The organism is Kribbella speibonae (assembly GCF_004331375.1).
In the GTDB taxonomy this organism is placed as follows: domain Bacteria; phylum Actinomycetota; class Actinomycetes; order Propionibacteriales; family Kribbellaceae; genus Kribbella; species Kribbella sindirgiensis.
Genome location: NZ_SJKC01000001.1, coordinates 1688909 through 1745213, shown reverse-complemented (window position 1 = coordinate 1745213; position 56305 = coordinate 1688909). Strand labels below are relative to the sequence as shown.

53 protein-coding genes are annotated in these 56305 nt (G+C 68.3%); 21 read left to right on the top strand and 32 right to left on the bottom strand.

The features are described from left to right. Positions 1 to 18 precede the first annotated feature (18 nt). Positions 19 to 636: a hypothetical protein gene (locus tag E0H92_RS08750; protein ID WP_131495902.1), complete on the bottom strand. Its 618-nt coding sequence runs from the start codon at positions 634 to 636 to the stop codon at positions 19 to 21. 157 nt (positions 637 to 793) lie between these two features. Here E0H92_RS08750 and E0H92_RS08745 point away from each other — a divergent pair, with 157 nt between their 5' ends. Beyond that, positions 794 to 1906: a citrate synthase 2 gene (locus E0H92_RS08745; RefSeq protein WP_131466098.1), complete on the top strand. Its 1113-nt coding sequence runs from the start codon at positions 794 to 796 to the stop codon at positions 1904 to 1906. Here E0H92_RS08745 and E0H92_RS08740 read toward each other — a convergent pair. After that, positions 1903 to 2415: a helix-turn-helix domain-containing protein gene (locus E0H92_RS08740; protein ID WP_238153156.1), complete on the bottom strand. Its 513-nt coding sequence runs from the start codon at positions 2413 to 2415 to the stop codon at positions 1903 to 1905. The two genes, E0H92_RS08745 and E0H92_RS08740, sit on opposite strands and share 4 nt — an antisense overlap. Positions 2416 to 2436: 21 nt before the next feature. On the opposite strand from E0H92_RS08740, the gene E0H92_RS44960 reads away from it, so the two are divergent. The 3 genes from E0H92_RS44960 (at position 2437) to serC (ending at position 4895) form a co-directional block, all read left to right on the top strand. Continuing rightward, positions 2437 to 2583 (top strand): hypothetical protein, encoded by a 147-nt coding sequence (locus E0H92_RS44960; RefSeq protein ID WP_238153153.1) that lies wholly within the window; start codon positions 2437 to 2439, stop codon positions 2581 to 2583. Between the two features lie 175 nt (positions 2584 to 2758). After that, positions 2759 to 3610 carry a phytanoyl-CoA dioxygenase family protein gene (locus tag E0H92_RS08735; protein WP_131466094.1) on the top strand — a complete coding sequence of 284 codons (852 nt, stop codon included), beginning with the start codon at positions 2759 to 2761 and terminating at the stop codon, positions 3608 to 3610. 100 nt (positions 3611 to 3710) lie between these two features. After that, entirely contained in the window at positions 3711 to 4895 is a 1185-nt protein-coding gene (serC, locus tag E0H92_RS08730; RefSeq protein WP_337590462.1) for a phosphoserine transaminase, read from the top strand. Positions 4896 to 6070: 1175 nt separating this feature from the next. Here the strand turns inward: serC and E0H92_RS08720 are convergent. The 3 genes from E0H92_RS08720 to E0H92_RS08710 form a co-directional block, all read right to left on the bottom strand. Continuing rightward, positions 6071 to 7177 (bottom strand): SdiA-regulated/phytase-like domain-containing protein, encoded by a 1107-nt coding sequence (locus E0H92_RS08720; RefSeq protein ID WP_131495900.1) that lies wholly within the window; start codon positions 7175 to 7177, stop codon positions 6071 to 6073. Further along, complete coding sequence (locus E0H92_RS08715; RefSeq protein ID WP_131495899.1) at positions 7174 to 8427, bottom strand: class I SAM-dependent methyltransferase; 1254 nt, start codon at positions 8425 to 8427, stop codon at positions 7174 to 7176. Before E0H92_RS08715 ends, E0H92_RS08720 begins: the two co-directional genes overlap by 4 nt. 96 nt (positions 8428 to 8523) lie before the next feature. Beyond that, positions 8524 to 8889, bottom strand: coding sequence for a hypothetical protein (locus E0H92_RS08710; protein WP_131466088.1), 366 nt, complete (start codon positions 8887 to 8889; stop codon positions 8524 to 8526). Between the two features lie 163 nt (positions 8890 to 9052). Between E0H92_RS08710 and E0H92_RS08705 the strand changes: the two genes are divergently transcribed. Next, positions 9053 to 9673 (top strand): helix-turn-helix domain-containing protein, encoded by a 621-nt coding sequence (locus E0H92_RS08705; RefSeq protein ID WP_131495898.1) that lies wholly within the window; start codon positions 9053 to 9055, stop codon positions 9671 to 9673. Positions 9674 to 9696: 23 nt separating this feature from the next. Next, the gene (locus tag E0H92_RS08700; protein WP_131495897.1) at positions 9697 to 10989 is read left to right on the top strand and encodes an MFS transporter; all 1293 of its coding nucleotides are present in this window, start codon (positions 9697 to 9699) and stop codon (positions 10987 to 10989) included. On the opposite strand, the gene E0H92_RS08695 is transcribed toward E0H92_RS08700, so the two are convergent. Together E0H92_RS08695 and E0H92_RS08690 are read right to left on the bottom strand one after the other, a co-directional pair. Further along, on the bottom strand, positions 10910 to 12010 hold the full coding sequence (locus E0H92_RS08695; RefSeq protein WP_238153151.1) for a hypothetical protein: 1101 nt from the start codon (positions 12008 to 12010) through the stop codon (positions 10910 to 10912). The genes E0H92_RS08700 and E0H92_RS08695 overlap by 80 nt on opposite strands. 255 nt (positions 12011 to 12265) lie before the next feature. Beyond that, positions 12266 to 13882, bottom strand: coding sequence for an acyltransferase (locus tag E0H92_RS08690; RefSeq protein ID WP_131495896.1), 1617 nt, complete (start codon positions 13880 to 13882; stop codon positions 12266 to 12268). A 107-nt stretch (positions 13883 to 13989) separates the two neighbouring features. Here E0H92_RS08690 and E0H92_RS08685 point away from each other — a divergent pair, with 107 nt between their 5' ends. The 4 genes from E0H92_RS08685 (at position 13990) to E0H92_RS08670 (ending at position 18712) form a co-directional block, all read left to right on the top strand. Further along, positions 13990 to 15093: a LacI family DNA-binding transcriptional regulator gene (locus E0H92_RS08685; protein ID WP_131495895.1), complete on the top strand. Its 1104-nt coding sequence runs from the start codon at positions 13990 to 13992 to the stop codon at positions 15091 to 15093. 490 nt (positions 15094 to 15583) lie between these two features. Next, positions 15584 to 16900: an ABC transporter substrate-binding protein gene (locus E0H92_RS08680; RefSeq protein WP_131286129.1), complete on the top strand. Its 1317-nt coding sequence runs from the start codon at positions 15584 to 15586 to the stop codon at positions 16898 to 16900. Beyond that, on the top strand, positions 16900 to 17880 hold the full coding sequence (locus E0H92_RS08675; protein WP_131495894.1) for a carbohydrate ABC transporter permease: 981 nt from the start codon (positions 16900 to 16902) through the stop codon (positions 17878 to 17880). Before E0H92_RS08680 ends, E0H92_RS08675 begins: the two co-directional genes overlap by 1 nt. Next, on the top strand, positions 17873 to 18712 hold the full coding sequence (locus tag E0H92_RS08670) for a carbohydrate ABC transporter permease (RefSeq protein WP_131466063.1): 840 nt from the start codon (positions 17873 to 17875) through the stop codon (positions 18710 to 18712). The genes E0H92_RS08675 and E0H92_RS08670 overlap by 8 nt, the downstream gene beginning before the upstream one ends. Positions 18713 to 18809: 97 nt before the next feature. Here E0H92_RS08670 and E0H92_RS08665 read toward each other — a convergent pair whose 3' ends face one another. The 7 genes from E0H92_RS08665 to E0H92_RS08635 all read right to left on the bottom strand — a co-directional run bounded on the left by E0H92_RS08665 (position 18810) and on the right by E0H92_RS08635 (position 26515). Continuing rightward, positions 18810 to 19691 (bottom strand): hypothetical protein, encoded by an 882-nt coding sequence (locus tag E0H92_RS08665; RefSeq protein ID WP_131495893.1) that lies wholly within the window; start codon positions 19689 to 19691, stop codon positions 18810 to 18812. A 33-nt stretch (positions 19692 to 19724) separates the two neighbouring features. Next, positions 19725 to 20342 carry a hypothetical protein gene (locus E0H92_RS08660; RefSeq protein ID WP_131495892.1) on the bottom strand — a complete coding sequence of 206 codons (618 nt, stop codon included), beginning with the start codon at positions 20340 to 20342 and terminating at the stop codon, positions 19725 to 19727. Positions 20343 to 20367: 25 nt separating this feature from the next. Continuing rightward, positions 20368 to 21708, bottom strand: a complete 1341-nt coding sequence (efeB, locus tag E0H92_RS08655) for an iron uptake transporter deferrochelatase/peroxidase subunit (protein WP_131495891.1) — start codon at positions 21706 to 21708, stop codon at positions 20368 to 20370. Next, a complete protein-coding gene (gene efeO, locus E0H92_RS08650; RefSeq protein ID WP_131466055.1) occupies positions 21705 to 22844 on the bottom strand; it encodes an iron uptake system protein EfeO in 1140 nt (379 codons plus the stop codon). The genes efeB and efeO overlap by 4 nt, the downstream gene beginning before the upstream one ends. Positions 22845 to 22863: 19 nt before the next feature. After that, positions 22864 to 23712 (bottom strand): iron uptake transporter permease EfeU, encoded by an 849-nt coding sequence (gene efeU / locus E0H92_RS08645; RefSeq protein ID WP_131286135.1) that lies wholly within the window; start codon positions 23710 to 23712, stop codon positions 22864 to 22866. Between the two features lie 45 nt (positions 23713 to 23757). Next, positions 23758 to 24321, bottom strand: a complete 564-nt coding sequence (gene thpR, locus E0H92_RS08640; RefSeq protein ID WP_131466053.1) for an RNA 2',3'-cyclic phosphodiesterase — start codon at positions 24319 to 24321, stop codon at positions 23758 to 23760. 61 nt (positions 24322 to 24382) lie between these two features. Next, complete coding sequence (locus E0H92_RS08635) at positions 24383 to 26515, bottom strand: hypothetical protein (RefSeq protein WP_131495890.1); 2133 nt, start codon at positions 26513 to 26515, stop codon at positions 24383 to 24385. A gap of 239 nt (positions 26516 to 26754) precedes the next feature. Between E0H92_RS08635 and E0H92_RS08630 the strand changes: the two genes are divergently transcribed. Further along, the gene (locus tag E0H92_RS08630; protein ID WP_238173350.1) at positions 26755 to 28170 is read left to right on the top strand and encodes an LLM class flavin-dependent oxidoreductase; all 1416 of its coding nucleotides are present in this window, start codon (positions 26755 to 26757) and stop codon (positions 28168 to 28170) included. Here E0H92_RS08630 and E0H92_RS08625 read toward each other — a convergent pair. After that, the gene (locus tag E0H92_RS08625; protein ID WP_131495889.1) at positions 28153 to 29556 is read right to left on the bottom strand and encodes a mycothione reductase; all 1404 of its coding nucleotides are present in this window, start codon (positions 29554 to 29556) and stop codon (positions 28153 to 28155) included. The two genes, E0H92_RS08630 and E0H92_RS08625, sit on opposite strands and share 18 nt — an antisense overlap. A 64-nt stretch (positions 29557 to 29620) precedes the next feature. On the opposite strand from E0H92_RS08625, the gene E0H92_RS08620 reads away from it, so the two are divergent. Further along, positions 29621 to 30322, top strand: a complete 702-nt coding sequence (locus E0H92_RS08620; protein ID WP_131466047.1) for a DUF4429 domain-containing protein — start codon at positions 29621 to 29623, stop codon at positions 30320 to 30322. Here E0H92_RS08620 and E0H92_RS08615 read toward each other — a convergent pair. Continuing rightward, positions 30319 to 31641: an MFS transporter gene (locus E0H92_RS08615; protein WP_131495888.1), complete on the bottom strand. Its 1323-nt coding sequence runs from the start codon at positions 31639 to 31641 to the stop codon at positions 30319 to 30321. The two genes, E0H92_RS08620 and E0H92_RS08615, sit on opposite strands and share 4 nt — an antisense overlap. Then, the gene (locus E0H92_RS08610; RefSeq protein WP_131466043.1) at positions 31638 to 32087 is read right to left on the bottom strand and encodes a MarR family winged helix-turn-helix transcriptional regulator; all 450 of its coding nucleotides are present in this window, start codon (positions 32085 to 32087) and stop codon (positions 31638 to 31640) included. The genes E0H92_RS08615 and E0H92_RS08610 overlap by 4 nt, the downstream gene beginning before the upstream one ends. A gap of 82 nt (positions 32088 to 32169) precedes the next feature. Between E0H92_RS08610 and E0H92_RS08605 the strand changes: the two genes are divergently transcribed. Next, positions 32170 to 33243 (top strand): hypothetical protein, encoded by a 1074-nt coding sequence (locus tag E0H92_RS08605; RefSeq protein ID WP_131466041.1) that lies wholly within the window; start codon positions 32170 to 32172, stop codon positions 33241 to 33243. Here E0H92_RS08605 and E0H92_RS08600 read toward each other — a convergent pair. Then, on the bottom strand, positions 33240 to 33623 hold the full coding sequence (locus E0H92_RS08600) for a Dabb family protein (RefSeq protein WP_131466039.1): 384 nt from the start codon (positions 33621 to 33623) through the stop codon (positions 33240 to 33242). The two genes, E0H92_RS08605 and E0H92_RS08600, sit on opposite strands and share 4 nt — an antisense overlap. Positions 33624 to 33696: 73 nt before the next feature. Between E0H92_RS08600 and E0H92_RS08595 the strand changes: the two genes are divergently transcribed. Then, positions 33697 to 34314 (top strand): TetR/AcrR family transcriptional regulator, encoded by a 618-nt coding sequence (locus tag E0H92_RS08595; RefSeq protein WP_202873543.1) that lies wholly within the window; start codon positions 33697 to 33699, stop codon positions 34312 to 34314. Position 34315: 1 nt separating this feature from the next. Here the strand turns inward: E0H92_RS08595 and E0H92_RS08590 are convergent, their stop codons facing one another. Continuing rightward, positions 34316 to 35788, bottom strand: coding sequence for an NCS2 family permease (locus E0H92_RS08590; protein WP_131495887.1), 1473 nt, complete (start codon positions 35786 to 35788; stop codon positions 34316 to 34318). Between the two features lie 68 nt (positions 35789 to 35856). Between E0H92_RS08590 and E0H92_RS08585 the strand changes: the two genes are divergently transcribed. Beyond that, complete coding sequence (locus E0H92_RS08585) at positions 35857 to 36183, top strand: DUF2530 domain-containing protein (RefSeq protein WP_131466035.1); 327 nt, start codon at positions 35857 to 35859, stop codon at positions 36181 to 36183. 37 nt (positions 36184 to 36220) lie between these two features. Here the strand turns inward: E0H92_RS08585 and E0H92_RS08580 are convergent, their stop codons facing one another. Next, positions 36221 to 37003, bottom strand: a complete 783-nt coding sequence (locus tag E0H92_RS08580; protein WP_131495886.1) for a DUF3027 domain-containing protein — start codon at positions 37001 to 37003, stop codon at positions 36221 to 36223. Between the two features lie 118 nt (positions 37004 to 37121). Between E0H92_RS08580 and E0H92_RS08575 the strand changes: the two genes are divergently transcribed. Further along, on the top strand, positions 37122 to 38957 hold the full coding sequence (locus tag E0H92_RS08575) for an MFS transporter (RefSeq protein WP_131466032.1): 1836 nt from the start codon (positions 37122 to 37124) through the stop codon (positions 38955 to 38957). 136 nt (positions 38958 to 39093) lie between these two features. Here E0H92_RS08575 and E0H92_RS08570 read toward each other — a convergent pair whose 3' ends face one another. Next, a complete protein-coding gene (locus E0H92_RS08570) occupies positions 39094 to 40647 on the bottom strand; it encodes an MFS transporter (protein WP_131495885.1) in 1554 nt (517 codons plus the stop codon). Between the two features lie 99 nt (positions 40648 to 40746). On the opposite strand from E0H92_RS08570, the gene E0H92_RS08565 reads away from it, so the two are divergent. After that, complete coding sequence (locus tag E0H92_RS08565; protein WP_165549723.1) at positions 40747 to 41490, top strand: TetR/AcrR family transcriptional regulator; 744 nt, start codon at positions 40747 to 40749, stop codon at positions 41488 to 41490. A gap of 140 nt (positions 41491 to 41630) precedes the next feature. Here E0H92_RS08565 and E0H92_RS08560 read toward each other — a convergent pair whose 3' ends face one another. Together E0H92_RS08560 and larE are read right to left on the bottom strand one after the other, a co-directional pair. Next, positions 41631 to 42014, bottom strand: a complete 384-nt coding sequence (locus tag E0H92_RS08560; RefSeq protein WP_131466026.1) for a cold-shock protein — start codon at positions 42012 to 42014, stop codon at positions 41631 to 41633. Between the two features lie 151 nt (positions 42015 to 42165). Beyond that, complete coding sequence (larE, locus tag E0H92_RS08555) at positions 42166 to 43641, bottom strand: ATP-dependent sacrificial sulfur transferase LarE (protein WP_202873542.1); 1476 nt, start codon at positions 43639 to 43641, stop codon at positions 42166 to 42168. 111 nt (positions 43642 to 43752) lie between these two features. Here larE and E0H92_RS08550 point away from each other — a divergent pair, with 111 nt between their 5' ends. Genes E0H92_RS08550 through E0H92_RS08540 form a run of 3 tightly spaced genes read left to right on the top strand, consistent with a single transcriptional unit; the run spans position 43753 to position 46275 of the window. After that, entirely contained in the window at positions 43753 to 44682 is a 930-nt protein-coding gene (locus E0H92_RS08550) for a TauD/TfdA dioxygenase family protein (protein WP_131495882.1), read from the top strand. 55 nt (positions 44683 to 44737) lie between these two features. Beyond that, entirely contained in the window at positions 44738 to 45331 is a 594-nt protein-coding gene (locus tag E0H92_RS08545; protein WP_131286152.1) for a TetR/AcrR family transcriptional regulator, read from the top strand. Then, positions 45328 to 46275: a R2-like ligand-binding oxidase gene (locus tag E0H92_RS08540; RefSeq protein ID WP_131495881.1), complete on the top strand. Its 948-nt coding sequence runs from the start codon at positions 45328 to 45330 to the stop codon at positions 46273 to 46275. Before E0H92_RS08545 ends, E0H92_RS08540 begins: the two co-directional genes overlap by 4 nt. On the opposite strand, the gene E0H92_RS08535 is transcribed toward E0H92_RS08540, so the two are convergent. Then, positions 46249 to 47418: an MFS transporter gene (locus tag E0H92_RS08535; RefSeq protein WP_131495880.1), complete on the bottom strand. Its 1170-nt coding sequence runs from the start codon at positions 47416 to 47418 to the stop codon at positions 46249 to 46251. The genes E0H92_RS08540 and E0H92_RS08535 overlap by 27 nt on opposite strands. Before the next feature lie 88 nt (positions 47419 to 47506). Here E0H92_RS08535 and E0H92_RS08530 point away from each other — a divergent pair, with 88 nt between their 5' ends. After that, complete coding sequence (locus E0H92_RS08530; RefSeq protein WP_202873541.1) at positions 47507 to 48391, top strand: LysR family transcriptional regulator; 885 nt, start codon at positions 47507 to 47509, stop codon at positions 48389 to 48391. Here E0H92_RS08530 and E0H92_RS08525 read toward each other — a convergent pair. From E0H92_RS08525 to E0H92_RS08490, 8 genes are read right to left on the bottom strand one after another with little or no spacing between them, the layout of a single operon-like run. Continuing rightward, complete coding sequence (locus tag E0H92_RS08525) at positions 48373 to 49449, bottom strand: MSMEG_0565 family glycosyltransferase (RefSeq protein ID WP_131495878.1); 1077 nt, start codon at positions 49447 to 49449, stop codon at positions 48373 to 48375. The genes E0H92_RS08530 and E0H92_RS08525 overlap by 19 nt on opposite strands. Beyond that, positions 49449 to 50264 carry a carbon-nitrogen hydrolase family protein gene (locus tag E0H92_RS08520; RefSeq protein ID WP_238173349.1) on the bottom strand — a complete coding sequence of 272 codons (816 nt, stop codon included), beginning with the start codon at positions 50262 to 50264 and terminating at the stop codon, positions 49449 to 49451. Before E0H92_RS08520 ends, E0H92_RS08525 begins: the two co-directional genes overlap by 1 nt. Positions 50265 to 50266: 2 nt before the next feature. Then, positions 50267 to 51100: a carbon-nitrogen hydrolase family protein gene (locus E0H92_RS08515; RefSeq protein WP_202873540.1), complete on the bottom strand. Its 834-nt coding sequence runs from the start codon at positions 51098 to 51100 to the stop codon at positions 50267 to 50269. Continuing rightward, entirely contained in the window at positions 51100 to 52548 is a 1449-nt protein-coding gene (locus E0H92_RS08510) for an MSMEG_0567/sll0787 family protein (RefSeq protein ID WP_238173348.1), read from the bottom strand. The genes E0H92_RS08515 and E0H92_RS08510 overlap by 1 nt, the downstream gene beginning before the upstream one ends. Beyond that, positions 52545 to 53606, bottom strand: coding sequence for an MSMEG_0568 family radical SAM protein (locus tag E0H92_RS08505; protein ID WP_131495876.1), 1062 nt, complete (start codon positions 53604 to 53606; stop codon positions 52545 to 52547). The genes E0H92_RS08510 and E0H92_RS08505 overlap by 4 nt, the downstream gene beginning before the upstream one ends. A gap of 10 nt (positions 53607 to 53616) precedes the next feature. Beyond that, entirely contained in the window at positions 53617 to 54138 is a 522-nt protein-coding gene (locus tag E0H92_RS08500; protein WP_131495875.1) for an MSMEG_0572/Sll0783 family nitrogen starvation response protein, read from the bottom strand. A gap of 16 nt (positions 54139 to 54154) precedes the next feature. Next, positions 54155 to 54973, bottom strand: a complete 819-nt coding sequence (locus E0H92_RS08495; RefSeq protein ID WP_131495874.1) for an amidohydrolase family protein — start codon at positions 54971 to 54973, stop codon at positions 54155 to 54157. 1 nt (position 54974) lies between these two features. Further along, positions 54975 to 56231: an MSMEG_0569 family flavin-dependent oxidoreductase gene (locus tag E0H92_RS08490; protein ID WP_131495873.1), complete on the bottom strand. Its 1257-nt coding sequence runs from the start codon at positions 56229 to 56231 to the stop codon at positions 54975 to 54977. Positions 56232 to 56305: the final 74 nt, after the last annotated feature.

Below are 56305 nucleotides of genomic sequence, written 5' to 3'. Positions count from 1 at the left end.
CAGGCTCCGCAGGGAAAGTTATTGCTGTTGGCCCGGGTACTGCGGGGGCTGGTTCTGCGGCCGGTCCTGCGGCTGGCTGTGTTGCTGGCTGGGCGGCTGCGGTGGCTGGTAGGGCTGCTGGCCTGGGTAGCCGCCCCACTGCTGCGTCTGCTGCGGGTAGGTGGACTGGTAGCCGCCTTGCCCCAGCCCGGGCGGCTGCGGAAGCTTGGCCAGCTTGGCCTCCTGGCCCCAGCGCCGGATACCGACCAGCAACAGCGGTATGCCGAGCAGGATCATCGACCCGTCGAACAGGAAGTACGACGCGCCGAAACGCGGCGCCCCCGGGAACTCGAAGAGCTTCATCAGGTCGAACGACTGCCGCATCGGCAGCACCATCGTGGCCACGCCGACCGCGGTCAGCAGCAGCCCGGACCCGGTGGTCACCCCGGCGCCGATGGCCGGCGCCATCATCAGCAGGCCGAGCACGACCGCGATGACGACCAGCAGCGCGAGCCAGGGCAGCGAATCGCCGAGGTCCTCGCGGAACGTTTGCAGGCGCCGGATCAACCGGGGCGTCGCATAGGACGAGGTACCCACGGCGACATAGGTGACGATGACGCCGATCACGAGCCCGAGGGCGGGGAGAGGCTTTGTCATGCACCGAGACTAGACCTGCGTGCGGTCCACCCCCCGAACCTCCGAACCGGTCACAAAGCTGTCCGAGCGTCGACACTGAGACATATGCTGCCTGAGCGCCCAGGTGCGCGGGCTCTCCTGGTGGGCCTGCGTCCTGATACGAGGACGAGGGAGTCGCATGTCTGATCCGAGGACCGAGGTGCAGCACGGGCTGGAGGGTGTGGTCGCGTTCGACACGCAGATCGCCGAGCCGGACAAGGAAGGTTCGGCGCTCCGCTACCGCGGCGTGGACATCGAGGACCTGGTCGGCCGCGTGCCGTTCGAGAACGTCTGGGGCCTGCTCGTCGACGGCGCGTTCACGCCGGGCCTGCCGCCCGCGGAACCGTTCCCGCTGCCCGTGCACACCGGCGACGTGCGGGTCGACGTACAGTCCGCGCTGGCGATGCTCGCACCCGCCTGGGGTCTGCGGCCGCTGTACGACATCGACGACGTGCAGGCTCGTGAGGACCTGTCCCGGGCGGCCGTGATGGCGCTGTCGTACGTCGCGCAGGCGGCGCGCGGGATCGGACAACCGATGGTGCCGCAACGCGAGGTGGACAAGGCCACCACGATCACCGAGCGGTTCATGACCCGCTGGCGCGGCGAGCCGGACCCGAAGCACGTGCGGGCGGTCGACGCGTACTGGACGTCCGCGGCCGAGCACGGCATGAACGCGTCGACGTTCACCGCACGGGTGATCGCATCGACCGGGGCGGATGTCGCCGCGGCGCTGTCCGGTGCGGTCGGTGCGATGTCCGGGCCCCTGCACGGCGGCGCACCGGCGCGGGTGCTGACGATGATCGAGGGCGTCGAGCGCAGCGGTGACGCGCGCTCGTACGTGAAGGGTCTGCTGGACGGCGGCGAGCGGCTGATGGGCTTCGGGCACCGCGTGTACCGGGCCGAGGACCCGCGCGCCCGGGTACTTCGCCGTACGGCGCGTGAACTGGCCGCCCCGCGGTACGAGGTGGCCGAGGCGCTCGAGCAGGCCGCGCTGGCCGAGCTGCGGGAGCGGCGCCCCGACCGCGTGCTGGAGACGAACGTGGAGTTCTGGGCGGCGATCGTCCTGGACTTCGCGGAGGTGCCGCCGCCGATGTTCACCTCGATGTTCACCTGCGCCCGGACCGCCGGCTGGAGCGCCCACGTCCTGGAGCAGAAACGCACCGGCCGCCTGATCCGCCCGTCGGCGATCTACTCCGGTCCTGCCTCGCGCCCGGCCGACTCCATCGAGGGCTGGAACCCCAACTGGGCTTAGCGGTCCTGGCTCGGGCTTCGCCCGGTGCGTTGTTTGTACTGGCGGCTGAAGTACGGGACGTCGGTGTAGCCGAGGGCGGCGGCCGTCGCGGTGACGGTCATGCCGCTCTCGGTGAGGAGTTGGTGCGCGCGGTCGATCCGCGCCTGGATCAGGTACTGCGCGGGCGACATCCCGAACTGCGCGACGAAGCGGCGCGTGAACTGGGCCCGGCTCAGGGAGGCGTTGGAGGCCATCTCCGCCACGGTCCAGTCCCGGCCGGGGTCCTGTCGGAGTTGCCGGGCGATCTCGTCGACCGCGGTGTCGGTGACGCTGCGGCCCGGGTGGTGGACGGCGTCCCAGATCAGGGCGACCAGTTGCTCGAGGCACAGTTCGGCCTGGTGCCGTCCGAGAGCGTCACCACGCCGGTACGACGCGTCGCTGGTCCGCGCGAGGACGCCGAGCAGCTCGCGATCGAGCACCTCGCCCCAGCGCGGATCGGGGGCGGCCGTCGTACCGGTTTCGAAGTGCATGCCGAAAACCAGGAGCCTTCGGTGCGGGTCATGGGTGGCTCGTGGGGTGTCGCCTGGCTGGAAGACCGCACAGACACCGGGACGCAGTTCCTGGCGGTTCCCGTCGAGTTCGAGGGCGCCGCGGCCGTCGACGACGCACCAGAGCAGGTGGTCCTGCAGCACGGGTGATGTCCAGGACCAGCTGGGTTCGCAGCGCCAGAAGGTCGGAGCGGTCATTCGCTCGAGCCGGAGTCGATGCAACAAAAGTTCAAGTCCTCGCGTGGATCGTCCGTGGTCCGTCGCGGTGCATTCGCAGGAAAATGGGGTTCACCGGAAGAATAAGGCAGATTCGCGGGAGCCGTGCATGAGCGTTTCATCCAATGTTGTCGACGTACATCAGGAAGAGTTCGAGCGCACCGGGTACACGTTGGTGCGGGGGCTGTTCTCCCCGGACGAGGCCGAGCGCCTGCGGGACCACTACATGGACGTACGCCGCCACGGGCCGCAGGCGCACGAGTTCGCGGGTCACACGTCGACCGACCGGGACCCGCTCAAGCGGTACCCGCGGCTGGCGCAGATGCACCGGTGGGACGACACGTCGCGGCAGTGGCTGACCGACCCGCGGATCGATCAGGTGATGACGGCACTGCTCGGCAGGTCGCCGTACGCCGTACAGACGATGCTCTACTTCAAGCCGCCGGGCTCCCGCGGGCAGGCGCTGCACCAGGACAACTTCTACCTGAAGGCCGATCCCGGGACCTGCATCGCGGCGTGGATGGCGCTCGACCGGGTCGACGAGGCGAACGGATGTCTCGAGGTCGTCCCGGGGTCGCACCGCTGGCCGATCCTCTGCACCGAGAAGGCCGACACCACGGTCAGCTTCACCGATGTCACGGTCCCGCTCCCGTCGGACGGCGGCGCCGTACCCGTGGAGATGGAGCCAGGCGACGTGCTGTTCTTCCACGGCGCACTGGTCCACGGCAGCAACCCGAACGTCACGACCGACCGGTTCCGGCGGGCGCTCATCGGCCACTACATCGAGGGCGAGGCGGAGCGGGTCGCGCAGTACTACCACCCGGCGCTGCGGATGGACGGCACCGAACTCACCCTCGAGGTCGCCGAGGGCGGCGGCGCCTGCGGCGAATGGACCGACACCCCCGACGGCCCCGTCGCGCTCCTCACCGGCACCGAGCGCACCACCCGCAAGCACGAGTAGCCCTTCTTTGTGCACCAGATCCGTACGCCAGGCGGTCCGCCGTACGGATCTGGTGCACAAAGTGGACCTTCGCGCGGAGGGTTGGGTGGGGTGTGCGAAGATGGAGCGCGCTGACAGCGTCGTCGGCCTTCTAGTTGCAGACGACGAAGGGGACACGCTGGTGACCAGCGAAATTCGGATTCCTGAAGAGCTCAAGCCCGCCGACGGCCGCTTCGGCGCCGGGCCGTCGAAGGTCCGCCCGGAAGCCGTCGCCGCCCTGGCGACCGAGGGCGCGAAGCTGCTCGGCACCTCCCACCGGCAGGCGCCGGTGAAGAACCTGGTGAAGCGGGTCCAGGAAGGCGTCGCCGAGCTCTTCCAGCTGCCGGACGGGTACCAGGTGGTGCTCGGCAACGGCGGCTCGACCGCGTTCTGGGATGTCGCGACGTTCGGACTGATCCGCGAGAAGAGCCAGCACCTGAGTTTCGGTGAGTTCTCCTCGAAGTTCGCGAAGGCTTCGCAGCTGGCGCCGCACCTCGGCGACCCGTCGATCGTGAAGGCCGACCCCGGCACCCGCTCGGTCGCGGTCGCGGAAGCCGGCGTCGACCTGTACGCGTGGCCGCACAACGAGACCTCCACCGGCGTGATGGCGCCGGTCAAGCGCGTCGAGGGCGCCGACGAGGGCGCGCTGGTCGCGATCGACGCCACCTCGGGCGCGGCCGGCCTGCCGGTCGACCTCAACGAGGCAGACGTCTACTACTTCGCCCCGCAGAAGGGCTTCGCCTCCGACGGCGGCCTCTGGATCGCGCTGATGAGCCCGGCCGCGCTCGCGCGGGTCGAGGAGATCGCCGCCTCGGGCCGGTGGATCCCGGCGTTCCTGGACCTGGCGACGGCGGTCGACAACTCCAGCAAGAACCAGACGTACAACACGCCGTCGCTCGCCACGCTGTTCCTGATGGCGGAGCAGACCGACTGGATCAACAACCAGGGCGGTCTGGACTGGAGCGTCGCCCGTACGACGGACTCCAGCACCCGCCTGTACACGTGGGCCGAGAAGTCCGAGTACGCGACGCCGTACGTCACCGACCCCGACGCCCGCTCGCTCGTCGTCGGCACCATCGACCTCGACGACGCGATCGACGCCACCGCCGTCGCCAAGACCCTGCGCGCCAACGGCATCGTCGACACCGAGCCCTACCGCAAACTCGGCCGCAACCAGCTCCGCGTCGCCATGTTCCCCGCGGTAGACCCCGAAGACGTCGAGAAACTGACCCAATCCATCGACTACGTCGTCGAAAACCTCAAGTAACCCCCACGCCACAGCCGCCGTCCCCACCCGGGGCCGGCGGCTGCCCTTTCCCACCGCCGCGCCTGCCCACCGCCGCGCAGACACCCCACCGGCAGCCCACCCCCAGCACCCGCGGGGTTGAACCTCGAGCCGCGACGGCACAACGGGACGTGCCGAGCATCCGGCGAGCACGGTCGGGGAGCAGGGCGAGATGGCCGGGAGTAGCGGTGTTGTCGGGCCGCCTGGGGTACCGCGGGGCCGGCGACGGTGCTCTCCTGCCGCAGCGATCCGTCGGCCCGCCAGGCAAACGGACGCCCACCACTCACCAACCCCGCTCATCGGCGGATCAGACCACCGGCTGAGCGTACGGCGCGCGGGCGCCTGCTGGTTGGTGAGTGGTGGGCGTTCGCTTCGGTCCGCCGGGCCGACGCGCGGAGCCAGGTGGTGAGGGTGGGGCCTGTACCGCCGATTGGACGGAGCCGCAGGCCAGCGCGTTCACCCGGCAGGCCGGCGTGCAGCACGGCAACAGGCACGCCGAGCGCAGCCGCGGTGCCGAGGACAGCCGAACTGACGGGACGCCACGGAGCGGGACGGAGCGGGACGAGACGGGACGAGACGGGACGCACCCGGGGTGCTGTGCGCCGCAGGCGGGTGCCCGAGGTGCCCGGGGCGCGGCGCATGCGGTGGGTCCGGTGGAGATGTGCCCGGCGTGCAGCGGCCGAGAGATGCGCGGTGCGCGGCGGCCGGGAGATGCGCGGCGCACGGCGCACGGGGATGCGCGGTGCGCGGCGGGTGGCAGGCGCCGGGATGCGCGGTGCGCGGCGGGTGGGCCGGCGCCGGGATGCGCGGTGCGCGGCGGGTGAGCCGACGCCGGGACACGCCGGCCGGCGGTCGGCACACAGGAATGGATATCCCCTCGTGTTGGGGGTTCTCCCAGCGCACACCAGCAGAGAACCCATAACGCGAGGGGATAACCCTTCGTGTGCCAAGTCCGTCGCCAGGCGCAGTCGGGCATGGCGCGGGACGTACGCGCTCGGGTGCGGCTGTGCCGACGTGGGCGGGTGCCCGCCGGTGCAGCGGCTTGGGCTGGGGGTCGGGCCGGAACGCGGCGAGCGAGGCCGGGACGCGGCGGACGGGACGGGCGTGGCCGGGACGCGGCGGGCGGGGCCGGGACGCGGCGGGCGGGCGGGGCGGGGTTAGGAGTGTTGGCGGCGGTGGGGGGGGGGGGGGGATTGGCCGGTTAGGCGGTCGTTTTCGGCTTGGCGGTCTTGGCGTTCGCGGCGGCCTGGGGGGAAGGTGATGACGGTGATGATGAGCGCGAACAGGGCGGCGCCGATGATGATCCAGCGGAGGTTGTGGCTCTTGCCGGAGTCGGCGTTGTTGCTGTCGCCTGTGGTGGCCGGCTTGGGGGTGGCACTGGTTTTGGGGGGCGTGGAGGCGGCGGCCTTGGCGGGCACCTGGACCTGGTAGACGCCCGAGTTCGCACCTTCGCTGCCGACCAGGACGGACCCGTCGGTGGGGCCGACGGCGACGGTCTCGCCCTGGCCCAGCGGCGCGGCGCCGCGGGCGATGGCGTTGGGGGTTTCGCTCCAGGCGACCGTCGTCACGTCGGCGTACGTCCGCAGCACCACCCGTTGCCCGTCCGGCAGGAACGTCCCGTCGGTGATCACCCCGGTCGGCGCCGCGGCGAGCTTGGTGAGGTCGTTCGTCCCCTCGCGGGACGGTGCGGGCGGGGCCGCGTAGATCGCGCCGGTGCCCTTGAGCGCCTTCGTCACGATGTAGAGCTGGCTGGTCCCCGGCTCGATCAGCAGAGTCTCGGCGTCGTGCGCACCGTCGGGGTACTTGAAGTCGTACCGGTGGTACTTGACGTTCGCCTCGTCCTCGAGCGTGGCCGGCTCCGGGATCGTGTAGATCTCGATCTGCTCCCGGTTCTCCTTGTTGTCGCCGATGTCCGCGATGTAGATCGTGCCGTCGCGGTCCACGCCGAGCGCCTCGACGTCGGTGACCTTCGCGCCGAACCGCAGCACGGCCTTCACCTTGCCGGTGGTGCCGTCCACGGCGAACACCCGCCCGGTGTCACCGGAGTCGTTCACGGTCCAGTAGATGCCCGAGTGCTTGACGCTCTTCGCCAGCCCGGACGACTCCTGAATCCGTTCGTCGCGGATCGTGAACAGCTTCTTCGGCGCCGGTGTCGTCGGCCCCGCGTCCGGGCTCGCCGCGGCCGTCGACGCGGGCAGCGCCACGCCCGCCAGCGTGCACAGCGTCGCCCCCAGCAGAGCGAGCGCGGTCCGGACCTGTCTCACGAGACCACCTCGGCGGCCGGGGTCTGCTCGGGCGGCAGGAGGAGTTCGGCCAGCCGCGGCGTCACCTGCCATTCAGTGACCATCGACCGGTACTCGGCCTGCAGGTCCGCGGTCGGCTTGGCACCGGTCCGCGCAGCGCGGAGCAACAGATTGCGCGGCGTGTGCTGACTGTCCACGAACTGCACGACCTCCACCCGGTAACCGACCTGTCGGAGCACCGCCGCCCGCAGGGAGTCCGTCAGGACGTCGGCGAACCGCTCACGAACGATGCCATATCTCGTCATCAGCGCATAAGGCGCCGGTGGTGTGACGCTCTTCAGCTGCTTTTGGATGTCGTGATGACAACATGGGGCCGCGAGCACCAGTGAGGCCTCCCAGCCGACGGCCCGCGCGAGCGCGTCGTCGGTAGCGGTGTCGCAGGCGTGCAGCGCCAGCACGACGTCCGGCCGGACGTCCAGCTCCGCGCCCTCGATGGTCGCGTCCAGGAACCGCAGGTGTTCCTGCCAGCCGAGCGCCTCGACCACCCGCGTGTTCCGCTTCCGCGCCGCCGGGTTGTGGTCGATACCGGTCATCCGGACGTCATGTCCGGCCGCGGTGAGCAGGTGGTACGCCGCCAGCGTGAGATACGCGTTCCCGCAGCCGAGATCGACCACCTGCAGCGGGCGGCCGGCCGCGATCCGCCCGGCTGACACCGCGTCGTCGAGTGCCGGCGCGAGCAGCTTGCAGAACTCCTCGATCTGCTTGTACTTCGCCTGCCGGGACGGCTTCACCCGCCCCTGGTGGTCGCTGATCCCGAGCTCGATCAGGAACGGCGCCGCCGGATCGAGCACCCGCCGCTTCACCCGGTCGTGGCCGGTCTCCTGCTCCCGGCGGTCCTCCTGCCGGTGCAGCAGCTCCTTGCCCTTCTTGGTGTACCGCAGCCGCAGCGTCTCGCTCGTCGTCTCGACGTGCCACGACCCGTACGGCAGGTCGAGGAGCTCGTCGACCGCCTTCTCCAGGTCCGCGCCGGCCACGTTCCGCGTGTGCGCCTGGCGTTCGTCGAACTCGGTGATCTGCAGGTGCCGCTGACCCTTCAGATCGACGTACCGCAGCTCCGCCCGGAGGTACGCCGGCGGCTCCAGCCCGCGCCGCCTGCCCGAGGCCAGACCGCGCACCAAACCACTCTGGTCGAGCAGGGCAGCACGGATCACCGCCCGCGCGCCGGACTCCTCCGGCAGCGCCGACTCGTCCGACCGCACCTCTGGCTGCATCGCGCCATTGTCCCCGACCCATTGGGTCGATCACAAAAGGGTCTCGCCCACCCACCGTCGCACCCCGTGAACTCACCGCACTCACCCCCGGCCGGTTCATGGGAGTTGCTGGTCGTCGGCGAGCAACCCCAGCCCTCTGAGGCGGGTGATGATGCCGCCTTCCTGGCGGCCCAGTGCCTCGACGAGCTGCTCCAGGGGTGCGCTGTTGTGGAACATCTCGATCAGGGTCTGCTCGTCCTCGGGACTCCACTGACGGAACGCGTTCGGGTGGGTCTTCCGGGCGCGTTTGATCTTGTGGGTCATCGAGCGCGGGTTCATCGGCTCGAGCGACCGGATCCGGGCCTGCCGGTGGCGGCCGACCTCCTCGCCCTCGCGCCAGAACACCACGGCGCCGTCGTCGAACGTCATCAGGTCGGCCGGCACGTCGCAGTAGTCGGCGTCCTCGAGCATCACGCGCATCATCGCTGGTTCTCTCCATTTCCTCGGTGGATCCGTGGTCGACAGAGAAGATGCCGCGATCCCGGCGCCGCCGGCGCACCGATTCGGAACCTGTGGACAACCAAACCGCAGAACTTCTTTGCAAAATCACTTTGCAAAGAGTCTTTGCAGTCCTAAGCTCAGACTCATGAGCGACGAGAACCACAGCGCGAAGAACCACAGCGCCGAGCCCGCACGGACCGAGCCCGCACGGACGGTCCAGCTGGACCGCCACCTCGTGCGCGCCCTGGCCCACCCGATGCGGAACCGGATCCTGGGCCTCCTCCGCGTCTACGGCCCGCAGACCGCCACCACCCTGGCCGGACGCCTCGGGGTGAACACCGGCGCGACCAGCTACCACCTCCGCCAGCTCGCGGACGCCGGCCTGGTGGTCGAGGACGACAGCCGCGGCAACGCCCGCGACCGCTGGTGGAAGTCGGCACACCAGGGCACCGAGTTCAACGCGGCCGAGCTGCTGGACCAGGAGCCCGAGCTGGCCCTGGGCTTCCTGCACGGCGTCGGCCAGACGTACGCCGAGAACATCTTCGGCTTCATCGACGCGATGCAGACGATGCCCGAGGACTGGCGCGACGCCAGCGTGCTCTCGGACTACTTCTTCCATCTCCGGGCCGACCAGCTGGACGTGATGATGCGCGAGGTCATGGCGGTCCTGGAGAAGTACAAGACGCCGGACCTGACCGCTCCGCTCCCGGAAGGCGCCGAGCAGGTCACCGTCCAGATCCAGGCGTTCCCACGCGAGACGCGCTAGCGGCACCGGGGGTGAGGCGGACTATGAGCGACAAGGGCAATCGGGCGCCGTTGGCGGCGTTCCTGGTGGCGAACGTGGTGTCGATCTGCGGGACCCGGGTCAGCGCGATCGCGATCCCGTGGTTCGTCCTGATCACCACGGGATCGCCCGTGAAGACAGGCCTCGTGGCACTGGCGGAGATGGCGCCCCTAGTGGTGGTGAAGGCCATCGGCGGCCCGCTGATCGACAAGGTCGGGGCGCGCCGGATCAGCATCGTGGCCGACACCGCCAGTACTGCGGTGGTCGCGCTGATCCCCCTCCTGCACGAGCTGGGTCTTTTGCACTTCCCGACCCTGCTGGTGCTGGTCGCGATTGCCGGCGCGCTCCGCGGGCCAGGCGATGCCGCCAAGTCGACGCTGATCCCGGACATCGCGCGCGTGGCCAAGGTTCCCCTGGAGCGGGTGACAGGCCTGGAGAGTACGACGGAACGCCTGGCGGGCTTCTTCGCGTTCGCGCTCGCCGGCGGCCTCATCACCCTGGTCGGAGCAGTCAACGCCCTCTGGATCGACGCGGTGTCGTTCGGCATCTGCGCCGTACTGATCGCCCGCTGGATTCCGAAGTACGCGACGCCCGCACCAAAGCAGGAGCAGGAACAGGGGTACGGCCGCCGGCTGCTGGAGGGCTGGACCTTCCTGCGGACCGACAAGCTGCTGCTGCCGCTGGTGGTCATGATCGCGGTGACCAACCTGCTGGACGCCGCGACCAGCACGGTACTGCTGCCTGTCTGGATCAAGGAGCACGGCTACGGCCCCGGCCACACCAGCCTGATCCTCACGTCGTTCGGAGTGACCGCAACGCTGTTCGCGTTGCTGGCGTCGGCCATCGGTGACCGCATCCCCCGCAAGCTCGTCTTCACCGTCGCGTTCCTGATCGCCGGAGCGCCGCGCTTCGTGGCGATGGCCACCGATGCGCCGCTCTGGACCCTGATGGCGGTGTACGCCGTCGGCGGCATCGGAGCCGGCTTCATCAACCCGGTGCTCGGCGCGATCCAGCTCGAACGGATCCCCAGCCACCTGCGCGGACGGGTCAACTCACTGTCCAACGCCGTCTGCTGGACCGGCGTACCTCTCGGGGGTCTTGTGGCCGGTGGGGCCGTCGCCGCCATCGGACTGGCGCCCGCACTGCTCGCGGGTGGCGCGATCTATCTGATCGCCACCATGTCACCGGTGCTGATCGGCCGGCACGAGCAGTGGCGAGCTACACCGGGTCCGACGGATCCTCCGGAAACGGCGGCAGATCCAGATCGGGTGGCAGTCGGAGTGCCTTCGTCTTCGTAGCGTTGTCCAGCTCGCGCCGCATCCGCTCTCGCTCTGCTCGCAGCAGCCCGAGCATCACCAGGTCCAGCAGCATCCCGCCGGCGGCCGCGAACTGCGTAGCGGCGAACTGGAAGACCTGTGTCATCAGCAACGACACCAGCACCGCCAGCTCGAACAGCCGGACCGCCCTGGCCCGATTGCGCTTCCGCAACGCCAGAGCCCCGCGCAACGTGAACGTCGCGGACAACAAACTGCCCGCCGTCACGCCGAGCACCGGAAGGTGATTGAGACCCTCCCCCAGCACAGCGGCGATGACGAGCGCGGCCACGAACTGGACCGCCAGTGCGGCCACGGCGATCGGCGGCGCCTTCGGATGGGTGGCAAGCCGCTCGAACCCACGCTGCAGCGCCTGCCAGGCCGCGTCCACCGGAGCGGCCAGCTCGACCTCGTCAGGCGGACATGCGGCGAGTAGCTCGGCAGTCTCCCGCCGCCCCTCGATCTGCCGAGGTACGGCGCGCAGCAGCTCCGCCGCCTCGGCACGGCGCCGCCTGGACAGACCGCCCGCGACCCCTTCGACCGTGTGGTCGATGACGTTCGCCAGCTCCTCCCGCGCATCGATCGGCCGGCGTGTGGCGAGGAACCGGGACCCGAGGACGATCAGCACGAAGACGATGTACACGATCGCGGCCGTGGGCTTGTAGAAGTAGTTGTTGTCCGAGGTGACGAACTTCCCCACCTCGTCGATGAACAGCCCGAACCCGATCCCGCCGATCGTCGCCGCGGCCGGCCGCACCACGGGACCGACGTACCCGAGTAGCAGAGAGATCGCGATCAGCATCAGCAGCCCGCCGGGCAGCACGTGGGCGATGTGCAGGCCCTTGCCGCCGATCTGCGGGTACCCGCTGAGGCTGAGGATGAGCCGGGTGATCAGCACCGTCGCGACCCCGGACACCACGAACGTGGTCAGGTGCTCCCCCGACCGCACGTTGCGGACCAGCCCAGCCCGCATCAGGTACGACGAACGCTCACCGGGACTACTCATGCGCCCACACGTTAGCGTCAGCGGAGGAAGGCCGCCACGACGACGATGGCGACCAGGGCGGCCAGTACGAGCGAGGTCACCAGTCGGCGCGTGCGGGGGTCCACGAGGTCAGGGTAGGCGGCAGTTCCCGATCACTGTGCCATCGGGGTCGGCCGACCGTCGGTACGCACCGGCCGTTACAGCTCTCCTGGGTGTGCTCATGCCGACCACGGTGGCCCGATCGGGCGCACCGCGGTATCCCAGAAAAGTGGGAGGTCAGCGGAGGTTGATCAGTGGTTCCGGGCGGTGTACGCCGCGGGGGCGGTAGCCGAGTGCGTCGGACAGGCCCAGGTAGTCGGAGAGCAGCCAGATGATGGCCAGCCACATCTCGGTGCCTTGCAGCCCCGGGATCGCGCGGTCGTCGGTGCCGTCCGGTGCGAAGGCGAAGCCGGCGCCGTCGACCCAGCGGGGCAGGATGGCGCGCAGCTGAGCCTCGGCCCAGCGACGGCCGTCCTGTTCGCCGTACGTCGTCTGCTTGCGGGCCAGCCAGAGCGGGTGGATGACGTCGAGGATGTTGCACGCGTTGTAGTTGTCGCCGGTGAACATCCGCTTGTCGTTGCTGTGGGCAAGAACCGTGGAGACGGCCTGCTCCGGATACGGCAACGGAAGGCCGAACTGGGCGTAGGTGCCCCGGGTGAGGCGGTAGAAACCGTTCACGACCTGCAGCAGACCGTCGTCGGGATGCGGTGAGCCCCACGCGCCGGTTTCAGGATCGACGCGGGTGTGGAGCCAGCCCATCAAGAGTTCAAGTTCACCGGGTTTACGGTTGACAGCGAGCGCCGTACCGAGTGCGTCGATGCCGGAGCCGGCCGACCAGGCTCTCCTTGCCCAGGGCAAGTTGTCGAGTTCGTCGACGGTGAAGTCCGTGGTGATCGGATGCTCGAAGCTGCTGCCGAGGACCTGGAGGGCGTAGCCGACACACAGAACGTGATAGCTCGCGGGCCCTTCCAGGACTGAGAGTTCGGCGTCCGACGGTTTACCGAGACCGTCGTCGGAGAGGTCTCCGGGTGATACCAGTCCGGTGGGCGGGTCCTGGCGCGCGCGGAGCCGGCGCACGAGATCGTCACGGGTGTGGCCGGCCGGCGTCCGGCGTACCAGCAGGTCCGCGATCTCGATGGCGTCGCACCAGGGGCGGATCTCCGGATCGCGATCGATCCCGGGACGGTCGACGAAGCGGGAGCCGTCCCAGCAGCGCGCGAGTACGTCGTCGGTCTGCGCGCGGGCCTTCGCGGCGAAGTCCTTCAGCAAGGTCGGTAGATCACCTGACATGGATGCTCCTGTCCGCGAGCGGAGGATACGGGCGGGGTTGCCGGCCGCGACCGAGTCGGCCGGGATGTCCTTGGTGACGACCGCGCCGGCGCCGATGATGGTGTGCGGTCCGACCGTGACGCCGTCCAGGATCGTCACGTTGGAGCCGATCCAGACGTCGTCGCCGATCGTGATGCCGACCGCGGTGTGCGGCTGCTTGAAGATCGGCTCGCCGGGCGCGGTGCCGTGGTTGAAGGCGAGCAGCGACGTGTGCGCGCCGATCCGGACACCGTCGCCGATCGTCACCACACCGCGTACCGCGGCGAACGGGTTGATCGTCGAGTCGGCGCCGAGCGCGATCCGGCCGGTGACGTAGGCGTGCGCGGCGATGTACGAACGGTCCCCCATCCGGAGCTCGTCGCAGTACACCGCGGCCGACTCCGCGACGTACACGTCGGGCGCGAGCTCGACCGACCCGCCGAGCCGCGCCTGCCGTTCGGCCTGCCGGTCACGCTCGGCCGCGGAGGCCTTCCGGGCATACTCCCACGGCAGGAAATCCAGTCGCAACGGCTCGTTCGGCAGCATGGGAAAACGCTATCCAATTCTTGGGACGCAGACCAGCCCCGAGAGGCCGCTGCTAACCTCCCGTCTGACATGAACACTTTTCCGTCTGTGCGAGGGGCGGCCGGGCGATGACCACGAGCGGACCCGTTACGGACGGCGACGACGGCAGTGACAGCGGCACAGAGGGCGGCGACGGTACGACGAGCAGCACCCGCCGAAGCCACCGGGTGACGATCAGCGACCTCGCGCGCCGGCTGCACATCTCGAAGGCCTCCGTCTCGTACGCGCTGAACGGCCGCGCCGGGGTCAGCGACGAGACGCGCCAGCGGGTGCTCGACCTGGCCGAGGAGCTGGGCTTCCACGCGAACTCCGCCGCGGTCGCACTGTCGGCGAGCCGTACCCGGACGATCGGGATCGTGATCGCCAGGGACCCCGCGCTGATCTCGACCGAAGCGTTCTACATGCGCACCCTGGTCGGCATCGAGCAGTACCTGAACGAGGTCGACTCGTCGCTGCTGCTCCGGCTCACGGGCGAGCACGGCGAGGACCTCGACGTACTGCGGCGCTGGTCACGGCAGGGTCGCGTCGACGGGTTCATCCTGTTCGACGAACTCGAGAACGACCAGCGGATCCCGCTGCTCAAGGAACTCGGGGTGCCCTGCGTCGTGGTGAGCTCGAACGAGCCCGACGACACGGTCGGACGGCTGATCAGCTCGCCGGACGAGACCGTCTCGCTGCTGCTCGGGCACCTGGCCGAGCTCGGGCACACGGACATCGCGCACATCAGCGGACCGTTCACGTTCATCCACGAACGGCTCCGCGTCCAGACGCTGCAGCAGCACGCCGCGCGGCACGGGATCACGGTGCGGCACATCGAGGGCAGCTACCGGTACGACGACGGCGCCGAACTCACGCGCCAACTCCTGACCGGCCCCCATCCGCCGACCGCGATCGTGCTCGGGAACGACCTGATGGCGGTCGCGGCACTGCGGGTCGCGATGGATCTCGGTACGGCGGTCCCCGGCGACGTCTCGATCGTCGCCTGGGACGACTCGCCGCTGTGCGAACTCGCGCGGCCCGGGATCACCGCGGTCGACCAGAAGACCATGGAACGCGGCCGCGCCGCCGCCGACCTCCTGCTCCGCATCGTCACCGGCAACCACCCCCTCCACGAAGAGGCCCCCGCCGGCGAACTCCGCCACCGCGAATCCTCCGGCCCCGCCCCGTCCTAACCCCGCCTCCGCCGGGGTTGCCCCTTCCCCCGCAGGGTTGCCCCGCCAGATTCTCAGCAGGCAACCCTCCAACTCCGTGGGCCTCCCCCGGCTTGGAGGGTTCGCGGAGGCGCGTAGGGGTTGCCCGTCGAGGCGGAGGGTTGCCCCCTCGGATTCTCAGGGGGCAACCCTGCGACTGAGGGGTTATCCCCTCGGGTTGGGGGTTGGCCCCTCAGTCGCAGGGTTGGCGCGGGTGGTCGTCCGGGCCGCGGGGGATCGCGTTTCGGCGTACGGGGGTGGAGTTTGAAGACTGTGTGAAATCGCGTGGTGGCGGAGCGTGGTGGATTGCGTTTGCCGGGGTGGGGGTGGAGGTTGGTGGGGTCACGAGGTCGTAACGAACACCCGCTAACTGAACCGGTTAGGGTTACGGAACTTAACCGGTTAGGCCAGTATGGGGCCGATCCGCCTCCGCAGGTCTGCGGAGGCTCGAGACGGGACGAGGGAGTCCGACGTGAGACTGCGTTCGCTTGTAGCCGCGGTTGCGGCGACCGCCATGGGAATCAGCCTCGCCGCCTGTGGTGGCGGCGACAAGGACGATTCCTCCGGCGGCAGCACCGGTGACCAGACGCTGACCTACTGGGCCAGCAACCAGGGCACCAGCCTCGACAACGACAAGGAGGTCCTGACCCCGGTCCTGCAGAAGTTCACCCAGGAGACCGGGATCAAGGTGAACCTCGAGGTGATCGGCTGGAACGACCTGCAGACCCGGATCCAGACCGCGATCACCTCGGGTCAGGCGCCGGACGTGGTCAACATCGGCAACACCTGGGCGGCCTCGCTGCAGGCCACCGACGCGTTCCTGCCGTTCGACGGCGACGCGATGACCGCGATCGGGGGCAAGGACAAGTTCGTGCCGACGGCTCTGGCGACCGGCGGCAAGGAGGGCACTGACCCGACCTCGGTCCCGCTCTACGGTCTGGCCTACGGCCTGTACTACAACAAGGCGATGTTCGCCGCGGCCGGGCTGCAGCCGCCGAAGACCTGGGAAGAGATGGTCGCCGCGGCCAAGAAGCTGACCAACCCCGCGAAGAACCAGTGGGGGATGGCGCTGGCGGCCGGCAGTTACACCGAGAACGTGCACTTCGCGTTCATCAACGCCGCGCAGAACAAGGCCGACTGGTTCAACGGCGACGGCAAGCCGACCTTCACCGGTGACGGCAACGTACAGGGCGTGCTGCGGTACCTCGACCTGATGCAGAAGGACAAGGTCGCGAACCCGTCGAACGCGCAGTACGACAACGGCACCAAGTCGGTGAACGACTTCGCCACCAAGAAGGTCGCGATGGTCATCAACCAGAACAACGCCGACTCCTCGATCGTTGCCAACGGCATGAAGGCCGGCGAGTACGGCGTCGTACCGTTCCCGGCTCCGGCCGGCGGTGAGCAGGTGGCCAGCCACGTGGCGGGGATCAACCTGTCGATCTTCAAGAACACCAAGCACAAGGACGCGGCGCTGAAGTTCGTGAAGTACATGACCGACGCGCAGACCCAGACGACGCTGGGCAAGCCGTTCTCCTCGCTGCCGGTGCTGAAGGACGCGAAGCCGGTGTTCACCACGGACGCGGCCGAGGCGGCGACGTTCCAGGACGTCTACAACACCAAGTCGAAGCCGCTGCCGCTGGTGCCGGCCGAGGACCAGTTCGAGAGCACCGTCGGCAAGGCGATGAACGCGATGTTCGCCAAGATCGCGACCGGCGGGACGGTGACCGCCGACGACGTGAAGGCCGCGCTGAAGACCGCCGAGGACCAGGTGGCGGCAAGTAGCTGATGTCTCTCGCCACAGAGCAAGCTTCGCCGGCCGCCACGCGGCCGGCGAAGCCCAAGTCCAAGCGCGGCCTCGAGCAGCGGCCCGGGCTTAATCGGTGGTTGCCGTATGCGCTGCTGGCCCCGGCGGTGTTGCTGGAGCTGTTCATCCACATCATTCCGATGCTGGTCGGGATCTGGATGAGCTTCGTCAAACTGACCAAGTTCTTCATCGCGAACTGGTCGTCGGCGCCCGGCGCCGGGCTCGGCAACTACAAGGTCGCGCTCGACTTCAACAACGCCGTCGGGCAGGGACTGCTGAAGTCCTTCGGCGTCACGGTCGTCTTCTCGCTCGTCACGGTCGCGTTCTCGTGGGTGCTCGGGATGGCCGCCGCGGTCGCGCTGCAGCCGGAGTTCCGCGGCCGGGGCATCGTCCGCACCCTGTTCCTGGTGCCGTACGCGCTCCCGGCGTACGCCGGAATCCTCACCTGGAACTTCATGCTCCAACGCGACACCGGCGCGGTGAACCACGTCCTGGAGCAGCTGCACCTGACCGACGGGAAGACGTTCTGGCTGATCGGCGGCAACGCGCTGATCTCGCTGATCACGGTGGCCGGCTGGAAGCTGTGGACGTTCGCGTTCCTCACCCTGATGGCCGGTATGCAGAGCATCCCGCGGGACCTGTACGAGGCCGCGTCGGTGGACGGCGCCGGCAACATCCGGCAGTGGCGCAACATCACGCTCCCCTCGCTGCGACCGGTCAACCTGGTGCTCGTACTGGTGCTGTTCCTGTGGACGTTCAGCGACTTCAACACGCCGTACGTGCTGTTCGGTACGGCGCAGCCGCCGGCCGGTGACCTGATCACGTTCCACATCTACACCGCGTCGTTCCTGACCTGGAACTTCGGCACCGGGGCGGCGATGTCCGTACTGCTGCTGATCTTCCTGATGATCGTCACCGGCGCGTATCTGCTCGTCACCGGAAGGAGGTCGCGTCGTGCGTGAGACCAGAGGGTTCAAGATCTACCGCGGTGTCACCCTCACCGTGCTCGGACTGTTCGTCCTGGTGCCGCTGTACGTGATGGTGACGTCGTCGCTGAAACCGCTCAAGGACGTGCAGGGCGCGTTCTCCTGGTGGCCGTCGAACCTGACGCTGGCGCCGTTCGTGGACATGTGGAAGACGGTGCCGCTGGCCCGGTACTTCGTGAACTCGACGGTCGTGTCGGTGGCGGCGACGGTGTTCTCGGTGGCGATCGCGATCCTGGCCGCGTTCGCGGTGTCGCGGTTCAGGTTCCGCGGGCGGACGGTGTTCACCACCACGGTGCTGTCGACGCAGATGTTCCCGGGTGTGCTGTTCCTGCTGCCGTTGTTCCTGATCTTCGTGAACATCAACAACCAGTTCGGGCTGCAGCTGGTCGGGACGCGGCTCGGGTTGATCATCACCTATCTGACGTTCAGCCTGCCGTTCTCGATCTGGATGCTGGCCGGGTACTTCGACAGCATCCCGCGCGAGCTGGACGAGGCCGCGCTGGTCGACGGTTGCGGTCCGATGGGCGCGCTCTGGCGGGTCGTCCTGCCCGCGGCGCGGCCTGGTGTGATCGCGGTCGCGATCTACTCGTTCATGACCGCGTGGGGCGAGGTCCTGTTCGCGTCGGTGATGACGACGGAGGCCAACCGGACGTTGTCCGTCGGCCTGCGCCAGTACTCGACCCAGACCAACATCTACTGGAACCAGATCATGGCCGCCGCCCTGGTGGTCAGCGTCCCCGTCGTCATCGGCTTCCTCCTGGCCCAACGCCACTTCGTCGCCGGCGTCACCGCCGGTGCGGTGAAGTAGGCGGATCTGCAGCACTCATCAATTGCCGTTCCGGGGGCCCGCCTGAGCGTGGCAACCGATCCGAACGGGCACTTGATGAGTGCTGGCGGTCCGGCTGTCAGTACTCGGAGATCCCGCTGATGGATACCGAAGTGGAGTAGAAGGTGGCGTACTTGCCGTTCTTGCCGACGGTGGCGCCGCTGTAGCCCTGGGTGGAGAGCCGGTACGCACCGACCTTGGCGTCTCGGGCCGAGCTCGGTCCGGAGGCGGGGATGCCGGCTCCCTTCAGCGCGAACGTGACGATCTGCTGCCGGACCGCCGCGTCCGGGACGAAGAGCGCCAGCGCTCCGGGGAGGCCTTGTTTCAGCGATGCGACAGCGGCCTTGATGCACTGCGGGCAGTTCTGGACCTTGGCGCTGCCGCTGCCGCTCACGTCGACGTACTCGGGGTACTTCTTCTTCGCGTAGTCAGGACTGATGTACACGTCGATGGTGCCCTTGTTGCATTCCCATCGGCGGTCCAGCTTGCACACGAAGCCCTTGGACTTGAACGCCGTGACGAGCGAGCTGACCGTGGCACCCGGGAGGCAGCCGTTGCATCCGGCCGGCAGTTTGGTCGGCTGCGCAGGCGGCTGGGTGGCCGGCTGTGCGGTCGGCTTGGCCGGGCTCTCACCGGTGGTCGGGCTGCCACCGGTGGTCGGTTGCTGGGTCGGGGCCTCGCTCGCCGGACGGAGCGTGGGCTTCGTCGACGGCGCGACCGGCTGGGTCGTGCCGTCGGCGGCATCGTCCGATCCGCCGGTGAACCGGGTGACCACGAACACACCGGCGCCGATGAGCATCAACGCACCGACGATCGCCACCACGATCGGACCCACCTTCCGCGCCGGCGGAGGAGGCGGGGGCGGCGGGTAACCGCCGTACTGCTGGCCGTACTGCTGCTGACCGTACGGCGGTTGCTGCGGCGGCTGCTGCCCCGGGTACCCGCCCTGCTGGTTGCTCACGGCCACAATATAAGGACCGCCCGGTTCAGCTGGTTACCTGTTGTATTCGCCCTCGATGGATGCCTCGGCGGTCCAGGTGGCTGAACGGGTCGTGACGGCGGAGGTTTTCGGGGGTGTGCAGGTGAGACGGAAGCCGGTGAGGGTCAGCGGGTCGCAGTCGTCCATGCTGTACCCGAACCACTCGATGACCGCTTGGTGGATCGCCGGGTCGACGAAGACGCGCGCCAGCAGGACCTTCAGTTCGGCGTTCGTCGCCGCGATCGCCAGGGCATTGCCCTTGGCGCGGTCGAACCCGCCCGGTGTGAACGTGCGGACGGAGAGGCTGCCGAGACGGGTCGGGTGCGCGGCCGACGGACGGAAGGTCAGGACAGCCGCCGTACCTTTCCTGCACGTGCCTTCGGTCTCACAGGTGTACCCCGCGGTCTCGGCCTGGGCCCGGAAGGCCGGGAGCGTGGTGGTGTAGAAGCAGCCGTAGCAATAGGTCCCGTCCGGTGGCACCGACGAGGTGGACGCCGACGGCGTGCTCCGGTCCTCGGCGGCCGGCTTGTCATTCGCGCGAACGGATTGCACCACCACGATCAGGACACCGGCCAACAGCAGTACGCCGAGCACGATCCAGCCGGTCCGCCGGCGAACTGAACTGTTGGTCACCGGGGCAATCTACGAACCGACCGGCTCAGCTGAAGAGTTTTTCGCCCCAGTACGAGCCGGGGGTCACGCCGGCGGGGCAGGCGAAGATGCCGGAGCCGACGTGGTGGATGTACTCGTTCATCGTGTCGCTCTTGGCCAGTTGGTTCTGGACGGGGATGAACTGCTTGCGCGGGTCGCGCTGGTAGGCCAGGAAGAACAGGCCCGCGTCGAGGCGGCCGAGGCCGTCCGAGCCGTCGACGAAGTTGTAGCCCCGGCGGAGGAGTTCGGCGCCGTTGTTGAACTGCGGGTGCGCGAGCCGCACGTGAGAGTCCATCGGCATCTTCGGGTCGCCGTCGGAGTTCTTCGCGGTGAAGTCGATCGTGTCGAACTCGTCCGCCTTGCCCAGCGGGGCGCCGGTGCCCTTGCCGCGGCCGATGATCGTTTCCTGCTCGCCGAGCGACGTACGGTCCCAGATCTCGATGTTCATCCGGATCCGCCGCGACACCAGGTACGCGCCGCCGACCATCCACTCCGGGCCGTCCTCGGGCTGCACCCAGAGCTGCTGCTCGAGTTTGTCGGCTTCCTCGAGCTTGAGATTGTTGGTCCCGTCCTTGAACCCGAACAGGTTCCGCGGCGTCGCCTGTGCCCGCGACGTCGACGACGTACGGCCGAATCCGAGCTGCGAGTACCGCACGGCGACGCGCCCGAACCCGATCCGCGCCAGGTTCCGGATCGCATGTACGGCGACCTGCGGGTCATCGGAACAGGCTTGTACGGCGATGTCCCCGCCGGACCGCGCCGGGTCGAGGTCGTCGCCGATGAAGTGCGGCAGGTCGACGAGCGCCTGGGGACGCTTCGCCGCGAGCCCGAACCGCTTGTCGAACAACGACGGGCCGAATCCGACGGTGATCGTCAGCCGCGCCGGCGGCAGGCCGACCGCTTCGCCGGTGTCCTCCGGGGGCGCCTCGCCCGGTCCGTTCACGGCGCCGTACTGACCGATGTCCCGCCCGGCCGTGAGCAGGGCGGCCGCGGCGGTCCACTCCTTCAGGAGCGCGATCAGTTCGTCCCGCTTCGTCGTCGTCACATCGAACGCGGCGAAGTGCAGCCGGTCCTGCACCGGCGTGGTGATCCCCGCCTGGTGCGGTCCGTGAAACTCAACAGGCCCGTTGTTGTCCGCAGCCTGCGACGGCTCGGTGGACACCGCCGAGTGCACGGCATACCCCGCAACACCAGTTGCAACCGCAGCACCTGCGGCGCCGAACAGTCCTCGCCGCGAGAAACCCCGCCGCCGCCCCGGCTGCGCCGGTGCGGCGGCGGGGGAAGAGGAGGAACCGGGGACCGGCGTTGGGTCGGAGCCCGGGGTTGGGGGTGTGGAGTCGTTTGTCATTTCTTGGCCAGTACTCCGGCGACCTTGCTGACTGGTTCGGCCAGGCCGTCTACTACTGCGCCGAGCGCCTTCTTCTCGGCTTCGGTGGCGGTGTAGGGCTTGAAGCCGTCGCCGTCGCGGTACTTGTCCAGGGCCGCGAAGACCGTCTTGAAGTTCGTGTCCAGCTGGGTGACGAGGGCCGGGTCGCGCTTCTGCAGGGCCGGGCGGAGCGCCTGGATGGCGGCCTGCGAGCCCTCGACGTTCGCCTCGAAGTCCCACAGGTCGGTGTGCGAGTAGCGGTCCTCCTCGCCGGTGACCTTGCCGGTCGCGACCTCGTCGAGCAGTTCCTTCGCGCCGTTCGCCAGCTGCAGCGGCGTCAGCTTCACGACCTTCGCCTTCGCGACGACCGTCTTCACATCGGTCAGCAGCAGGTCGGCGTACTTCTCCATGCCCTTGGTCGAGTTGGAGACCCAGAGCGCCTGCTCGATCCGGTGGTACCCGGTCCACTCGGTGCCCGGCTCGACGTCGTTGATGCGGGCGTCGATCTTCGGGTCCAGATCACCGAACGACTCCGCGACCGGCTCGATCCGCTCCCAGTAGGTCCGCGACACCGGGAACAGCTCCTTCGCCTTCGCGACGTCGCCGGCCTTCACCGCGGTCACGAACTCGGTGGTCTTCTGCTCCAGCGCGACCGCCTGCGAGTTCACGTACCGCTGGTAGCTCTCGGTCGCCTGCTTCAGCGCGGTGTCCGTGTCGATCTGCGCGGGCGCGTCGCCGGTCACGTTGAGGTCGCCGCGGATCCCGTCGCCGACCATGCCGGGCTTGCAGACCGCCTGGTACTTGCCGGTCGGCAGCTCGACGATCAGCTCGCGCTTCAGGCCCGGGCCGATGTTCTCGACCTCGCCCATCACCCGGTCGCCGTCGGCGTACACGTAGAACTCGGTGACCTTGCTGCCGCCGTTGGTCACCGAGAACGTGCTGGTGCCGGACTTCACGTCGCGGCGGCTCAGCTCGCAGCCCGAGTCGGACGCCTTGACCGACACCGGGCCGGTGCCGTCGTCCTTCGCGGCCGGTTCGTCGTCCGCACACGCGGTGAGCGCGGCGAGGCCGATGACGACCCCGAGGATGGAGGCCCGACGGGCCAGAGTGGTGCGCATGCGTGTTTCTCCTGGGGATTCAGGCCGCTTTGGTGGCGGTCGTCGTCGTGACGGCGGGCGGTGTGGAGCTCTTCACCGGAAGGAAATAGAGCACCATCACCGGGACGAGGTAGACGACCCACGCGATCGCCTCCACCACGGTCGGGGCCGGGTTGAAGTTGAAGATGCCCTTCAGCAGTACGCCGTACCAGCTGTCGGGCGGGATCACGTGGGAGATGTCGAAGGCCAGCGTGTTCAGACCGGGCAGGATGTTCGCTTCCTGCAGGTCGTGGAAGCCGTAGGCGAAGATGCCGGCCGCGACCAGGATCAGCACCGCGCCGGTCCACTTGAAGAACACGGCCAGGTTGATCTTCACGGCGCCCTTGTAGATCGCGAAGCCGAGCAGTACGGCGGTCGCGAGCCCGAGCAGGACGCCGACGAACGGTACGGCGGTGGTCGCGGTGGCGGCCGAGGCGTACACGATGAACGCGGTCTCGATGCTCTCCCGGAAGACCGCGAGGAACGCCAGGATGACGACGGCGCGGGACCCGATCTCGAGGGCTTGGCCCATCCGTTCGCGCAGTTCCTTGGCGATGCTGCGGGACGCCTTGCGCATCCAGAAGATCATCCAGGTGACGAAGCCGACCGCGAGGATCGACATCACCCCGCCGACGGTCTCCTGCGTGGTGAACGACTTCGCGGTCAGCGCGGTGACGAACTGGAGCAGACCCCAGGCGGCGACCGCCACGGCAAGCGCCGCGGCGACACCGATCCAGACCAGTTTGAGTCGATCGCGATGCCCCGACTTGACCAGGAAGGTGGCGAGGATGCTGACGACCAGCGAGGCCTCGAGTCCTTCACGGAGTCCGATCAGGTAGTTCGCGAGCATGGCGGGACTCTCTCATAGCATTAGGTACGGCTAACCTTCCTGAGGTTAACCTAAGAAATCCCATTCGCCTACCGTGATGTAGGCCGCACTGTGGCCCGGTCCTTCGCCCAGCCGGGACTCGATCAACTGCAGGCTGCCCGCCGTCCAGGCAGGGCTCTCGTAGGTGTCGAAAACCCTGACCCACTTGGTGACATCGAGCGGTCGCCGCAACCGCGCCAAGGTCAGGTGCGGGGTGAATTTCCTTCCTTCCACCGTCACGCCGGCGCGACTCGCTGCCGCCCGGGTGGTCATCGCCAGGTGCTTGAGCGACTCGGTGTCGTCGCGAACTCCGGCGTACAGCACTCGCGCGTCCGGGACGCCGGGGAAGGCGCCCGCGCCGGTCAGCTGCAGCTCGAACGGTTTCTGGCGCTGGGCAGCGAGCTCCAGCCGCTCCTCGAGCTCCTCGGTCTTCCAGTCCGGCACCTCGCCGAGAAACGCCAGCGTGAGATGCCAGTGCTCGTCCGCCGCCCACCGGATGTCGTCGTCCGGATGGTCCCGGCGCGGCTCGACGAACTCGCTCAGATCCTCCACTACCTCGAGAGGTGGCACCACGGCCACGAACAATCGCATCCGAAAATCATATCGTCGGCCAACTCTCATGCTCCGAGTCGGTTGCCACGAATCCGGACAGTCAGGAAGTTGAGCCCCGATCTAGCCAGTCTATGAACGAGAACACCGCCGCGTCAGGCTGGCCACCTAGCAACTTCTGGAGATTCAGCGATCGCTCGGCCAATTTCTGAGTATCCAAGTAGTAATGTGAATCAGCTTTCCAGAATATCCGTTCCTCACAGAGACGGTCTAGATATCGAGTGCGTCGCTCATTCGACTTGACAATCCCTTGCTCAAGCTTCTCGGCAAACACATTCGGAGCAGCGCCGGCTCCTAGGCGAAAGAATCGAAACAAGGCTCGCAGATCCATATATGCAGAGTACGCCGTAAAATTGACCTCACCCTCGGCAGTCACATACGGACGCAACAAAGGCCACAAGCATTTCCCGCGAATAGAAATCAGGTTGGCCGAACTAACCTCAACCCTCGACAAGCGCGCAGCATCAAATCCGCGAGAAGCGATCATACTCGGATAGTTTTCCGCCCCTTCAACAGGCACGCCTTCTACTTGCAGCAACGGTGAATCGATCAGCAGTTCACTGCAAACGACAATCGCCATCGGCCCTAGGGCGAACCGACCATCCTTTTCGGAAAAGATTACACCTTCGTCCGTCAGTATGATTGCCTGGCGAAGTTGACCCCTTATCGCAAGTGCGCCAGTTAGGCCCTCCACAGTGAAGTTGAGGTAGTCATCTACACCAGGATCGAATATCTCAAGGTTAGCCATTCCGTCGGATTGTGTCCATCCCCACAGCGAGGCGCGCCCGAGACTCGTAACGGGCTGTGACTTTATCTGCGAGGCAACCAACGCAGAGACGATTGACTCATTTACCGAAGGATTGGTTTCTCCCGGATTTGTCGGCGCCATTTCTTGCACAAACCGATAGTAGAACGGCCCCACGCTATTCTCATCGATATGTACCGGCCGACCGGCCAGGACGTTCTTAGGATCGATTGATGCACGCGCCAAGAGATAGTCTCCGAACACGACATTGACTGGATTGCGCCCTTCGAGGAATGGATGATCCTGCAGGAACTGATTAGCGTGAGCCTCATAGTCGGACCGAATGGCGTCTGGCACATCAAAAGGCAGCTCGCCAGAGTAGTCGATGCCAATCAGTTTCGCGATGAGGCGACCAGCCTGCTCATCGGCGCTGTACGGCTCGAAATTCTCTATCTCGACATCCGCCGGGAGACGGGACAGCAGGCTGGCGGATGCCTGCGACAAGAACTTCCCTTGCTCACGCTCCAGCAGCTCCCTAACCAAATCGAGGAGAATCTTGCGCGACGATATAGCCATTGCTGGCTTCTTTCCCAAGTCTTTGTGGGGGTTGGCGACAGCCAGCGCCTCCGACAACACCTCCAGAACGGGCGCATAACCCAAGAAGGATCGAACCTCGTTCCAAGAATGGGATAGACTCGCTATCGAGCGCCCCAGCATTGCCTCAGCAATAAACTTCAGGCGATGATCACGAAGTTCTGCGAACGCCTTGGGATGCTGAACCACAATGTCATAATTCCCCGACTTGCCACTGTTTGCATGTCGCCGAAGGTAGCCATTGATGAAGGTGGCAGCCTTGGTGGAGTCAAAGAATTCGAGACGCACTTCCATCAAAGCGGAGCCGAAATCTTCGAATGCCATGCGAATGATTTCTGCTGTATCGGGACGAGATAGCATCACGACGCTGACACCAGATCCAGCCTTTGCGTTTGCTAGACTGTTTACATTCTCCAAGAATGCCAGCAAGTTTGAAGTTCCTGCCCGCAAATGGGCCTCATCCAGGGAATCTACCACTAGACCACTTTCACCCCGGCTAACCTCAGCCATGAACTCCGAGTCGAAGCCCAGCGCGTCATGCAGGAGCCCGGTGAGCGAGTATGATCCGACCTGGGCGCGCGCAGATTCGATTACAGGCCAGTTGAGACGATCTGCGATAGCCGCGGCCGCCGCAGACTTTCCGACTGCCCCGATTGCTTCGATTAGCAAGACCCGCGCCTCAGATGGCTTCTGAACGACTTCAATATTGGGCCAAACATAGCCCTCGATCATTTGCGGTGTCGATAGGAAGGCAGGCGGGCAGGTAGCCTGATCATTCGGAACTACCGGTTCGGAGCGTCGCCGGAGATCAGCCAAAAGTTCAGAAAGAATATTCACATTTCCCCCCAGGCCGCATCGTGAGATCCCACGACCCCTCCCGCGTGGGCACCTGCGGCGCTGACAAGTCACCCATTTTTTAGACTTTTCGGTGAGATGTCAACGCTGCACCGATACCGTTGAAGACGGCTGTTTGGGACGTGGCGCCGCCTCTGGGGTCGGCCGATACTGATGGAGTGCTAGCGACAGGCGGCAAGGCCCTTGACCCTCGACTTGACCTCAAGCTGCCGTCGCCGTGTGTGGTGATTCTGGTGGGTCCGGGGGCGTCCGGGAAGTCGACGTGGGCGGCGGAGCATTTCGGGGACGAGCTGGTGGTGTCGAGTGATCGGCTGCGGGCGCTGGTCGGGGCGGGTGTGGACGACATCACGGCCAGTACGGACGCGTTCGCGCTGCTGGATGTGGTGGTGCGGCAGCGGATCGGGCGCCGGCTGACGACCGTCATCGACACGCTGGGACTGGACAGAGACAGGCGCGTGCGGTGGCTCGAGCTTGCTCGTGAGGCCGGGATGGCCTGTGTCGCGGTGGCGTTCGACACGCCTGCCGAGGAGTGTCGGCGGCGGAATCGGGAGCGTACGGCGAAACGCATCCCCGCTGACGCTCTGACCAGCCAACTGCGGTCGTGGGCGTCGGTGAAGAAGGAGTTGCCGGCGGAGGGGTACGACGACGTACTCGAGCCGACTGTGGTGCGGGTGGTTCCGGATGCGTTCGTGGAGTCGACCGCGGCGCAGGCTCGGCAGTCGGATGCCCCGGTGGGGTTGCGTTTCGGGCTGCAGTTGAGCAGATACCCAGGCGGTCGGGAAGGTCTGGCTGCGTGGATTCGTGAGGTGGCGGAGCGGGCCGAGGCGGCTGGGTTCGACGCGATCTACGTGATGGATCACTTCCGGCAGATCCCGCAGGTGGGGCGGGCGTGGGAGGACTTCCTGGAGAGCTGGACGACGCTCGGGTACCTGGCCGCGTGCACGACCCGGGTCCGGCTCGGCACCCTCGTCTCCGGAATCACCTACCGGAACGTCGCCCACCTGGGGAAGATCGCGGCGACGCCGGATGTGTTGAGTGGTGGGCGGGCGGTGTGCGGGGTCGGCCTGGCGTGGTTCGAGGCGGAGCACAAGGCGTACGGCTGGCCGTTCCCTCCGGTGAGCGAACGCTATGCGCTGCTCGAGGACGCCTTGCAGATGCTGCCGATTTTATGGGGACCAGGCAACAAACCGTTCCACGGCAAGGTCCTCGACGTACCCGACACCACGTGTTATCCGCGACCGCTGCAGGAACACCTGCCCGTGCTCGTCGGTGGGAGTGGACCACGGACACTCCGACTGGCCGCACGGTACGCCGACGCGGTGAACGTCTTCGGGGACGCAGCCGCCGTACAGAAGGCCGCCGGCTACCTGGGAGACAGGCCGGTCGAGCTGACGCACCTGTCGACAACCCTTGTAGGCAAGGACTCCCGGCAGGTGGACGAGCTCGTGCAGCGGTTGCGCCCGCGGAACGTCAACCCGGCGAAGTACGCCGCCTCCGTGAACGCCGGCACCGTCGACGATCAGATCGGGCGGTTCCGCGAGCTGTCCGAGGCAGGGGTGGCCGAGGTGATGATCAGCCTCCCCGACCTGGAGACGTTGGACTCTGCGGCCGCGGTGATTTCAGCGTTTCGGGTCTAGGTCGAGCTTGAGCAGGGCGTTCTCGATCAGTTCGGGCATCGCGGGGTGGATCCAGTACTGGCCGCGGGCCATCGTGTACGCGTCCAGCCCGAAGCTCATCGCCTGGATCACCGGCTGGATCACGGTCGGCGCCTGCGGGCCGATCACGTGGCAGCCGATGATCTGCCCGCTCTCCGGGTCGGCGAGCACCTTCGCGAACCCGGTCGTGTCCTCCATCGCCCAGCCGTAGGCGATATCGGCGTACGTCTGAACCGCTTTCACATAAGGGATTCCGCGTTCCTGCGCCTGCTCCTCGGTGAGACCGACGGAGGCGATCTGCGGCGCGCTGAACACCGCGTGCGGGACGAAGCGGTGGTCGGCCTCGATCCGGTCGTCGGGGTTGAGCAGGTTGTGCTTCACCACCCGGGCCTCGTGGTTCGCGACGTGCTTGAGCTGATGCGGGTTCGTCACGTCGCCGAGCGCGTAGATGCCGTCGGCACTGGTCTGCTGGTACGCGTCGACGAGCACACGACCCTCGCGGTCCACATCCACCCCGGTGGCGTCCAGGTTCAGCAGGTCCGAGTTCGGTTCCCGGCCGACCGCGACCAGGAGCTCGTCGACGATCAGTTCGTCGGCGCCGCCCGGGTGCAGCATCCTGAGCAGGATCGTGCCGTCGTCACGGCGCGCGACCCGCACGGTCTCGTGGTTGAGCCGTACGTCGTACTTCTCCCGCGCGATCTCCGTGTACCGCGCGCCGATCTCGCCGTCCTCGAGCCGGAGCAGCCCGTTCGAGCGGGCGATGACCGTCACCTCGACCCCGAACGACGCGAACACGTGCGCGAACTCGGCCGCGACGAACCCGCCGCCGATGATCGCGATCCGGCGCGGCAGTTCCTCCAGCCGCATGATCGTGTTCGACGTGTGATACCCGGTCTCCTCGAGGCCCGGGATCGGCGGGACGATCGGCCGGCTGCCGGTCGCGATCACGAACCGGTCCGCGCTGAACACATCCGTCGACCCGTCCTTGCCGTCGACCGTCAGCTCCTTGAACCCGGTGAACCGCCCGGTCCCGTCGTACACGGTGACGTTCGCGTTGTCCGGGTTGTGGTGCCGGTACTCCGAGCCGCCGGCCGCGATCGGGTCGATCCGGCCGAAGATCCGGTCCCGGACATCGCGCCAGCGGACGCCGAGCAGTTGCTCGTCGACGCCGTACCGCGCACTCAACGACGGCGTCGCGGCCACGTCGGCGGCGTGCACGAACATCTTGGTCGGGATGCACCCCACGTTCAGGCAGGTACCGCCGAACGTGCCACGCTCGACGATCGCCACCTTCCAGTCGGCGAACCGCCGATTGACGATGGTGTTACCGGAGCCGGTCCCGATGATCACGAGGTCGTAATGGGTCACGCCCCATTCTGACCCTTACTGGCAAAACCTGCGCTGGACCCATCGAGCAGGAAAGATAGGAGGGGTGGCAGGTGGTGAGCTGACGAGCACGTACGGCACGGTCGTCTGGGACGGCATCGGGACGCTGAGGATCCGGTACGCCGAAGCGCCCGCCGGGCTCGATCCGCTGACCTGCTCGTTAAGGACCCGCCTGGGCGAGCGCGTCCTCCCGGTCGAGGCGCTGCAGGCGGTCGAGGTACGGGAGAGCGGGTTCCGGCTCGTTCTTCGCGACGGCGCCGACCCGCTCCAGTCCGTGACCGGCGTCGACGTGCTGAGCGACCCGTACGACTTCCCGGGCGCCGATCCCGCGCTCGCGGAGCGGGTCGCCGGCGAGATCCGGCGTACCCTGACCCGCCGCGACGTACCGGTCGCCGAGGCCCGCTGGCTGGTCGCGCCGCCGGCTGCGCCGGATCGGATCGAGGGGCGCGACGCGACGCTCGCGGTGGCGAACGGGCAGCTCACGTTCAAGTACCACCGGTCCGCGGGCCGGAAGAAGAAGGCACTCGGCGACCCGTGGCCGGTGCCGCTCGGGGACATCGTCGACGTCGAGTGGACGCCTGAGCAGGGCCGGCTCGGTGCGCGCGGTTTCCTCCGGGTCAGTACGGGCGCGACGCCCGCCGTACGGCCGAAGCCGAAGCACGACCCGGCGGCGATGATCACCCGTCGGCAGACGGACGTGGACACGCTGTTCTTCGCGGCGCGCCTGTTGACACGCATTCGCCCTTAGGCGACTTGCGGGTCTTTCTTCGGCGATACGTCAGGGGTGTCGACGACGGCCTTCTCGCCCAGGAGTTCGGTCTGCGGGAGCACTTCGAGGTGCGGGCGCGGGAGCAGCCGCGGGCGGATCGCGAGGCCGCGCCGGCGGGAGAAGTACAGCACCGATCCGACTGTGCCGAGCACCGTCAGCCCACCGCCGACGATGAGCGAGTAGCGCGCGCCGAACTCCTGCCCGACCCAGCCGATGAACGGCGACCCGATCGGCGTACCACCCATCAGAACCGTCATGTAGAGCGCCATCACCCGGCCGCGCATCGTCGGCTCGATACTGAGCTGCATCGTCGCGTTCGCGGACGTCAGCATGGTCAGCGAGGCGAGGCCGACCAGCGGCAGCACCAGCGCGAAGCCCAGGTAGCTCGGCATCAGCGCACTGACCACCTCGGCGACGCCGAAGGCCAGGGCCGCGCCGATCACCAGGCGGGCCCGGATCCGGACCCGGCGCGCCGCCAGCAGGGCACCGGCCAGCGACCCGATCGCGAGCACCGAACCGAGGATGCCGTACTCCCCCGCGCCCTTGTGGAAGACCTGGGTCGCCATCAAGGCCGACGTCAGCTGGAAGTTCAGTCCGAAGGTGCCCGCGAAGAACACCGCCACCAGCACCATCATCAGATCCGGCCGGCGCCACAGGTAACGCATCCCGTCCCGGATCATGCCCTTGTCCCGGGCCGCGGGTTTCGGCGTGTGCAACTCGGAGACCCGCATCAGCCGCAGTGACAGGATCACCGCGGAGTAGGTGAACCCGTTGATCAGGATCACCGGACCGGTGCCGATCCAGTTGATCAGCAGACCGGCCAGCGCCGGGCCGAGCAGCCGGGCCGCGTTGAAGGACGCGGAGTTCAGACCGACCGCGTTCGACAGTTCGTCGCGGCCGACCATCTCGACCACGAACGCCTGCCGGGTCGGGGCGTCGAACGCCGTACCGACACCGAACAGGAGGGCCAGCAGATACACGTGCCACGTCTGCACGACGCCGGCGATCGTCAGTCCGCCGAGAGTCAGCGCGACGGTGGCCATCGCGATCTGGGTGATCGTCAGCACGGTCCGCTTCGGGAAGCGGTCCGCGACCAGACCGGCGTACGGGCCGAGCAGGAGCGCGGGCAGGAACTGCAGGCCGGTGACGATCCCGAGCGCCGTACCGGAATGGGTCAGCTCCAGGACCAGCCAGTCCTGGGCGACCCGCTGCATCCAGGTGCCGACGTTCGAGACGATCGCGCCCGAGGCGTACAGCCGGAAGTTCCGGACCTTGAACGCGCGGAAGGTGGGGCTCATCGAGCCGCCAGTCGTTCGAGAACAGGTGCTGCCTTGCGCAGGATGTCGCGCTCCTCAGGGGTCAATTGCTTCAGTTTGGTCTGCAGCCACTCGTCGCGGCGGCGGCGGTTCGCCAGGATCAGCTCATCGGCCTTGGCGGTCAGCTCGACCATGATCTGGCGCTTGTCGGTCGGATGCGGGCGGCGGACCAGCAGGCCCGCCTCCTCCATGTTCGTCACGACCCGCGTCATCGACGGCGGCTTCACCTGCTCGTGGGCGGCCAGCTCGCCGATCGTCATCGCCTCGTGCTTGGCCAGCGCGCCGAGCACGCTGAGCTGGTTCGCGGTGAGGTCGTGACCGGGCTCGCGCTGCCGGCGGATCTGCCGGGACAGCCGCAGGGTCGACGACCGCAGGGCACTCGCCAGCCCGACGTCACTCTTCACCTGCTGCGCTACGACTTCGGGCATGTCTTTACCTTAACTCATTACCTTTGCTAACTAAAAACACTGGACCGCCAGCTGGTATTCCCACGCGATAGAGTTCCCGCTCATGGGGACGACGGCCGAGCTGGAGCGGTACGAGCAGAGGTTCCGGCGGGCGGGACTGCCGCTGTTCATCGAGGACTTCTCGCCGACGCACGACATCTTCACGCGGGCGGCGCCGCTGCTGGTGCTGGTGTTCCTGGCCGAGATGCTCGGCGCCACCTCACTCGAATGGGACTGGTGGCAGAACCTGCTGGCCGCGATCGGCGGTCTGCTCGCGCTGATCGCCGGGTTCGGCCTGCTCAACGGGTTGCGCGGACGGCCGTTCGGTTCGCTGCCGACCCGCTTCGGGACTCCGGAGCTGGCGGTGTTCGTACTGCTACCGGCCTTGCTCCCGGTCGTCACGCAAGGCCAGGTCAAGCAGTTCTTCGGCGTGGCCTTCGGCAACTTGCTGCTGGTCGGGCTGGTGTACGTCATCGTCGGCTACGGCTTCATCGCGACCGTGGTCTGGGGAATGCGCCAACTGGTCCGCGAGCTGGCCAACTCGGTCGCCAGCTTCGTCCGGGCGCTGCCGCTGCTGCTGGTCTTCTCGCTGGTGCTGTTCATGACCGCGGACATGTGGCAGGTATTCGCGTGGATGCCCGCGGCCTTCATCGTCTTTTCCGTGATCGCGTTCGCCCTGCTGAGCACGGTGTTCCTGCTGATCCGGCTGCCGCTGGAGGTGGACTCGATCGAGCGCACCGCCGGCTCCGGTCCGCCGCTGAGCCGGAGCCAGCGCTTCAACGTCAGCGTCAGCCTCGTGATCCGGCAATGGATGCAGGTGCTCGTGGTGAGCTCCGGCGTCGGCTTGTTCTTCGTTGCCTTCGGCATGCTCGCGATCAGCGAACACATCTACCAGCAGTGGGGCGTCGACGCCGGCTCGTGGTCGTACCACGTCGAACTGCTCAACCACCCGCTCGTCCTCAGCGCCTCGCTGATCAAGGTCGCCGTCGGCATCGCGAACTTCACCGGGCTCTACTACTCGATCGCCTTGCTCACGGACTCGACGTACCGCACCGAGTTCCTCGACCACGTCAGCAACGAGCTCCGCGAACTCTTCACCGCCAGGGCCGAGTACCTCGAACTTCGGCGTACCTCTTAGGCGAACAACTCGTCGACGCGGCGCGACCATTCCGGGTACTCGGCGCTCTTCCGCGCGACCTCGGCGTACATCGCCCGGCCGACCTCGGGGTCGTCGTCACTGAAGCGGACCGCGCTCATCTTCTCGAGCTTGTCCAGGATGACGTCGTCGCCGGCCAGGTGCACCGGATCCCAGGTGTAGCGCTTGAACGACTCGAGGTCCGGGATCGCGGCCAGATACGCGTGCGTGAACCCGTCGGCCGGATCGCCCAGATCCGCCCCGACGACCCCGAACGCGGTCGAGTCCATCGCCGCCGTACGCCGCATCGCGGCCAGCACCTCCGCCTGCTCGTCGGCACTGACACCTGCCTTGAACCGGAACCGCAGTACGTTCACAAACATGCGACCTCCTAAAAGAATGCACTGACAAGTGCAGTTTATAGGACCACTGAGTCTATCCAGCTACCCTGTCCGGGTGACAGGCACGCGCGGACGCATCGACAAACGCCAGGCGATCCTGGAGGCGGCCTTCACGGTCTTCGCGCGGGACGGCTACCGGGCGGCGAGCGTCGACACGGTCGCGGCCACCGCCGGGGTCGCGAAGCACACGATCTACAACCACTTCGGCGACAAGCAGTCGCTGTTCCGGGCAGCCGTCGCCGCGCTCGCGGACGACGCCCTCGCCCGCAACCTCGCGGCGATCGAGACGTTGCGCCCGGAACGTGACCCGGTCGAGGCGCTGACCGAGGTCGGCCTCAAGCTCGCCAAGTGCTACTGCGACGAGAAGTCGTGGGCGGTCCGCCGGCTGCTGCAGGCCGAGCTCGGGAGCATGCCCGAACTGCAGGACATCGTGCGGGAACGCGCGACCGACAAGGTCAACGACGCCCTCGCCGACCGGCTGGCCCGGCTCGCGCTGGCCGGGCACCTGCGACTGTCCGACCCCGCGGTCGCGGCGGAACAGTTCGGCGCGCTCCTGACCGGGCCGTTCGACGCGCGGTCCCGCCTCGGCACCCGCAAGATCCCGTTCAACGAACTGGCCGAGGTCACGCAGAACGCCGTACAGACGTTTCTGCGTGCCTTCGGCGTCAGATGACTCAGGTCAGCCAGTCGGTCAGCGGGCCGATGGCGAAGTAGACGACGAACAGGGCGGCGACGACCCACATCAGCGGGTGCACCTGACGGGCCTTGCCGCGGACGGTCTTGAGGATCGCGTACGAGACGAAACCGGCGCCGATACCGGCCGAGATCGAGTACGTGAACGGCATCAGCACGATCGTCAGGAACGCCGGGAACGCGACCTCGAGATCGTCGAAGTCGATCCCCTTCACCTGCGTCATCATCAGGAACCCGACCAGGATCAGCGCCGGCGTCGCGGCCTCGTACGGGATCAGCGTCACCAGCGGCGCGACCACCATCGAGATCAGGAAACAGATCCCGGTCACCACACTCGCCAGCCCGGTCCGGGCACCCTCGCCGACCCCGGAGGCCGACTCGATGTACGACGTATTGCTCGAGACGGACGCAGCGCCACCGGCGGCCGCCGCGACACTGTCCACGATCAGGATCCGCTGCGAGTTCGGCGGGATGCCGTTCTTGTCGTTCAGGCCCGCCTCCGCGCCGATCGCGGTCATCGTGCCCATCGTGTCGAAGAAGTCGGCGAGCATCAGCGTGAAGATCAGCAGCAGCGCCGACACCACCCCGACCTTCTCGAACGACCCGAACAGGTTGAACTCGCCGATCGTGTCCAGGTTCGGTGTCGTGAACCACTGGTCCGGCAGCTTCGGCACACTCAGGCCCCAGCCGCCCGGGTTCTTGTCGGTGCGGGCGCCGATGTTCGCGATCGACTCGATCAGGATCGCCACCACGGTCGCGGCCAGGATGCCGATCAGGATCGCGCCCTTCACCTTCCGGGCGTACAGCGCCACCATCAGGATCAGGCCGACCACGAACACCAGTACCGGCCAGCCGCGGAGGTTGCCGCCGACACCGAGTTCGACCGGCGGACCGCTGAGCGCCGCGGGACGGCGTACGAAGCCCGCGTCGACCACGCCGATGAACGCGATGAACAGGCCGATGCCGACGCTGATCGCGACCTTCAGCTGCAGCGGTACGGCCTCGAACACCGCTTTCCGGAAGCCGGTGAGCACCAGGATCAGGATGACCAGGCCCTCGAGGACCACCAGGCCCATCGCGTCCGCCCAGGTCATCTTGGTCGCGATCGAGAACGCCACGAACGCGTTCAGGCCGAGGCCGGTGGCGAGCGCGAGCGGGAAGTTCGCGACCAGGCCCATCAGGATCGTCACCACGCCGGCCACCAGCGCGGTCGCGACCGCGATCTTCGCGATCGACGCCGCCGGGTCGGTGCCGCCGCCGACGAACTGTCCGGAGCCGTCCTTGACGGTGCCGATGATCAGCGGGTTCAGGACGACGATGTAGGCCATCGTGAAGAACGTGACCAGCCCGCCGCGGACCTCCCGGCCGAGGGTGGATCCGCGCTGACTGATCTTGAAGAACGAGTCCAGAGGACCGGAACCGGAGCGGGCCATCGCGGCCTGGGGCGAGCTCATGATCGCATCGTGCCAGTTCCTACCGGGCAGTTGCGAGCACTAATGGGAAACGAAGCTAAGGTGGTGATGTGACTGAGGAGCAGGAGCCGGCCAAGGAGCGCACGGACAAGAAGCGCACCGACCCGACCAGCCAACTCGCCCGCGGCGAGCTGGTGCACGCCGAGGTCAAGCCGCTCGACCTGTCCGGCATCCCCAGCGTGATCACCGGTATCGCGATCTGGGCGGTCGCGTTCGTCGTCCTGTTCGTCTTCCGCAACCGCCTCGAGGCCGACGGCCTCGACTGGTGGCTCTGGGTCCCGGTCGCCGGCTTCGGCCTCGGCCTCATCGGCCTCTGGTACTGCAAACGCCGCTGGACCGCCATCCAAGCCGGCCACCGCCCCGCCACCGAAGACTGACCCTCACCGGCCCCGGCGAACAACGCCCAGCTGCGGCTCAGTCGTCAGTGGGGGTCAGTTCGAGGGTGTCGTAGCCGGTGGTGTCGAAGGCGTGGTCGGGGGTGGGGGGTTCGGCCAGGTCGATGGTGGCGTCGGAGTGGGCGCCGCAGCCGTAGTCGTAGGCGACCACGCGGGCCTCGCCGGGGGCCATCTCGTTGGCGCAGACGCCGAACGCCTGGCCGAGGCTGTCGGCGAGGCGGATCCAGTAGCCGCACGAATAGCACTTGTACGGAACGGCCTGGGCGATCGCGGACGCCGGCCCGAACTCCCCGCCGCACCAGCGTTCCGCCGCCTCTTCACGCCCGAACGGCGAGAGCACGCGCTCGCGACCGAGGCCGAGCTCCTCGACCACCGTGAGCACGTCGTCCGGCGCATCGGCGGTGTCGGTGAACCCGGGCTCCAGACGCGGGTCGTCGGCGTGCGTCGGGAACAGGTCGCCGGGGCGGAGGTCGCCGGGCTGAACGCGTTCCGACCACGGGACCCACTCGGGCGCGACGACGGCCTCGTCGCCGGGCAGCATCACGACCTCGTTGACCGTGACGGTCTTGGCCCGCGACGCGCGGGTCAGCGTGACGGCCCAGCGCCAGCCGCGGTATCCCGGGTGGGTGGAGGCGAAGTAGTGGGTGACGAGGCGCTCACCCTCGACCAGATGACCGAGGTGCTCCCCGACCTGCGCGGCGCCGGCCTCGGCGATCGCGGCCTCGCGGGCCGGTTCGACCGCCGCGACGCAGACGGCGTCGGGCTTCGCGCGTACCGGTTCGGGGCTTTTGACGGGAGTCACAATCGCCCATTCTCGCACGCCCCTCGCCGTACGCCGAACCGCCGTCGACCCGCCCGCGATCAGGTGCCCGTACGCGCGGTGCCTGCCGTCTGTCCGTCGTACGAGGCAGGATGGTTCCATGCACACCCCCGACCCCGCCGACCCGAAGGCGACTCCCGGTGGAAACACCCCGGGCGGTCCGCCGCGCGATGGCGAGGCGAAAGGGGCAGGCAAGTCGGCCGGCGAACGGTTCGGAGAGGCCCGCGAGCGGGTCGGGAGTGCGGGCAAGAAGGTCGGGCACGCCTCGAAGGTCGGCGCCGAGGGCGTGGCGTCGGCGTCCAAGAAGGCCGCTGAGGTCAGTGGCAAGGTCGGGCGGGCGACCGGGCGCCGGATCCGCGGCCTGACCAGCGCTCAAGGCGCCGGCGAATCCGGCCTGTCGCGCCTGATCGAACTCGGCGCGGTGAACGCGGCGGGCGACACGGCGTTCGCGGTCTCGCTGGCCGGCACGGTGTTCTTCACCGTGCCGAGCGACCAGGCCCGCGACCGGGTGGCGCTGTTCCTGCTGCTGACGATGGCGCCGTTCGCGCTGATGGCGCCGCTGATCGGCCCGCTCCTCGACCGGTTCCGGCACGGTCGCCGCTGGGCGATCGGAGCGACCCTCGGCGCCCGCGCGTTCCTGGTCTGGAGCCTGGCGTCGACGATCTCCGGCCAGGGCTCCGCCTGGCTGTACCCGGCCGCCCTCGGCTGCCTGGTCGCATCCAAGGCGTACGGCGTGACGCGCGCCTCCGCCGTACCGCGGCTGCTTCCCAAACAGATCACGCTCGTCACGGCCAACTCCCGGATCTCGCTCGCGGGCGTCGCGGGCGCGACCGTCGGCGCCGGGATCGCCGGCGCGTTCGCCGCGATCGGACCGCAGTGGTCGCTGCGCTGGGCCGCCCTCGTGTACATCGTCGGCCTGGTGCTCGCGATCCGGCTGCCGTCCGCGGTCGACTCCCCGGCCGACGAAGAAGTGACGGGTACGGCAGGACGGGACGCGCGCCGCCGCGCGATCACCGCCGCGGTGGCGCGCGGGATCCGGTGCAACCTGGGGCTGCGGTTCGTGTCCGGGTTCCTCACCATGTACTTGGCGTTCCTGCTCCGCGACCAGCCGATCAGCGGGGTCAAGGGCGCCGTCGCGGCCGGTGCGGTGATCGCCGCGGCCGGGATCGGGAACAGTCTCGGCACCCTGCTCGGATCGTTGCTCAGGGCACGAAAACCTGAAGGGGTCGTGCTCGCCGTACTGCTGGCGGATGCGACGGTGGCAGTCGCGGTCGCGGTGCTGTACGGCCTGCCGATCCTGATCGCACTCGGCCTCGTCGCGGGCCTGTGCAGCTCGCTCGGCAAACTGTCGCTGGACGCGATGATCCAGCGCGACGTGCCGGAGTCCGTGCGGACGTCGGTGTTCGCGCGATCGGAGACAGTGCTGCAGCTCGCGTGGGTTCTCGGCGGTGGCTGCGGGATCGTGCTGCCGCTGATCCCGCGTCTGGGGTTCGGGTTCCTCGCGGGCGTGCTGCTGATCGTCGTCTTCCTGGTACTGCGGATGCGCCCGAGCCACCGCCCGACCCCGGACACGTTGCGCCCGGGCGGCCTCGGCGGACCCCGCGCCGGCCACGCGCACCCGACGGAGCACCGGCACCCAGCGGGCGACGAGCACCCGGAGAGCACCACCCGGACGATCCTCAGCGTCGCCGAGCAGCGGGCGAACCGCCAGCGCCGTTCGAGTTCGCACGACGAGCCCACGGTCGAATGGCGCTCCGCAGATCAGAAACCGCCACCCGAGCAGCCGATGGGCCGCTGGTGGAGCGGCCAAACCGACGACGAGGACACCGGCGAGAACCCGACCCCCTGGTCCGAAGAACCAACAGTCGAACGCAACCGGAACCACCCCTTCAAACGCCGCCCCGGCAGCGAACCCCCGCGCCACCCACCCCGCTGACGCGGTCCGTCATCTCATGGGTTGACCCACGAGATGGCGGGTTGGCCCACCGGATACCGGCCGCAAACCCACCATCTCGGACGTAGACCCCTGAGATGGTGGGTTTGCGGCTGACTCTTTTATGGAGGGAACGGATTCAGGCTGCGGGGGCTAGGTCGGCCTCCTCGGGGGTGGGGTCTTCGGCCGGGGCGGTGGTGTGGGTGGTGCCGCGGAGGGTGAGGGTGGCGGCTACCGCGGTGGTGAGCAGGAGGATCGCGCCGACCAGGGCGACGACGTTCATGCTGTGGGTGAAGGCGTGGCGAGCGGTGGCGAGGACGGTGTCGGCCAACTGCGCGGGCAGCTGGGCGGCCGCGGCAGTCGCCGCCGGCAGGCCTTCGCGGACAGGAGCTGCGACGCCGGCCGGCAGGTTCGACGGTACGTCGGCGCGGTAGACCGCAGTACCGATCGAACCCAGCACCGCGATCCCGAGCGCCCCACCGAACTCCGCGCAGGTCTCCATCACCGCGGACGCCGAGCCGGCGCGCTCCGGCGCCACCGAACCGACAACGGCCTCGGTCACCAGAGTCATCACCATCACCAGACCGGCGGCCAGCAGACCGGCACCGGCGAGCGGCACCGCCAGCGACGAGTCGACGTGTACCTGGGTGAGTACGCCGTACCCCGAAGCCGCGAGGACGAAGGCCCCACCGATCACGTACGCCCGATCCAGCTTCCCAGCGAGTGCAGTGGCCAACGGAGCCGCGCCACCGACCAGCACCGACGGCGCCAGCGACCACAGCGCCGCCTTCAGCGGGCTGAGACCGTGCACCAGCTGCAGGTACTGAGTCAGGAACACCGCGTTGCCCACCAGCGCCAGGGTCCCGATGGTGTTCGCCGCCAGCGACCCGCTGAACGCGCGGTTCCGGAACATCGACAGGTCGACCATCGGGTGCGCGGCGGTCCGCTGCCGCTGGACGAACAGCACCCCGAACACCAGCCCGGCCACGATCGCCACCACCGGCAGCGCCGCCATACCGTGCGCCGCCAACTCCTTGATCCCCCAGATCACCGGCAGTACGGCGGCCAGCGACAGCACCGAACCCAGCAGGTCGAACCGTCCGCGCACCGCGGCCTTGAACTCGGGCAGCAGCACCGGCGCGAGCACGACCAGCAGAACCATCGCCGGGGTGTTGATCAGGAACACCGAACCCCACCAGAAGTGCTCCAGCAGGAACCCGCCGAGCACCGGACCGAGGGTGATCCCGCCCATCATCACCGCGCTCCAGAACGCGATCGCCTTCGACCGCTGCTTCGGGTCGTGGAACATGTTCCGGATCAGCGCCAGGGTCGACGGCATCAGAGTCGCGCCGCCGATCCCGAGCAGCGCGCGGGCCGCGATCAGCTGCTCCGGGTTCTGTGCGTACGCCGCCGCGACCGAGGCGACCCCGAACCCGATCGCGCCGAACAGCAGCAGCCGGCGGCGGCCGATCCGGTCGCCGAGCGAGCCCATGGTGATCAGCAGGCCGGCCAGTACGAAGCCGTAGATGTCGAAGATCCACAGCTGCTCGGTCGCGTTCACGCCGAGGTCCGCGCTGATGAACGGGACCGCGAAGTACAGCACCGACACGTCCATCGAGACCAGCAGCAGCGGCAGTGCGAGCACGCCGAGCGCGATCCACTCCTTGCGTCCCGCCCGTTCTGTCGAACCCATGACACCCCTCCGGTTTATCTGTCTACGCCGCACACTGTGTGCGCCATACACAGACCATACACAAGACTGTCTATGCTGTAAACAGATAGGATGGTGACCATGGACGAGAACGAACTGCCGCGGGTGCTGCAGCAGCTCTGGGGGATCGAGGGGCGGAGCCGCCCGGGGCCGAAGCCGGCGTTCCACATCAGCGACATCGCGCGGGCAGCGATCAAGCTGGCCGACGCGGGCGGGCTGGGCGCGGTCTCGATGAGCAAGGTGGCGGCCGAGCTCGGCTTCACCACGATGTCGCTCTACCGGTACGTCGACGCCAAGGACGACCTGTACGTCGTGATGCTCGAGCACGCGTTCGCCGAGCCGCCGGCGCTGGACCCGGAGCTCGATTGGCGGGGCCGGATCACCGCCTGGGCCGAGGCGTTCCGCGACGGGCTGCGCCGGCACCCGTGGATCCTGCAGATCCCGATCCAGGAGCCTCCGCTGTCACCGAACCAGCTGGCCTGGATGGAGTCCGGGCTGGACGCGTTCGACGGTACGCCGCTCACGCCGCAGGACCGGCTGTCCGCGATGCTGCTGGTGAACATCTACGTCCGCGGTACGGCGCAACTCACCGCCAACATGCTCACCGAACCGGACGAGGTCCGCGAGGCCGACCGGCTCTACACGGAGCGCCTGACGATGCTCGCGACCCCGGACCGCTTCCCCGGAATCGCGGCGACCCTCGAGCAGCCCCTCGACGAGGGCTACGCCGGCGACTTCGACGCCGCCGAATTCGGCTTCGGCCTCACCACCGTCCTCGATGGCATCGCCACCCGCATCACCCGCACCCGAACCCGAACCCGCTGACTCCCCCTCGCCCCATTTGCCTGGCTGACCCACCAAGTCGGGGGTTCGTGACCCTTCACCAGGGTCCAGAACCCCGCACTTGCTGGGTCAGCCAGGCAAATTGGTGGGTCAGCCAGGCAAATGGGGACGGGCGGGGTGGGTCAGATGTCGAGTTTGTCGGCTACGCCTCGGAGGACTGTTGCTACCTGGCGGGCGGACTTGTTGTCGGGCTGGCGGCCGCGGCGGTAGCCCTCGCCGAGGCGGTCGAGGAGTTTGATCAGGTCCTCGATGACGACCTGCATCTCGTCGGGCTTGGGGCGCATCGCCTTCGCCACCGACGGCGGCGGGTCGATCAGCCGGACCTGGAGGGCCTGCTCACCCTTGCGTCCCTCGACGACACCGAACTCGACCTTCTGGCCCGGCTTCAGGTTGGTGACACCCGACGGCAAGGCCTCGGCGCGGACGTAGACGTCCCCACCCTCCTCCTTGCTGAGGAATCCGAACCCCTTCTCGGAGTCATACCACTTCACCTTGCCAACGGGCACGGGAGACCTCTTCTTCACAATCAGGCACAGCGGTCGTCAAGCATTCGGAAGCAACCGGGTCCCGCGGGACCCGGTTGAAAACCCAGCGTACGTGAACCGGCGCGGCGGCGCCTCCGGGAAACTACCTGAACCGGCAGACTTCCCGCACCCCTTACAAGTTCCGGTACTTTTCGGGCTCCGGCAACCGTTCGTTCATCGATCCGGACCGGAACCCGCGCGGGTCCACGCGCGCGGCCGGGAACCCTTCGGCCATGACCGCATTCACCAGCGAGTCCTGATCCACCTGGTCCAGCAGCGCGGCGTCGATCTCGATCGAGGCGCTGTCCCCGAGGTCCCGGACCCGCACGTTCTGGACGCCGTACGACGTCAGTCGCGAACGGACCGCCTGCTCGGCGCGATCGACACGCGCGAGCAGGTTCGGCGTGATGCGGATGCCGTACGCGATCCGGCTGGACAGGCACGCCGCGGCCGGCTTGTCCGACGTCTCGAGTCCCCAGCTGCGCGACGCCGTACGGATCTGCGCCTTGGTCAGCCGCGCGTCCTTCAGCGGCGTCAGCGCGCCGCGCTCGAAGGCGGCCCGGATCCCCGGCCGGAACCCGGCGATCGCGTCGTCGGCGTTCGTGCCGGTCGCGATCGCGGTGATCCCGAACTCGTCCGCGATCGGCTGCAGCGTCTCGACCAGCTCGGCCTTGCAGAAGTAGCACCGGGCACCGGAGTTCGCCTGGTATCCCTCGCGCTCCATCTCGTGCGTGTGCGGCGTGACATGCCGTACGCCGATGGTGTCGGCGAACCGCGCCGCCGGCTCGAGCTCCGCCGCCGGGAGCGACGGCGAGATCGCCGTTGCCGCGACGACGTTCGCCGGGCCGATCGCCCGCGCCGCCGCCGCGAGCAGGAACGCCGAGTCGGCGCCGCCGCTGAACGCGACCACCATCTTGTCGTACGTCGACAGCCGCCGCATGAGCGCTTCCAGCCGCTGCTCGAGCACGTACTCGTCGAGCCAGGCCGGGAACTCGGTCAGGTCGTTCAGGACGACGTCGGCGCCGTACGCGCGCAACTCGTCCGCCGTGAACGGGCCGGTCGCGACCGACACCGCCAGCGCACCGGCCGCGTGCGCTCCGTCTATGTCGGCCGTGTGGTCGCCGACGTAGATCGTGGCCTGGTGTTCGCGCAGCGCCGTACCTTTCTCGGCGCCGTGCAGGTCGCCGACCGGCTCGTCGACGTCCAGGCCGAGGTGCTCCAGGTGCAGCCGGACCGACGGGGTGTACTTCGCCGAGACGACCATCGTCCGCCCGCGCAACGCCCGGATCGCGGCCAGCGACTCGGCCACGCCCGGCAGCGGCAGGCTGCCCGTGATCGCGTGCGACGGGTAGTGCGCGCGGTACCGCGCGACCATCGCGTCGACCTGCTCGGGCGGGAACCAGTTCGCCATCTCCCAGGTCAGCGGCGGGCCGAGCCGGCTCACCACCAGGTCGGTGTCGATCGGTACGCCGGTCTCCGCAGCCAGCAGATCCCAGACGGCCTGGATCCCGGGCCGGGAGTCGATCAGCGTCATGTCCAGGTCGAATCCGACCACCAGTTCCGGAACGTCGGCGGTATCGGGAGCGGGTTCAAGAGCGGCGGTTGACACGTCCCCAACCCTACGTGACCCGCCCGGCGGCCGGTCTCGCATCCCGAAACAGCCAAAATGTCTACTAATTCAGTCGGATTATAGAAGTTAACCGACCGTGAGGGAGTCATCATGACGACGCAACTGCAAGCACCGGAGATCACCGTCGCCAAGGCCGGCGGGGCGATCGGCGCGGTGATCGGCAACGTCGAGCTCGGCGGCGATCTGGCGCCGGAAACCGTCGCCGCGATCCGGCAGGCCCTGCTCGACCACAAGGTGATCTTCTTCCGCGACCAGCACCACCTCGACGACGCGGGCCAGCTCGCGTTCGCGAAGTTGCTCGGTACGCCGACACTCGCGCACCCCACCTCGAAGAGCCTCGACGACGCCGCGAACGTGCTGCCGATCGACTCTGACTACAGCAAGGCGAACAGCTGGCACACCGACGTCACCTTCATCGACCGGATCCCCGCGATCAGCTTGCTCCGCGCTGTCACGCTCCCGGCGTACGGCGGGAACACCACCTGGGCCAACACCGTCACGGCGTACGCGAATCTGCCGCAGTCGCTGCAGGCACTGGTCGATCGGCTGTGGGCGGTGCACAGCAACAAGTACGACTACGCCGGCCACGCCGACGAGGGGCGCATCGGCGGCGTGGACGTGAAGGTCGAGGAGCACCGCAAACAGTTCGAGTCGAAGGTGTTCGAGACCGAGCACCCGGTGGTTCGCGTGCATCCGGAGACCGGCGAGCGCTCGCTCGTACTCGGTCATTTCGTCCGCCGGTTCGTCGGGCTGAGCAGCACCGAGACGACCGCGCTGTTCCAGCTTCTGCAGAACCGCGTCACGAACCTCGACAACACCGTCCGCTGGCAGTGGCAGCCGGGTGACCTGGCGATCTGGGACAACCGCGCGACGCAGCACTACGGCGTCGCGGACTACGACGATCTGCCCCGACGGCTGCACCGGATCACGCTCGCCGGCGACGTACCGGTGAGCGTGGACGGCGTCCGCAGTACGCCGCGCACCGGCGACGCATCGCACTTTTCCGCACTTGACAGCTGAAGACACGATGTCCGAGCACTTGACATCTGGAGCTGTTTTGTAAACCCTCGTCCCCATGGACTCGTTTGCCGATCGAACCAAACGCCGGCTGCGGGACGAGCTGCTGGACGCTGCGCAGGACGCCATCGAAACAGGTGGGTACGACGGGCTTCGGATGGCCGAGGTGGCTCGTCGGACCGGGGTGTCCCGGCAGACCGTCTACAACGAGTTCGGCGACAAGTGGGGCGTACTGGAGGCCGTCGCGGCGCGCGAGACCGAGCGATTCCTGCTGGATGTCAACGGAGCGCTCGCCGAGCAGACCGATCCGATCGACGGCCTCCGGGCCGCGGTCGAGCGGGCGCTCACGCTGGCTGGGGAGAACCCGCTGGTGAAGGCGGCGCTGGGCCAGCCGGGATCGGACCAGGCCAGCCAGCTGCTGACGACACGGGGGCAGCAGGTGCTGGAACTGGCTCACCTTCGGCTGGATGCCCATGTCAGGGAGCACTGGCCGGAGGTTCCCGCAGAGGACGCGACCAGCTGCGTCGACGTCGCCTTGCGCGTCGTCATCAGCCACATCGTCACGCCGGGCCCTCCCCCGGCCGTGGTGGCGGCGCAGCTGGCTCGCGTCCTCTCCCCCTTCCTTGCTGAATCTCGGAGGTTGCACGTATGAACGAACTGCACAGGCAGGGTTTCAGCTCGCTCAAGGCCGGCGGGTTCAACTGGGACGCACTGCCGTTGCGGCTCTTCGACAAGGGCAACCGCAAGTTCTGGAACCCGCGCGACATCGACTTCAGCCAGGACGCCAAGGACTGGCAGGAGCTGAGCGACAACGACAAGGACAACGCGTTGCTGCTCTGCTCGCAGTTCATCGCGGGCGAGGAGGCGGTGACCGAGGACCTGCAGCCGTTCCTCCAGGCGATGGCCGCCGAGGGCCGGTTCGGCGACGAGATGTACCTGACCCAGTTCTGCTTCGAGGAGGCCAAGCACACCGCGGTCTTCCGGCTCTGGCTGGACGCCGTCGGCGTCACCGAGGACCTGCACCGGTACGTCGAGAACAACCCGGGCTACCGCGCGATCTTCTACGAGGCGCTGCCCGTCGCGCTCAAGTCGCTCGCCGACGACCCGTCTCCGGCCAATCAGGTCCGCGCGTCGGTGACCTACAACCACGTGGTGGAAGGCACTCTGGCGCTCACCGGGTACCACGCCTGGAACCTGCTCTGTACGGCGCGCGGCGTCCTGCCCGGGATGCAGGAGCTGATCCGCCGGATCGGCGACGACGAGCGGCGGCACATGGCCTGGGGCACGTTCACCTGCCGCCGGCACGTCGCCGCGGACGCCTCGAACTGGAAGGTCGTCACCGACACGATGGAGGAGCTCCTCCCGCACGCGCTGACGCAGATCCAGTGGGCGCTCGACAACTCGCAAGAGCTGCCGCCGGAGATCAATCCGACCGCCTTGATGACGTACGCCGGCGATCGCGCGACGCGCCGGCTCGGCGCGATCGAGTCGGCCGTCGGCGCCGACGTGGCCGGGATCGACCTCGACTACTCCCCCGAGAAGCTCGAGGACGACTTCGGCGACGAGGACTCAGCCGCGCTGGCGGCGGTTCGCTAGTAGGACAAGAAGCGCCGCAGTCGCCAGTACTGCGGGAAGCCAGGTGACCGTCGTCGTACCGAGACGGTCGGCGACCTGGCCGCCGGTGAAGGCGCCCAGTGCGATCGATCCGTTGTACACCCCTACCAGGACAGCGGACGATGATTCGGGGGCACTGGGCGCCGCCGCGTGTCCCCACGCTTGCGTGCTGACACTCGTTCCGCCGTACGCGAGACCCCAGATCACCAGCAGGACAAGGGATCCGGCGAGGGTGGTGCCCAAGACGGGCATCGCCAGTGCTGTCAGGGCGATGCCGCCGGCGATGAACGTGAGGGCGCGGGTCGGGCGGAGGGCGCCGGTGAGGAAGTTGCCGATGACACCGGCCACGCCGTACGCGAGGAGCAGGGTGCCGATCAGCGCCGGGCCGGTGTGCGGCTCGAGGAGTGGACGGACGTACGTGTACGCCGCGAAGTGGCCGGTCACGATCAGCCCGACGAGGACGAGGCCGACACGAACCTGCTTGACCTGCAGTACTTCCCGCACGTCCACCAGCCGGACCGCGCGTTCCGGCGGCAGGTTGGGCAAGAAGATGCCGAGAGCAACAGTCAGGCCGAGAGCGAGCAGTCCGACGCCGGCGAAGGCCCACCGCCAGCCGACGAGTTCACCGACGTACGCGCCGGCCGGGATCCCCAGCACCGAGGCGATTCCGATACCGCTGAAGATGAGTGAGGTGGCCGGTCCGGCGGCGTGTTCGGGTACGACGCGACGGGCGAGGCTGACCGTGAAGAGCCAGACGCCGCCGATCGAGACGCCCATCAGAACGCGCGCGACCATGAAGATCCAGTAGGCCGGGGCTGCTGCGGCGGCGAACGCGGCGACGGCGAGCAGGACCATCAGACCGCTGAGGACTGTTCTGCGGTCCAGTTTGCCGAGCAGCAACGGAAGAACAGGGGCGGCGACGGCGGACACGATGCCGGTGACGGTAAGGCTCAGGCCGGCGGTTCCTTCGGTGATGTGGAGGGTCTCGCTCATCGGGGTGAGCAGGCCGACCGGGAGCATCTCGGCGGTCACCACCGTGAAGACGGTGGCCGCCATCGTCGCGGAGGCGGCCCACGCCCGCGCGTCCGTGGCGGTGGCCGGCTGGTCGACGCAGATCGTTGTCATGTGTCCAGTGAGCCGCCGCGAGGTGGTGCGGAACAACGGCGATCTGGTCATCCTTGTATTAGCTGAGCTAATCGATCATCGTGGAGTCATGGCTGTCGAGATCCGTGAACTGGAGTGCTTCCTCGTCCTGGCGGACGAATTGCATTTCGGCCGTACGGCGGAACGCCTGTACCTCTCGCAGAGCCGGGTCAGCCAGCTGCTGCAGTCGCTGGAGCGGCGGATCGGCGGGCCGTTGTTCGAGCGAACCAGCCGTCGGGTCGCGCTGACGCCGTTGGGCAAGGAGTTCCTGACGTCGCTGCGGCCTGCGTACGCAGCACTGGAGCGAGTCGTCGAGAGCGCCCGCGAGTACGCGGCGAGTGTGAAGGGCAAGCTTCGGATCGGCTTCCAGGGGGCAGCGAACCAGACCGTCCTGAGTGCGGTGTCGGAGTTCCAGACCCGCAATCCGAACTGCCTGATCGGGGTCTGCGAACTCCCACTCAACGATCCGTTCGGCGCCCTGCGGCGCGGTGAGGTCGACGCGGCCGTCGTCATGCTGCCCGTCGCCGAAGACGACCTCGTGCTGGGCCCCGTCTTCTCCCGCCAGCAGCAGACGTTGACCGTCTGCACGAGCCATCGGCTCGCCGCGCGGGCGTCCATCGACGCGGAAGAACTGGCCGACGAGACGCTGATCGCGATCGACGGACCTGCCCCCAAGTACTGGCGCCAGGCACAGGCGCCGACCCAGACCCCCACGGGCGCCTTGATCCACCGTGGTCCCGAGGTACGCACGCTGCAGGAAGGCCTGTCACTGATCGCGGCCGGCCGCGGCGGGATGCTCGTCTGCCGCTCCACCGCCGAGCACAACCGTCAGTGGCGCGGCATCGTCAGCGTCCCGATCAGCGGCCTGCCCGAGTCCGCGCTGGGCCTGGTCTGGCGGCGTGGTGAGGACACTCCGGCTCTGGAGGCCTTCGCCGGTCAGCTGCGCGACGAGTAGAACTCCAGATGGGCGGCTGCTGCGGCCGGCCAGGAGTAGGTTGCGGCGAGGGCGCGGCCGCGGGCGGCGCGGTCGGTTCGGGGTGCTGCTCGGAGGTGGCGGGCCAGGTCTTCTGGGCCGGTTGCGTATGACGCGGCGTCGCGGAAGATCTCCCGGAAGACCGGGAGATCGGAGACGACGAGCGGTACGCCGGCCGCCAGTGCCTCCATCGGCGCCAGGCCGAACCCCTCTTTGACGGAGGGGAAGGCGAACACCTCGGCGGCCGCGACCAGCGACGGAAGCTCGGCGTCGTCGACCGGGCCGAGCACGACCGGCGCGACACCCAGCTCAGCGGCGCGCTTCTCCCAGCGCGACCGGTAGTCACGGTAATCGAAGAGCGTCTCGCCACCGCCGATCACCAACTGCAGGTCCGGGTCGCCCAGCAGGGCGTACGCCTCGAGCAGGTCGAGCGATCCCTTCCGCGGCTCTATCCCGCCGACAGTGACGACGTACCGGCCGAGCAGCGAGCGCCACCGCTCGCGGGCCGCCGTCGCAGCCGGCCGATCACTCGCCGCGGCCGCGAAGCGCGGTCCGTCCACTCCGTTCGGGATGACGGTTGCCTCGAGCCCCCATCCGGCGCGGAGCTCGGCGGCGACGGCCGTGGACACGCAGATGTGGGCGTACGGTTCGACGATCGCCCGCTCGTGACAGGCGGCCAGCTCCGGGGTGGTGAACTGGTCGAGATGATGCACGGTGCGGATGCACCGGCCGGCCGCGTTCGCGCTGATGCAGTCCTGCGCGTGCACCACGTCGTACGGCGATCCGTCGAAGGCATCCCGCAGTACGGCGATCGACCGCCGGATCCGCGCGCCGACCTCCTCACCGGGCCGGTCCGGGAACGGGACCAGCGAGACCTTCACCCGCGGATCGACCGGCCGGAAGAACCCTTCGTCGCCACCACGTGCCAGCGACCACACGGTCACATCGGCGCCGGTCGCGGCCAGCGCCTCGGCCAGGTAGAGCGTGTGCACGACGCCGCCGCGCGGTTTGGTCGAGTAGCTCAGCAGCGCGATCCGCATCAGTAGACCTCCGGCCGGCGTTCGTCGAGGTGATGCAGGACGCGACGAGCCGTCTCGATCTCGGCGCGTACGTCGACGTCCGCGATCGCGATCCCGGCCTTCGACCAGGTGCGCGCGACGATGTCGCCGCCCGGACCGACCACCTTGGACTGACCGAGGAACCGCAGGCCGCCGATCGACCCGGTCAGGTTCGAGGAGACCAGCACGACCTGGTTCTCGGCCGCGCGGGACCGGTCGTACAGGTCGAACAGCCGCGACTGCCGGTCCTCGTTCATCCGCGGCGCCCGGTTGGTGATGCTGGTCGGCCACGCGCACAGGCACGCGATCAGGTCCGCGCCGTCGACGGCCAGCGTCCGGGCCGCCTCCGGGAACGTCTTGTCGTAGTCGATCATCATGCCGATCCGGCCGACCGGGGTGTCGAAGGCGGCGAACCCGTTGCCCGCGGCATAGATCGCGCGTTCGCCCGGCGGCTGATGCACCTTGCGGTGCTTGCCGAGGATGCCGTCACCGGTGACGCACAGCGCGGTGTTGTAGCGGTCCGGCCCGTCCGCCTCGCAGAAGCCGAAGCACACCACCATCTCGCCGGCCATCGCGATCACCTTGGCGATCAGCGGATCGTCGAGTGCCAGCGCCGGCGGCAGGTCCTCCTGGGACGGACTGGTCAGGTCGGTCAGGTAGCCGCCGAGCGCCGCGTCCGGCAGCACCAGCAACCGGGTCTGCTCGCGGTGGCCGTGCCGGATCAGCGCCTCCACCCGGGACAGGTCGAACTCCAGGTCCCGGGTGAATCCTGCCGCCACCGCACCGATCCTGAGCACGGTCAGACCGTCGCAAGCTCAGGCGATCCGTACGTCTCCGGGCGCCGGTCCCGCAGATGCCCCATCGACCGCCGGGCCAGCTCGAGCGCCTGCTCGACGTCCAGCTCGGCGATCGCCATCCCTTCGGTCACCCCGGTGTCGGCCAGGATCTCGCCGCCCGGGTCGACCACCTTCGCGCTCGCGACGAACCGCAGCGAGCCGAACATCCCGGACTGGTTGGCCGACAGCCAGACCACCTGGTTCTCCAGGGCCCTGGCCCGGTCGAACAGGTCGAACCGCCGCTTCCACCGGTCCTTCGCGAGGTCCGGATCCGGGTTCGTCCGCGCGCCCGGCCAGGCGGAGAGGCAGACGATGATCTGGGCGCCGTCCAGCGCCAGGGTCCGGGCCGCCTCCGGGAACGCCTTGTCGTAGCAAATCATCAGGCCGAGCCGCCCGACCGGTGTATCGAAGGCCTCGAACCGGTCCCCGGCCGCGTAGTGCTCGTCCTCCCGGAGCGGTTGATGGACCTTCCGGTGATGCCCGAGTACGCCGTCACCCGTGACGCAGACCGCGCTGTTGTAGATCAGTCCGCCGTCCGCTTCGGCGTACCCGGCGGTGACGACCAGGTCGCCGGCCAAGCGCGCGAGGCGCGCGATCTCGGGTCCGTCGACGGTGAACGCGGGCGGCGGTTCGGCCGTACCGTCGAGACTGAGCAGGTAGCCGCCGAGGGCGCCTTCGGGCAGGGCGAGCAGTTGGACGCCGGCTGCGCGAGCCTGTTCGATCAGGGCCGCGACGCGGGCGAAGTCGGCTTCCAGGTCGCGGTCGAAGTTCGCGGCCACGGCCGCCATCCTGAGCATCACGCTGCTCCCATCCCGGTCACCCCGGCGCTCAACGCCTGGGTGACGTCTCCGTCCGGCCAACGCAGTACGACGCCTTGCCCGGTGGTCAGTTCGCCGCACACCGCACTGACGGCGGGCCCGGCGTCGAGCTCCTGCGGACCGGCGGTCAGCATCGCGAAGCCGGGGAAGCAGGTGAGCCAGTCACCCATCGAGGCCGCCTCAGGCTTCGGTACGTCGGCTACGTCGAGCACCGCACCGCAGCCACTCGCCTCGGCCAGCATGCCCAGCGTCCCGGCAACGCCGGCCATCGACACATCCTTGGCCGCTTGGGGTCTCGCTTCGCCGACTGCCGCCACCATCGCCCACAGTTCATCAGGTCGCCGACGGCTGGTCGAGTCCCACTGCCGTCCCGCATACCCAGGCCGCCAACCACCAGCCAGGTCAGCCGTCAGCCGCACCTGTTGTCCCGGTCGTCCTCCACCACCTGGCACCGGGTGTGCAGTCCGGCCGAGCGCCGTCACACTCAACGCCGCCGGCACACCAAGCTGCGTGTGCCCGCCGAGGACAGGTACGCCGTATGCAGCCGCCGCCCATTTCAACCCGGCCAGCACCCGGCTCGCCTGCGTTACGTCGCGGGCGCCGAGCGCGTCGAGCAGCCCGACCGGTTCGGCGCCCATGGCGGCCAAGTCGTTCACGTTGACCAGCACGGAGCACCAGCCGGCCCACTCCGGATCGCGCTCGACCATCGCCGGCAGAATCGCGTCACACGCCGCCACCAGATCGCTTCCCGGAACCGGCGCACCGTCGTCGCCGACGAACTCCGCCGGCCCGATCCCTTGTAACAAAGGGCCCAACGAACTCTTGGTCGCCGCCGCCAACCGCGCGATCCGGTCGATCGGCCAGCGCATCAGAACATGTGGCACACCCGCCACGATCACCGGCCGTACCGTCTTCCAACCGAGCCGCTCGAAGAACCGCTGTGTGCCGAGCTGCACGGTCGCGTCGAACCGAAGCGCACCCTCCGCCTCCGCCCGCGCGCACGCCGCCCGCACCAACGCCGCCCCCACTCCCACCGGCCGCCTCACAACCTCGCTTGCGTCCGAAGAAGTGGCGGGACATCTCGCCAGTTGTTCGGACGCAAGGGCTGTGACCAGGCGGCCGCCTTGCCACCAGCCGATGTCGGGGGTGGCGGTGGCGGGTCCCAGGCGGACGCCGCCGATCACCTCACCACGGGTGTCGCGCGCTACCAGGACGATCGTGCGTGGATCCTCGTCGCGCTCGTCGAGATCGGTCCGGTCGAACAAACCCTGTTCCTCGACGAAGGCACGGCACCTCAACGCGTAGTACGCCTGCTTGGCCGACCCGTCCGCCTCCTCGATCAGGAAGGCCGGAGGCGGATCGCCGAGCAGCGCACGCACATCCGCGGCCCGCATCACGCCGGCCGTCTGCACCACCGTCGTACTCATGCGCCGGCCGCCGACAACAGACTGCACGCACCGCACGCGGCACACCCGGCGCCCTGGTCCGCACCACGCATCTCCGCGTCGGCGAGCAACGCGGCCACGCGAGCAGTGATGTCCCGAACCAGCGCCGGCTCCGGTGCCACCACCCCGTCGGCCCGCGCGAGCGTTCTGAGCATCGGCCGCAGCGGTACGACAAACGGGTAGACCCCACGCTCGATCAGCCGTCCGGCCCCGGCCACCAACTCGTCCGGATCCTCGCCGAGACCGATCAGCAGGTACGTCGACACCCGGTTGCGACCGAACACGCGCACCGCTTCGTCCCACGCCGCCTCGTACTCGGCCAGACTCACCGTCGACTTCCCCGGCATCCACTTGCGTCGTACGGCGTCGTCGAGCGACTCCACGTGGATACCGATCGAGGTCGCACCGGCGTCGCGGAGCTCGGTGAGGACGGACAGGTCGCCGGGTGGCTCGATCTGCACCTGGATGGGCAAACCAGGTACCGCCGCGAGCACGGCTCGAACCGACCGCACCAGGTTGCGGGCGCCTCGATCGCGGCCGGTCGTCGTACCCGTCGTCATCACCATCTGGGTGACGCCGTCCAGCCGGACCGCCGCCTCGGCGACCTCGGCCAGCTGGGCCGGCGTCTTCGCGGCGATCGTCGCACCTGCCCGGAGCGACTCCTCGATCGAGCAGAACCGGCAGCGCGTCGATTCGTCGTACCGGATGCAGGTCTGCACCACCGTCGTCGCGAGCACGTCCTTGCCGTGCAGCAACGCGATCTGCTGGTACGGCACGCCATCGGCCGTGGTCAGGTCGTAGAACCGCGGCCGGCGGACTGGTTCGACCGACAGGCCCAGGTCCAGGCCGTTGCGGAACACCGCACCGTCCCGAACCTGATAAGGGCTGTCGGCGACGATCGGGAGGGTCGCGTTGGCGCCGTCGACGACCAGGTGCCCGTCGTCGCTCGGTCCGGCGCCCTTGCTGCGGCGGACGGGGGCGTCCACCTGAACGCCGTACACGGCCATCTCGGCCCGGGTGGCCAGGTCGCCAACGCTCATGGTCGTCCCCTCAGAACATGTACGTCGAGTTGATGATGGCGCCCTTGCGGGCGTAGTGGATCAACGCGTCCTGCACGTCCAGCGGGTGGGTCGGGATGACGCCCTCGATCAGGTCCTCCTCACGGGCGCCGTGCAGGGACAGGCCGAAGCGGCAGCAGTACACCTTGCCGCCCTCGGCGATGAAGGTCTTCAGCGACTCGTTGATGTTGTGCTCGCCGGGGAAGGCCGAGTTGCCGGTGGTCGGGAAGCCGCGGGTGGCCAGGCAGTTCAGCGACCCCGGGCCGTAGAAGTAGATCGCGGACTCGAAGCCCTTCCGCTGTGCGCGGGTCGCCTGCAGGATCGCGACGAAGCTCACCGACGACTCGTGCGCGATGCCGTGCACGAGGGTGAAGTAGGTCTCGCCGTCCTCGGCCTGGTAGTCCGGGAACACCTTGGTGCCGCCGTAGATGCTGGAGCCCTGCGGCAGCGAGGGATGCGGGATCTCCTCCAGGCTCTTGGTCTCGAGCTCGGTCAGTTCGACGGTTTCGGGCATCTCGTTACTCCTTGGGTCAGTCGTACAGGTGGGAGAAGGTGCGGTGGAAAACGTGCTCGCCGAGCTCGCCGTCGCCCATCGCGGCGCGCAGCCTGGCGTACTCGCCCGCGTGGTCGCCCCAGGGCTGGTCGCTGGCGAACAGCACCCGGTCGTGCCCGGTCCCGCGGCGTTCGATCTCGGCGGCCAGCCAGCCCGGGGCGAAGCCGATCGCCCAGGACAGGTCGGTGTAGATCCGTTTCCCGGCCTTGATCCAGTCGAAGAACCGGGAGCCGATCAGCTTGATGTGGCCGCTCATCCCGCCGCCGAAGTGGACCAGGTGCAGCGGTACGTCGTCGGCGTACGTCTCGACCAGGTGGCCGATATGGTCGATGTCGGACGCCGCGCCGGGTGAGGTGTGGACATGGACAACGAGCCCGTGAGCCCTGGCGGTGTTGAAGATCTCGTCGAGTTGCGGGCGGACGGCGTCGTCGGTCGGGTGACCGCCGAGCAGGAAGCTGAACTTCAGCGCCCGTACGCCGGGTTCGGTCGCCAGCGTCAGCGCCTTCGCGGTGAGCTCGGCGTCCTGCGGTCGCGGTGAGACCCAGAGGCCGGCGCGGATCCGGTCGTCGCGGGCCGCCGCCTCGACCACGAGCTCGTTGAAGCCGAACGACACCGCGACATCGGGTACGCCGTAGTTCGGGATCACCAGGGCGCGTTCGGTGCCCTCGGCAACCAGATCGGCGATCAGCTCGTCGATCGTCGCGCGGGCGGTGACGTCGGGGTTGACCGGAGGCCCACCGTAGAAGGGATACGCGGGCAGTATGCCGAGGTGGCGGTGGGCATCGTGGACGGGCATGTCAGGCCACCGTCCGATGTTTGCCGGCGATCCAGTGCACTCCGGCTCGTTGCTCGACGATGCGTTCGACGACGTACTGCGCGTCGTCGGCGACGCCACCGAAGCGTCCGGATCCCCACGTGTGCTGCCAGGGCAGGCCGATGAAGTACAGGCCCGGCACGCTCGTCACTCCGCGCCGATGGGTCGGGTACCCACGGCCGTCGAACACCGGCACGTGGATCCAGCTGTCGTCCCGGCGGAACCCGGTACTCCAGATGATCGCGCCGATCCCTTGTAGTGAAAGGGTTTCAGGCGGGTTGGCCGGCTCCCAGACCGGGTGGTAGCGCGGCTCCGACGGTGCTTCGATTCCTTGCGCCGCGATGTAGGCGTCGATCGTGTCCTTGATGCCTTCGGAGACCGCGTCGGCGTGGTCCAGGTTCTCCTTCAGGTCGTCGGCGAAACGCAGGGTGGCCTGGTCCGCGTCGACCAGCCGGCCGTACAGCCGCATCCCTTCCAGGGCGAACTTTCGCAGGTCGATGTCGCGACCGCCGTCCCGGCCGGTGACGTAGTGGTTCACCCGGAACCGCACCGCCTCGGCGTCGTCGAACTCGTCGATTCCCTTGCGGTAGTAGCCCATCCGGTCCAGCCAGGCCACCACATCGAGCCCGCGGTAGAACCGGGCGACCCGCGGCGCGCTGCCGGTGACGAGGTGCACGGTGCGCCCGGCGAGGTGCAGGTCCTCGGCGATCTGGCAGCCGGACTGACCGGTCCCGACCACGACGACCTCGCCGGGCGGCAACTGGCCAGGATTCTTGTACTGCGAGGAATGCAGCTGCTGCACGTCGACCCGCTCGGCGATCCGCGGAATCCGGGGCTGCTGGTACGGGCCGGTCGCTACCACCACCTGGTCAGCGGTGATCGTCCCCGCGGACGTGGCGATCCGGAACCCGGCGTCGAGCCGCGTCGCCCGGACTCCCTCGACGAGCGGCACGTCGTACGAACGCTTGTATTCCTCGAGATAGCCGACGATCTCGTCGCGGACCATGAACCCGTCCGGGTCCGGGCCGCCGTACGGGAACGCCGGCAGCCGGCACTGCCAGTTCGGAGTCACCAGGCAGAACGAGTCCCACCGCCGGTTGCGCCACTCGCTGCCGACCCGATCCGCCTCCAGAACAAGGTGATCCAGGCCCTGCGCGACCAGATGCCGGCTCGTCGCCAGCCCGGCCTGCCCGCCGCCGACCACGACGACGGGAAGGTGCGCACCGTCGGTGAGTTGCATGTCGGCTCCCGGGTTTCGGTCCTACTGGATGACATCCAGTGAAGGACCGCCCGATTGCCGCGCAATTGCCTCCG

Excerpts from the sequence above, each read along its gene's own strand:
- E0H92_RS08750 (WP_131495902.1), bottom strand. The coding sequence starts at position 636 with ATGACAAAGCCTCTCCCCGCCCTCGGGCTCGTGATCGGCGTCATCGTC.
- E0H92_RS08745 (WP_131466098.1), top strand. The coding sequence starts at position 794 with ATGTCTGATCCGAGGACCGAGGTGCAGCACGGGCTGGAGGGTGTGGTC.
- E0H92_RS08740 (WP_238153156.1), bottom strand. The coding sequence starts at position 2,415 with ATGCACTTCGAAACCGGTACGACGGCCGCCCCCGATCCGCGCTGGGGC.
- E0H92_RS08735 (WP_131466094.1), top strand. The coding sequence starts at position 2,759 with ATGAGCGTTTCATCCAATGTTGTCGACGTACATCAGGAAGAGTTCGAG.
- serC (WP_337590462.1), top strand. The coding sequence starts at position 3,711 with ATGGAGCGCGCTGACAGCGTCGTCGGCCTTCTAGTTGCAGACGACGAA.
- E0H92_RS08715 (WP_131495899.1), bottom strand. The coding sequence starts at position 8,427 with ATGCAGCCAGAGGTGCGGTCGGACGAGTCGGCGCTGCCGGAGGAGTCC.
- E0H92_RS08710 (WP_131466088.1), bottom strand. The coding sequence starts at position 8,889 with ATGATGCGCGTGATGCTCGAGGACGCCGACTACTGCGACGTGCCGGCC.
- E0H92_RS08705 (WP_131495898.1), top strand. The coding sequence starts at position 9,053 with ATGAGCGACGAGAACCACAGCGCGAAGAACCACAGCGCCGAGCCCGCA.
- E0H92_RS08700 (WP_131495897.1), top strand. The coding sequence starts at position 9,697 with ATGAGCGACAAGGGCAATCGGGCGCCGTTGGCGGCGTTCCTGGTGGCG.
- E0H92_RS08695 (WP_238153151.1), bottom strand. The coding sequence starts at position 12,010 with ATGAGTAGTCCCGGTGAGCGTTCGTCGTACCTGATGCGGGCTGGGCTG.
- E0H92_RS08690 (WP_131495896.1), bottom strand. The coding sequence starts at position 13,882 with ATGCTGCCGAACGAGCCGTTGCGACTGGATTTCCTGCCGTGGGAGTAT.
- E0H92_RS08685 (WP_131495895.1), top strand. The coding sequence starts at position 13,990 with ATGACCACGAGCGGACCCGTTACGGACGGCGACGACGGCAGTGACAGC.
- E0H92_RS08675 (WP_131495894.1), top strand. The coding sequence starts at position 16,900 with ATGTCTCTCGCCACAGAGCAAGCTTCGCCGGCCGCCACGCGGCCGGCG.
- efeB (WP_131495891.1), bottom strand. The coding sequence starts at position 21,708 with ATGACAAACGACTCCACACCCCCAACCCCGGGCTCCGACCCAACGCCG.
- efeO (WP_131466055.1), bottom strand. The coding sequence starts at position 22,844 with ATGCGCACCACTCTGGCCCGTCGGGCCTCCATCCTCGGGGTCGTCATC.
- efeU (WP_131286135.1), bottom strand. The coding sequence starts at position 23,712 with ATGCTCGCGAACTACCTGATCGGACTCCGTGAAGGACTCGAGGCCTCG.
- thpR (WP_131466053.1), bottom strand. The coding sequence starts at position 24,321 with ATGCGATTGTTCGTGGCCGTGGTGCCACCTCTCGAGGTAGTGGAGGAT.
- E0H92_RS08615 (WP_131495888.1), bottom strand. The coding sequence starts at position 31,641 with ATGAGCCCCACCTTCCGCGCGTTCAAGGTCCGGAACTTCCGGCTGTAC.
- E0H92_RS08610 (WP_131466043.1), bottom strand. The coding sequence starts at position 32,087 with ATGCCCGAAGTCGTAGCGCAGCAGGTGAAGAGTGACGTCGGGCTGGCG.
- E0H92_RS08605 (WP_131466041.1), top strand. The coding sequence starts at position 32,170 with ATGGGGACGACGGCCGAGCTGGAGCGGTACGAGCAGAGGTTCCGGCGG.
- E0H92_RS08600 (WP_131466039.1), bottom strand. The coding sequence starts at position 33,623 with ATGTTTGTGAACGTACTGCGGTTCCGGTTCAAGGCAGGTGTCAGTGCC.
- E0H92_RS08590 (WP_131495887.1), bottom strand. The coding sequence starts at position 35,788 with ATGAGCTCGCCCCAGGCCGCGATGGCCCGCTCCGGTTCCGGTCCTCTG.
- E0H92_RS08575 (WP_131466032.1), top strand. The coding sequence starts at position 37,122 with ATGCACACCCCCGACCCCGCCGACCCGAAGGCGACTCCCGGTGGAAAC.
- E0H92_RS08570 (WP_131495885.1), bottom strand. The coding sequence starts at position 40,647 with ATGGGTTCGACAGAACGGGCGGGACGCAAGGAGTGGATCGCGCTCGGC.
- E0H92_RS08565 (WP_165549723.1), top strand. The coding sequence starts at position 40,747 with ATGGACGAGAACGAACTGCCGCGGGTGCTGCAGCAGCTCTGGGGGATC.
- E0H92_RS08550 (WP_131495882.1), top strand. The coding sequence starts at position 43,753 with ATGACGACGCAACTGCAAGCACCGGAGATCACCGTCGCCAAGGCCGGC.
- E0H92_RS08545 (WP_131286152.1), top strand. The coding sequence starts at position 44,738 with ATGGACTCGTTTGCCGATCGAACCAAACGCCGGCTGCGGGACGAGCTG.
- E0H92_RS08540 (WP_131495881.1), top strand. The coding sequence starts at position 45,328 with ATGAACGAACTGCACAGGCAGGGTTTCAGCTCGCTCAAGGCCGGCGGG.
- E0H92_RS08535 (WP_131495880.1), bottom strand. The coding sequence starts at position 47,418 with ATGACAACGATCTGCGTCGACCAGCCGGCCACCGCCACGGACGCGCGG.
- E0H92_RS08530 (WP_202873541.1), top strand. The coding sequence starts at position 47,507 with ATGGCTGTCGAGATCCGTGAACTGGAGTGCTTCCTCGTCCTGGCGGAC.
- E0H92_RS08525 (WP_131495878.1), bottom strand. The coding sequence starts at position 49,449 with ATGCGGATCGCGCTGCTGAGCTACTCGACCAAACCGCGCGGCGGCGTC.
- E0H92_RS08515 (WP_202873540.1), bottom strand. The coding sequence starts at position 51,100 with ATGCTCAGGATGGCGGCCGTGGCCGCGAACTTCGACCGCGACCTGGAA.
- E0H92_RS08510 (WP_238173348.1), bottom strand. The coding sequence starts at position 52,548 with ATGAGTACGACGGTGGTGCAGACGGCCGGCGTGATGCGGGCCGCGGAT.
- E0H92_RS08505 (WP_131495876.1), bottom strand. The coding sequence starts at position 53,606 with ATGAGCGTTGGCGACCTGGCCACCCGGGCCGAGATGGCCGTGTACGGC.
- E0H92_RS08500 (WP_131495875.1), bottom strand. The coding sequence starts at position 54,138 with ATGCCCGAAACCGTCGAACTGACCGAGCTCGAGACCAAGAGCCTGGAG.
- E0H92_RS08495 (WP_131495874.1), bottom strand. The coding sequence starts at position 54,973 with ATGCCCGTCCACGATGCCCACCGCCACCTCGGCATACTGCCCGCGTAT.
- E0H92_RS08490 (WP_131495873.1), bottom strand. The coding sequence starts at position 56,231 with ATGCAACTCACCGACGGTGCGCACCTTCCCGTCGTCGTGGTCGGCGGC.